The 57,671-nt window shown below is 62.2% G+C and carries 47 protein-coding genes (2 of these 47 running past the window's edge); 30 read left to right on the forward strand and 17 right to left on the reverse strand.

All coding sequences use genetic code 11. The features are described from left to right. The 3 genes from FH061_RS00295 to FH061_RS00305 form a co-directional block, all read left to right on the forward strand. Window positions 1–567, forward strand: partial view of a LysR family transcriptional regulator gene (locus FH061_RS00295; RefSeq protein ID WP_151631833.1) — the 3' portion only. 336 nt of this gene lie to the left of the window's left edge; 567 of the gene's 903 nt are visible here — the last part of the coding sequence; the start codon falls outside the window, past its left edge; it ends in the stop codon at window positions 565–567. 11 nt (window positions 568–578) lie between these two features. Continuing rightward, window positions 579–1,256: a tRNA (guanine(46)-N(7))-methyltransferase TrmB gene (gene trmB, locus FH061_RS00300; RefSeq protein WP_151631835.1), complete on the forward strand. Its 678-nt coding sequence runs from the start codon at window positions 579–581 to the stop codon at window positions 1,254–1,256. A gap of 290 nt (window positions 1,257–1,546) precedes the next feature. Further along, window positions 1,547–2,992 carry a sigma-54 dependent transcriptional regulator gene (locus FH061_RS00305; protein WP_151631837.1) on the forward strand — a complete coding sequence of 482 codons (1,446 nt, stop codon included), beginning with the start codon at window positions 1,547–1,549 and terminating at the stop codon, window positions 2,990–2,992. Window positions 2,993–3,505: 513 nt separating this feature from the next. Here the strand turns inward: FH061_RS00305 and FH061_RS00310 are convergent. Next, window positions 3,506–4,525, reverse strand: coding sequence for a LysR family transcriptional regulator (locus FH061_RS00310; RefSeq protein WP_151631839.1), 1,020 nt, complete (start codon window positions 4,523–4,525; stop codon window positions 3,506–3,508). Between the two features lie 1,016 nt (window positions 4,526–5,541). On the opposite strand from FH061_RS00310, the gene FH061_RS00315 reads away from it, so the two are divergent. The 3 genes from FH061_RS00315 to FH061_RS00325 all read left to right on the forward strand — a co-directional run bounded on the left by FH061_RS00315 (window position 5,542) and on the right by FH061_RS00325 (window position 8,933). Beyond that, complete coding sequence (locus FH061_RS00315) at window positions 5,542–6,492, forward strand: LysR family transcriptional regulator (protein ID WP_151631841.1); 951 nt, start codon at window positions 5,542–5,544, stop codon at window positions 6,490–6,492. Between the two features lie 104 nt (window positions 6,493–6,596). Beyond that, window positions 6,597–7,367: a class II glutamine amidotransferase gene (locus tag FH061_RS00320; protein WP_151631844.1), complete on the forward strand. Its 771-nt coding sequence runs from the start codon at window positions 6,597–6,599 to the stop codon at window positions 7,365–7,367. A 282-nt stretch (window positions 7,368–7,649) separates the two neighbouring features. Next, window positions 7,650–8,933, forward strand: coding sequence for an EAL and HDOD domain-containing protein (locus tag FH061_RS00325; RefSeq protein WP_151631846.1), 1,284 nt, complete (start codon window positions 7,650–7,652; stop codon window positions 8,931–8,933). Window positions 8,934–8,999: 66 nt separating this feature from the next. Here FH061_RS00325 and metH read toward each other — a convergent pair whose 3' ends face one another. Continuing rightward, the gene (gene metH, locus FH061_RS00330) at window positions 9,000–12,746 is read right to left on the reverse strand and encodes a methionine synthase (RefSeq protein WP_151631848.1); all 3,747 of its coding nucleotides are present in this window, start codon (window positions 12,744–12,746) and stop codon (window positions 9,000–9,002) included. Between the two features lie 313 nt (window positions 12,747–13,059). Here metH and FH061_RS00335 point away from each other — a divergent pair, with 313 nt between their 5' ends. Next, on the forward strand, window positions 13,060–13,698 hold the full coding sequence (locus tag FH061_RS00335) for a cysteine hydrolase family protein (protein ID WP_151631850.1): 639 nt from the start codon (window positions 13,060–13,062) through the stop codon (window positions 13,696–13,698). A 43-nt stretch (window positions 13,699–13,741) separates the two neighbouring features. Here FH061_RS00335 and fmt read toward each other — a convergent pair whose 3' ends face one another. Both fmt and def read right to left on the reverse strand, forming a co-directional pair. After that, complete coding sequence (gene fmt / locus FH061_RS00340; protein ID WP_151631852.1) at window positions 13,742–14,701, reverse strand: methionyl-tRNA formyltransferase; 960 nt, start codon at window positions 14,699–14,701, stop codon at window positions 13,742–13,744. Window positions 14,702–14,875: 174 nt separating this feature from the next. After that, a complete protein-coding gene (def, locus tag FH061_RS00345) occupies window positions 14,876–15,409 on the reverse strand; it encodes a peptide deformylase (RefSeq protein WP_151631854.1) in 534 nt (177 codons plus the stop codon). Window positions 15,410–15,591: 182 nt separating this feature from the next. Here def and FH061_RS00350 point away from each other — a divergent pair, with 182 nt between their 5' ends. The 4 genes from FH061_RS00350 (at window position 15,592) to FH061_RS00365 (ending at window position 21,423) form a co-directional block, all read left to right on the forward strand. Beyond that, window positions 15,592–16,701 (forward strand): LysM peptidoglycan-binding domain-containing protein, encoded by a 1,110-nt coding sequence (locus FH061_RS00350; protein WP_151631856.1) that lies wholly within the window; start codon window positions 15,592–15,594, stop codon window positions 16,699–16,701. A gap of 13 nt (window positions 16,702–16,714) precedes the next feature. Further along, window positions 16,715–17,848, forward strand: coding sequence for a DNA-processing protein DprA (dprA, locus tag FH061_RS00355; RefSeq protein ID WP_192804829.1), 1,134 nt, complete (start codon window positions 16,715–16,717; stop codon window positions 17,846–17,848). 211 nt (window positions 17,849–18,059) lie between these two features. After that, window positions 18,060–18,536 carry a DUF494 family protein gene (locus FH061_RS00360; RefSeq protein ID WP_151631861.1) on the forward strand — a complete coding sequence of 159 codons (477 nt, stop codon included), beginning with the start codon at window positions 18,060–18,062 and terminating at the stop codon, window positions 18,534–18,536. Between the two features lie 232 nt (window positions 18,537–18,768). Then, the gene (locus tag FH061_RS00365; RefSeq protein ID WP_151631863.1) at window positions 18,769–21,423 is read left to right on the forward strand and encodes a DNA topoisomerase III; all 2,655 of its coding nucleotides are present in this window, start codon (window positions 18,769–18,771) and stop codon (window positions 21,421–21,423) included. A 99-nt stretch (window positions 21,424–21,522) separates the two neighbouring features. On the opposite strand, the gene FH061_RS00370 is transcribed toward FH061_RS00365, so the two are convergent. Continuing rightward, window positions 21,523–21,966, reverse strand: coding sequence for a GFA family protein (locus FH061_RS00370; protein WP_225984421.1), 444 nt, complete (start codon window positions 21,964–21,966; stop codon window positions 21,523–21,525). A gap of 181 nt (window positions 21,967–22,147) precedes the next feature. On the opposite strand from FH061_RS00370, the gene FH061_RS00375 reads away from it, so the two are divergent. Together FH061_RS00375 and FH061_RS00380 are read left to right on the forward strand one after the other, a co-directional pair. Further along, on the forward strand, window positions 22,148–22,360 hold the full coding sequence (locus tag FH061_RS00375; RefSeq protein WP_151631865.1) for a glycine zipper 2TM domain-containing protein: 213 nt from the start codon (window positions 22,148–22,150) through the stop codon (window positions 22,358–22,360). Window positions 22,361–22,719: 359 nt separating this feature from the next. Next, entirely contained in the window at window positions 22,720–23,055 is a 336-nt protein-coding gene (locus FH061_RS00380; protein WP_151631868.1) for a hypothetical protein, read from the forward strand. A gap of 192 nt (window positions 23,056–23,247) precedes the next feature. Here FH061_RS00380 and FH061_RS00385 read toward each other — a convergent pair whose 3' ends face one another. Then, a complete protein-coding gene (locus FH061_RS00385) occupies window positions 23,248–23,733 on the reverse strand; it encodes a methylated-DNA--[protein]-cysteine S-methyltransferase (RefSeq protein ID WP_151631870.1) in 486 nt (161 codons plus the stop codon). Window positions 23,734–23,736: 3 nt separating this feature from the next. Then, window positions 23,737–25,227 carry a DNA-3-methyladenine glycosylase 2 gene (locus FH061_RS00390; RefSeq protein WP_151631873.1) on the reverse strand — a complete coding sequence of 497 codons (1,491 nt, stop codon included), beginning with the start codon at window positions 25,225–25,227 and terminating at the stop codon, window positions 23,737–23,739. Between the two features lie 209 nt (window positions 25,228–25,436). Here FH061_RS00390 and FH061_RS00395 point away from each other — a divergent pair, with 209 nt between their 5' ends. The 6 genes from FH061_RS00395 (at window position 25,437) to FH061_RS00420 (ending at window position 31,295) form a co-directional block, all read left to right on the forward strand. Continuing rightward, on the forward strand, window positions 25,437–26,609 hold the full coding sequence (locus tag FH061_RS00395) for a substrate-binding domain-containing protein (protein ID WP_151631875.1): 1,173 nt from the start codon (window positions 25,437–25,439) through the stop codon (window positions 26,607–26,609). A 165-nt stretch (window positions 26,610–26,774) separates the two neighbouring features. Beyond that, a complete protein-coding gene (locus tag FH061_RS00400; RefSeq protein ID WP_151631877.1) occupies window positions 26,775–27,554 on the forward strand; it encodes an ABC transporter ATP-binding protein in 780 nt (259 codons plus the stop codon). Further along, window positions 27,551–28,297 carry an ABC transporter ATP-binding protein gene (locus FH061_RS00405; RefSeq protein ID WP_151631879.1) on the forward strand — a complete coding sequence of 249 codons (747 nt, stop codon included), beginning with the start codon at window positions 27,551–27,553 and terminating at the stop codon, window positions 28,295–28,297. Before FH061_RS00400 ends, FH061_RS00405 begins: the two co-directional genes overlap by 4 nt. A 90-nt stretch (window positions 28,298–28,387) precedes the next feature. After that, window positions 28,388–29,389, forward strand: coding sequence for a branched-chain amino acid ABC transporter permease (locus FH061_RS00410; RefSeq protein ID WP_151632906.1), 1,002 nt, complete (start codon window positions 28,388–28,390; stop codon window positions 29,387–29,389). After that, window positions 29,386–30,450 carry a branched-chain amino acid ABC transporter permease gene (locus tag FH061_RS00415; protein ID WP_151631881.1) on the forward strand — a complete coding sequence of 355 codons (1,065 nt, stop codon included), beginning with the start codon at window positions 29,386–29,388 and terminating at the stop codon, window positions 30,448–30,450. Before FH061_RS00410 ends, FH061_RS00415 begins: the two co-directional genes overlap by 4 nt. Beyond that, the gene (locus tag FH061_RS00420) at window positions 30,447–31,295 is read left to right on the forward strand and encodes an alpha/beta fold hydrolase (protein ID WP_151631883.1); all 849 of its coding nucleotides are present in this window, start codon (window positions 30,447–30,449) and stop codon (window positions 31,293–31,295) included. Before FH061_RS00415 ends, FH061_RS00420 begins: the two co-directional genes overlap by 4 nt. A 35-nt stretch (window positions 31,296–31,330) precedes the next feature. Here FH061_RS00420 and FH061_RS00425 read toward each other — a convergent pair whose 3' ends face one another. After that, on the reverse strand, window positions 31,331–31,690 hold the full coding sequence (locus FH061_RS00425) for a DUF1304 domain-containing protein (protein WP_192804830.1): 360 nt from the start codon (window positions 31,688–31,690) through the stop codon (window positions 31,331–31,333). Window positions 31,691–31,987: 297 nt separating this feature from the next. Here FH061_RS00425 and FH061_RS00430 point away from each other — a divergent pair, with 297 nt between their 5' ends. After that, window positions 31,988–34,915 carry a GGDEF and EAL domain-containing protein gene (locus tag FH061_RS00430; protein WP_151631885.1) on the forward strand — a complete coding sequence of 976 codons (2,928 nt, stop codon included), beginning with the start codon at window positions 31,988–31,990 and terminating at the stop codon, window positions 34,913–34,915. 29 nt (window positions 34,916–34,944) lie between these two features. On the opposite strand, the gene FH061_RS00435 is transcribed toward FH061_RS00430, so the two are convergent. Next, entirely contained in the window at window positions 34,945–36,078 is a 1,134-nt protein-coding gene (locus FH061_RS00435) for a GNAT family N-acetyltransferase (protein ID WP_192804831.1), read from the reverse strand. A 442-nt stretch (window positions 36,079–36,520) separates the two neighbouring features. Between FH061_RS00435 and FH061_RS30215 the strand changes: the two genes are divergently transcribed. The 5 genes from FH061_RS30215 (at window position 36,521) to FH061_RS00450 (ending at window position 41,484) form a co-directional block, all read left to right on the forward strand. Next, entirely contained in the window at window positions 36,521–38,146 is a 1,626-nt protein-coding gene (locus FH061_RS30215) for a HupA family protein (protein WP_192804832.1), read from the forward strand. A 221-nt stretch (window positions 38,147–38,367) separates the two neighbouring features. Further along, window positions 38,368–38,799, forward strand: coding sequence for an Hpt domain-containing protein (locus FH061_RS30220; RefSeq protein WP_192804833.1), 432 nt, complete (start codon window positions 38,368–38,370; stop codon window positions 38,797–38,799). A 109-nt stretch (window positions 38,800–38,908) separates the two neighbouring features. Next, entirely contained in the window at window positions 38,909–40,126 is a 1,218-nt protein-coding gene (locus FH061_RS00445) for an MFS transporter (RefSeq protein ID WP_151631889.1), read from the forward strand. Between the two features lie 15 nt (window positions 40,127–40,141). Then, entirely contained in the window at window positions 40,142–40,285 is a 144-nt protein-coding gene (locus FH061_RS30225) for a hypothetical protein (RefSeq protein WP_192804834.1), read from the forward strand. Then, on the forward strand, window positions 40,276–41,484 hold the full coding sequence (locus FH061_RS00450) for a pyridoxal phosphate-dependent aminotransferase (protein WP_151631891.1): 1,209 nt from the start codon (window positions 40,276–40,278) through the stop codon (window positions 41,482–41,484). Before FH061_RS30225 ends, FH061_RS00450 begins: the two co-directional genes overlap by 10 nt. A 15-nt stretch (window positions 41,485–41,499) precedes the next feature. Here the strand turns inward: FH061_RS00450 and FH061_RS00455 are convergent, their stop codons facing one another. Further along, window positions 41,500–42,249, reverse strand: a complete 750-nt coding sequence (locus FH061_RS00455; protein WP_151631893.1) for a phosphatase PAP2 family protein — start codon at window positions 42,247–42,249, stop codon at window positions 41,500–41,502. 406 nt (window positions 42,250–42,655) lie between these two features. Here FH061_RS00455 and FH061_RS00460 point away from each other — a divergent pair, with 406 nt between their 5' ends. Further along, window positions 42,656–44,596: a serpin family protein gene (locus FH061_RS00460; protein ID WP_151631895.1), complete on the forward strand. Its 1,941-nt coding sequence runs from the start codon at window positions 42,656–42,658 to the stop codon at window positions 44,594–44,596. 67 nt (window positions 44,597–44,663) lie between these two features. On the opposite strand, the gene FH061_RS00465 is transcribed toward FH061_RS00460, so the two are convergent. The 3 genes from FH061_RS00465 to FH061_RS00475 are packed head-to-tail and all read right to left on the reverse strand — an operon-like array spanning window position 44,664 to window position 47,362. After that, the gene (locus FH061_RS00465) at window positions 44,664–45,947 is read right to left on the reverse strand and encodes a sensor histidine kinase (RefSeq protein WP_151631897.1); all 1,284 of its coding nucleotides are present in this window, start codon (window positions 45,945–45,947) and stop codon (window positions 44,664–44,666) included. Further along, a complete protein-coding gene (locus tag FH061_RS00470; RefSeq protein WP_151631899.1) occupies window positions 45,937–46,620 on the reverse strand; it encodes a response regulator transcription factor in 684 nt (227 codons plus the stop codon). Before FH061_RS00470 ends, FH061_RS00465 begins: the two co-directional genes overlap by 11 nt. A gap of 40 nt (window positions 46,621–46,660) precedes the next feature. Beyond that, complete coding sequence (locus tag FH061_RS00475) at window positions 46,661–47,362, reverse strand: SDR family oxidoreductase (protein WP_404822413.1); 702 nt, start codon at window positions 47,360–47,362, stop codon at window positions 46,661–46,663. 94 nt (window positions 47,363–47,456) lie between these two features. Between FH061_RS00475 and FH061_RS00480 the strand changes: the two genes are divergently transcribed. Beyond that, the gene (locus tag FH061_RS00480; RefSeq protein ID WP_151631903.1) at window positions 47,457–47,678 is read left to right on the forward strand and encodes a DUF3717 domain-containing protein; all 222 of its coding nucleotides are present in this window, start codon (window positions 47,457–47,459) and stop codon (window positions 47,676–47,678) included. Between the two features lie 43 nt (window positions 47,679–47,721). Here the strand turns inward: FH061_RS00480 and FH061_RS00485 are convergent, their stop codons facing one another. Together FH061_RS00485 and FH061_RS00490 are read right to left on the reverse strand one after the other, a co-directional pair. Beyond that, on the reverse strand, window positions 47,722–49,236 hold the full coding sequence (locus FH061_RS00485; RefSeq protein ID WP_151631905.1) for a B12-binding domain-containing radical SAM protein: 1,515 nt from the start codon (window positions 49,234–49,236) through the stop codon (window positions 47,722–47,724). 199 nt (window positions 49,237–49,435) lie between these two features. Continuing rightward, window positions 49,436–51,112 carry a long-chain fatty acid--CoA ligase gene (locus FH061_RS00490; protein ID WP_151631907.1) on the reverse strand — a complete coding sequence of 559 codons (1,677 nt, stop codon included), beginning with the start codon at window positions 51,110–51,112 and terminating at the stop codon, window positions 49,436–49,438. Window positions 51,113–51,281: 169 nt separating this feature from the next. On the opposite strand from FH061_RS00490, the gene gstA reads away from it, so the two are divergent. Together gstA and FH061_RS00500 are read left to right on the forward strand one after the other, a co-directional pair. Then, window positions 51,282–51,896 carry a glutathione transferase GstA gene (gstA, locus tag FH061_RS00495; protein WP_151631909.1) on the forward strand — a complete coding sequence of 205 codons (615 nt, stop codon included), beginning with the start codon at window positions 51,282–51,284 and terminating at the stop codon, window positions 51,894–51,896. Window positions 51,897–52,173: 277 nt separating this feature from the next. Next, window positions 52,174–54,450: a two-component system response regulator gene (locus FH061_RS00500; RefSeq protein ID WP_151631911.1), complete on the forward strand. Its 2,277-nt coding sequence runs from the start codon at window positions 52,174–52,176 to the stop codon at window positions 54,448–54,450. A 484-nt stretch (window positions 54,451–54,934) separates the two neighbouring features. Here FH061_RS00500 and cysE read toward each other — a convergent pair whose 3' ends face one another. After that, entirely contained in the window at window positions 54,935–55,801 is an 867-nt protein-coding gene (cysE, locus tag FH061_RS00505; protein WP_225984422.1) for a serine O-acetyltransferase, read from the reverse strand. A gap of 315 nt (window positions 55,802–56,116) precedes the next feature. On the opposite strand from cysE, the gene FH061_RS00510 reads away from it, so the two are divergent. After that, complete coding sequence (locus FH061_RS00510; protein WP_151631913.1) at window positions 56,117–56,587, forward strand: metallophosphoesterase family protein; 471 nt, start codon at window positions 56,117–56,119, stop codon at window positions 56,585–56,587. 465 nt (window positions 56,588–57,052) lie between these two features. On the opposite strand, the gene FH061_RS00515 is transcribed toward FH061_RS00510, so the two are convergent. Beyond that, a protein-coding gene (locus tag FH061_RS00515) for an NAD(P)/FAD-dependent oxidoreductase (protein ID WP_151631915.1) crosses the window boundary here: on the reverse strand, window positions 57,053–57,671 show its end. Its footprint extends 1,040 nt past the window's final position; 619 of the gene's 1,659 nt are visible here — the last part of the coding sequence; its start codon lies off the right edge, out of view; the stop codon is at window positions 57,053–57,055.

Below are 57,671 nucleotides of genomic sequence, written 5' to 3' on the forward strand. Positions count from 1 at the left end.
CGCTTCCTGGATCGCTATCCCGAGCTTCAGGTTGAACTTGTCTGCAACGACCGCCATGTCGATCTCATTGAAGACGGCTTCGATGTAGGCCTTCGGCTGGCCCGCGACATGCCTGATTCCACGCTGGTTGCCAGAAAGCTGGCGACCATGACGACCCTGCTGGTCGCGTCGCCCTCGTACCTGCAGCGGCACGGGACGCCTGTGGTTCCCGCCGATCTCGCACGGCATAACTGCCTGACCTACACTATCGTACCGCGGCCCCAGGAATGGACATTCGTCATGCCCGATGGCGACCTGCACAGCGTCACCGTGCGTGGCAGCCTGCAGGCAAACACCGGCGTGGCGCTGCGGCAGGCGGCTCTGGGCGGCATAGGGATTGCGACCACCGCTTCTTTCATTGTGCAGAACGATCTTGCGCAGGAAAGCCTGATACCGGTGCTGCCCGGCTATCCGATGCGATCGCGCAGCCTTTATGCGGTCTACCCGCAAAGCCATCATCTGCCTGCCAAGGTACGGGCATTCGTCGAATTTGCTGCCGATATCTATCGCCAGCCCGCCTGGAGTTAACTCGTCTACACATGTTCGCCAATTCCAGCCCCATCAGCAGTGCGCAAACCGCCATACACGAGCAACTGCTTGGGCTCGTCGACAGGCATGCGCGAACACAGTTTCTCAAGCCCATCCTCAACTACAATCGTGAGGCCTTCGAGCTTAGTCTTTCAGCCTGGAAGGAGGCCGGCGAAGCACCGCTCATACTTGATGCTGGATGCGGAGTCGGCCTTTCGACGCTGCACCTGGCGGCTCGCTATCCTGACCATTTCGTGATCGGCGTCGATCAATCGGCCGACCGGCTTGCGCGCATGACCGCATGGCAGGGCGACATGCCCTCCAACCAAATCCGGGTGCGCGCCGATCTCATCGACTACTGGCGCCTGATGGTCATGTCAGGCGTACGACCTGCTCGGCACTATATTCTCTACCCCAATCCCTGGCCGAAGATCGGGCATATTGCCCGGCGCTGGCATGGCCACGCGGTGTTTCCCGCAGTGGCGGCGCTCGGCGGCGAGCTGGAATGCCGAAGCAACTGGCGAATCTATATCGAGGAATTCGCCGCCGCACTCAATCGACTGACAGGGTATTCGATTGCCTGCGAAGCTTTCGAACCACAGCATCCGATTACACCATTCGAGCAAAAATACCTGATGTCCGGACACCGCTTATGGCGTTGCCGCGCATCGATTCCTTCGACGACGTGATGTCGTCGACTACGCACCGAAAGGGAGGATCAAGCTCTTTTAACATTGCTTTGACAGAAAGCAAACGGGTATCCGGTTCTGTGGAAATCCCCTATTTATGGCATTGTTCGGCCTGGTAAAAGGCGCTAAGCTCGACCGATAAAAGCTTTATAGACTCTTTGCCAACGACAATCGTCGAGGCCTTCCCTGAAATTGTTTGCTGCGCGGCTGCACGCGAGCGTGCATGACGTGTAAAACGTTTCTGCGCTGGTCAGACGCCTCGACAAGCATCGACAAGAAGGTATTGTGAAATGCTTTATGCGTCCACTTCTGCACCCACGGCCCAACCTGTGCTCGTACTGCGACTGACCGGCCGCAATGGACAGCCATGCTATTACACTGAAACCCTTCGAAAGCAAGGGCTCAACCTGGTTGAGTGCTTCGACTTCGATGCGGCACAGGATGCCATGACAGCCGGATGCCGTGTCGGCCTCCTCATCCTTAATCAGGAAAGCGACCTGCACTATCTCGACAAGTGCGAACCCTTCGTCAGCAACAACCGCATCACCTGGGTGGCACTGGTTGCCCAGGGCCTGATTTCGCAGCCGCGCATGCGCAGTTTCATTGGTGAGCATCTGTTCAATTTCATCACGCTGCCGGCCCAGCTCGATCATATCGTGCTGACGCTGCGCCACGCCTGGGGCATGGCTTACCTGCGCGATGTCAGCCAGGAAGCGCTCTCTCCGCCGCAGCTCGTCGCCGACGGCGAGTTTGCGATGGTAGGAAAGACACCGCAGATGCTGCAACTGTTCAGCCAGTTGCAGAAGGTTGCCCGTACTGATGCTTCCGTCCTGATCACCGGCCCGTCCGGCACCGGCAAGGAACTGGCGGCCTTATCGATACATCGCCAGTCGGCACGCAAGAATGCGCCCTTCGTCGCAGTCAATTGCGGCGCCATCGCACCGCAGTTATTCCAGTCCGAACTGTTCGGATATGAGAAAGGCGCCTTCACCGGCGCCGGCCAGCGCAAGATCGGGCGTATCGAAGCGGCTCAGGGCGGCACCCTCTTCCTCGATGAGATTGGCGATATGCCGTTCGACATGCAGGTCAACCTGCTGCGCTTCCTGCAGGAAAAGACGATAGAACGCGTCGGCGGCACCGAGAGCCTGGAGATCGATGTGCGCGTCATTGCGGCAACCCATGTCGATTTGAGCGAAGCCGTACGGCAGGGACGTTTCCGCGAAGACCTTTACTACCGCATCAATGTGGTCTGCATCTCGATGCCGCAATTGGCGGATCGCGGCCAGGACATTGAAGACATCGCGAAATACTATTTCAAGAAGTTCGCCGTCATGCACAACCGCAGCCTGCGCGGATTTTCCAAAGCGGCCATGAACTCCATGCTCAGCCATAGCTGGCCAGGCAACGTGCGAGAACTGGTCAACCGGGTCCAGCGCGCCACCGTCATGGCTGAAGGCCGCTTCATACAGCCTGAAGACCTCGGTTTCGAACGCGGCACGGAACAAACGCCGCTCATGTCGCTGGAAGATGCACGGGCCGCAGCGGAACGCACAATGATACGGCGCGCACTCTCGCAGTCGCGCAACCAGATATCGCGCGCCGCGACACTGCTTGGTGTTTCGCGAGTGACGCTTTACCGGCTGATTGAGAAATACAATATTCGTCCGGAAGTCATGTCGACGGCCAGGCCGCCCTATGCTGGCGGACCAAAACACGACATCGAACTTCACAAATAAAAACATTGGGGGTGCTGCAAGCCTTGTTCGGCTCGCAGCATGCGTATCTGCAAAGTGAATTGCAAGTGGATAACCGCCAATGCGCGATGAGGTTTCCGTCTCACGGGAGCGAACACCCGCAACTCCCTTCCAACATGCATGGTGCGCCGGCGACGAAGTATCTCCACATCGGCTCAGAAGCACATAGACACGGCCTCGTAACAAACTGATACCAATCCCAAGTCAAACCATGCCATGAAATCGATGGATTTTTTTGACCGGCAAGGCATGACGGCGAAGACTGTGCAGACGTATGGCAAGGAGGTACAACGCGCCAAGCGGCATGTTGATAGACGCTCCTATGCAGATCATCGCGCTGCGATGCGGAGCTTGCAAGATGCTATTTTCGACCGGACAGCTTGCCACTGAACGAGCGGTGCCAGCCTGAATGAGGTCGCTCCGTGACGGAAGTGTCTCAGTCACGAAGCGTGGAGCTTCACGCCGTCAACTTGACGCGTGAGGCAGGACAATAAACTACATGGTGGTACTTCCTGGCGGGGCATGAGTACCGCCGCTGGCCTGACCTTCGGCTGCCAGCCCGCGCAGTACTTCGGCCAATCTTCCTGCCGCCGCCGTAGAAGCCCATGGTCGCCCATGGATCAGATACAGCATGGTTTTGTAGGTGCGCTTGTCACCGAGCGGCAATCGTACAAGCGTGCCTTCATCCAGCCACCTGCGAATGCGATGCTCGGGAAGCCATGCGTATCCCAGCTTTTCCGTTACCGCCTGGACGACGGTGTCCAGACTGCTCATGGCCCATCTCCGCGTCGGCTTGGATGCGCCCGCTCCTCGGTCGCGTTCGAACGCATGGCCGATACCGACATGCACGTGGTGGGCGAGATCGGCGGCGGTGACATCACGGCCGAGGCGAAGAAGGGGATGATCCGGATGGGCGACTGGCAGATGCTCGACCTCAACCAGCGGTTCGCCCAAAAATCCCAGCGGGACGCGTTCGCTGATGGCGAGATCGACGTTCAGATCGCGCAGTACATCTTCCGCCTGCAGCGTATCGACCTCGCTGAGCTTGACATGGCTGGCGGCACGCCCGATTTTGGAAAAGTCGCTGAGGGCGCGCATCAGGAGATGCGGCGGAAAATTATGATCCACTACCAGCCGCACTTCACCGCCATAACCCTGCCCGAGATTTTTGGCGAAGTTCTCCAGTTCGATAGCCTCCTTCAGCACATGGCGGGAACGATCCAGCAGCGCCCGCCCCTCCGGCGTCAGGTTTGCCTTACGGCCTTCAATGCGCAATAACGAGGTACCCAGCTGCTCCTGCAGCTTGGACACGGTATAGCTGATGGTGGACTGACTCAGATGCAGGGACTTGGCAGCCTCGGCGAAACCTCCGCAATCAATTACTGCGTGAAAGATGCGCCACTGCTTCAAGCTGACGTAGATGTTATGAATATCATGTGGCCGTGAACGGAAGGTTGCCCGCGGTGCTTCCAGCCGCGCCGGCTGACTTAAGGGCTGAGTTCTCAATTGCGTCATCTATTTCATCCTTTATCTTTCGACGAATCGTGAGTAGTGCTGGCCTATGCAAAGCTATCCGGGTCTACCAATACCTCACTCAGGCAGGCCCCTTGGCTTGCCGTGATGTAGCAATTCCCAAGCCTGCATGGCAACCCATTGATTTATCAGAGTTAATTTGAGCCGGCACAGAAAGCTTGTCCAGATGTGTAACACTTCGACTTATCGAAAGTAGTTGAAGCTGAATGCCGCTTCATGAAATGAATCCTTGCAGCGATAAGTCCATCCTTCATGTTGCGGCGTGGAAGCAAATGGCATGTATGTCGGGAAATGTTTACCCGGATCACATGGAAAATACCGGCCAACCTGCACCACAAACAAAAAATATGTCAGCGTAATCAAACTACATCTGAGCGGCTTTTCTTGCTTCGTTCTCAACGTACATTCTTATGCGCGTTAGGGTGCCCGTCCGAATGTGTAAAGACAGTTTGATGACTTGCAGGCTACCGCGTGCCAGCAGCTGGTTGACTCATCGTGAAGAATATAAACGCCCCTCATGGGACAAAGCCGATTGAAGCCGGGAAACGCATGACTGGCTGGGTGGGGATAAAAAGCCCGCCACTACGACTTGCAGCATGTAGTGACGGGAACCGGAGAGTGAAAGCGGCGCGGGTACGGCAAGAGTAAGGGAGACCGACTTGCAATGGCACTGTCGAAGATGAACGCGTTGCAGTGGCCCGCCTGCCTGAAGCTTGCGCACACTTTTGCAAGACCTATGCCGGATCACACAAGGCCTTGATTTCCTTGGTCTATTTCTTGGAATCGGAAAAAACGGCGGCGGATCCGGTCCATTGATGTATAGCCGCGAAACAGACGACAGCAATCATGGGAGGACGCATGGCAACCACATTTTCCTTAGCATGCGCTTCCTTCATGAAGTACAACTAAAGCGAGTCCCGTCTTTCATTTGCGCCTTGCGCAAAAAAACCTAATAATTTCCTTCTACTGTTTAATGATGAGAAATAATAGGAGCCGGGATGGATCGCTTGCAGTCAATGCGCGTATTCGCAAAAGTCGTGGAACAAGGTGGCTTTGCGCGCGCCGCGCAAGCACTGGATTTATCCAATGCGGTCGTGACGAGGCATGTGGCCGATCTTGAAGAGCATCTTGGCACAAGGCTGCTGAATCGCACGACACGCAAACTTTCGCTAACGGAAACCGGGCATGCCTACCTCGAACGCGTGCTCCAGATCCTCCAGGAAATTGAAGATGCGGAAGCCATCGCATCCGCACAGTCTAAGAAGCCGAGTGGCGTTTTGCGCATTTATTCCCATCTGGGATTCGGGCAACAACAACTTGCGCATCTGCTACCGGCGTTTGCTAGCCAGTTTCCCGACGTGACGCTTGATGTAACACTTTCGGACAAGACGGTCGACTTGGTGGAAGACCGCTTCGATGTCGGCATCTTCATTGATTTCCAGAAATTCGACTCCAGCATGATCGCGCGGCAATTGGCGGTGTCCGAAGCCTTGCTCTGTGCTTCACCCGATTACGTGAGACGCCATGGCGCGCCTGAGGAGCTCGACGACATCTCGCGTCATTCCTGCCTGAATTTTTCCTATGAACAATTGCGCCACCATTGGCCGGTGAAGGGCGCGGACGGCAGCACCATCAATATTCCTGTCACCGGCAAGGTGGTATCCAACAACGGCGACCTGCTGCGGCAGTGCGCACTTGCAGGAATGGGCATTACGATCCGGCCCTCGTTCGCCCTCGGTGACGATCTTGCCGCAGGACGTCTGGTGAGATTGCTGCCCGATCATCACCTTGGCCAGTTGCCGGTCATGCTGGTCTATCCGAGCAGGCGGCTGCTGTCGGCAAAAGTGCGCAGCTTCGTCGATTTCATGGCGCGCCAGTTTCCCCGTCCGGAGGACGATCCGTGGCAGTCGCGCGCGATGCAGGGGGACACGCGGACAGCGGCAGGTTGACATCCGCTTTCCGGAATCTCCACCCGCCTGCCGTTGTCATGAACATGGTATGTTGTTACGACCCTGATTGACCGATCAACCATTCCATTCATCTCGTTTATTTCATGTGCCAGCTTCTTGGAATGAACTGCAATGTGCCGACCGACATTGTGTTCAGCTTTACCGGTTTTGCAACGCGGGGCGGCCGCACCGATGTCCATCACGACGGTTGGGGTATTGCTTTCTTTGAAGGCGCCGGGGTCCGCCATTTCGTTGACCATGAGGCGGCAATCGCTTCCCCGGTCGCAGACCTGATCAAGCGCTGGCCGATCAAGTCTAAGAACGTGATCGCGCACATACGCAAGGCAACACAAGGCAGGATCGCCCTGGAAAATTGCCATCCTTTCGTGCGGGAATTATGGGGACGCTATTGGGTTTTTGCCCATAACGGTGATCTCAAAAACTTTGCGCCGGAGCTCAACGGCGCCTTCCGGCCGGTGGGTAATACCGATAGCGAGATGGCGTTTTGCTATCTGCTGCAGGAAATGCGGCGGCGTTTCGGCGGGACACCTCCTGCGCTTCCCGAACTGGCTGCCGCCCTGCGCGAACTGACCGGCGAAATCGCTTCGCATGGCGCTTTCAACATGATGCTGTCCGACGGTTCGGCCCTGTTCGCGCATTGCTCGACCAATCTGCATTACATCGTACGCAAGTATCCGTTCGCCACCGCCAAGCTGTCCGACGAGGACATGAGCGTCGATTTTTCGCAAGTCACCACACCCAGCGACCGTGTCGCCGTCATCGTGACGGCGCCCCTCACCGACAATGAGACGTGGACGCAATTCCAGCAAGGGGAGATGATCGTCTTTATCGAGGGTGAACCTGTTGCACTGTAAGTAGTCCTGATTCGCCAGTGCTGACATGAAACGTGCGGTGCACAATCGAAAGTTGCACCTTGGCAATTAAAAATAGGCTAAAGTGTCAACAAAGAATCGAAGGCTACCCAGCGACGGCTTTCCCAAGCGAAGTGCGAAGAGGCCGTATGCGTTGGCGCTTGACGTCCGTGACTGAAGTTCGTATCCGGATCACGGCGCTGACCCATACGACCTGTGCGCACTTCCCCGGCAGCAGGCTGGCCCAAAGCGCAATACGACTCCAGGAAGGCGAGACAACACGCGATGATTGCCACCCTCATGCCGAATGAAAATCCAGCGATTCCCTTGCGCGTCCGTGAATTTTTCCTCGCCCGCCAACCGATCCTCGACCGCAACCAATCCCTGGTAGCGTATGAACTCCTGTTCCGGAACGCCGCCAGCGGCCCGGCACGGGTAACCAGCGACCTTTCCGCGACCGCGTCGGTCATTGCCCACACGTCCCAGCTGGGAATGGAAAAAGTCGTCGGCGAGTCGCTCGGCTATATCAATGTCGATGCCGCAGTGCTGATGAGCGATATCTTCCAGTTCCTGCCGCGCGAAAAGGTGGTGCTGGAAATCGTGGAGACCCTGAAGGTCACGCCGGAAATCCTCGACCGCGTCGGACAGCTGGTCAAGGCCGGCTTCCGGTTTGCGCTGGACGATGTCATCACCGACGGCGACGATGTGCGCCAGCTGCTGCCGCTGGTCGAGATCGTCAAGTTCGATCTGCGCGACATGCCCTTGTCCGCCCTGCTCAAGCTGACTGCGCAATTCAAGGCCGCCGGCAAGAAGCTGCTTGCCGAGAAAGTCGAAACGCCCGAACAGTTCAAGACCTGCCTCGATCTCGGCTTTGATTATTTCCAGGGCTACTATTTCGCCAAGCCGGTGATCCTGAGCGGCAAGAAACTGTCGCCGTCGCAGCTTGCGATCATGCACCTGATGAACCAGATCCGTTCAGACGCCGACACTGCCGACATCGAAAGCAGCGTCAAGAAGGATGTCACCCTCTGCTTCAACCTGCTGAGGCTGGTGAATTCGCCAGCGATCGGGGCGGGGCGCCGCATCGACTCCGTCAGCCAGGCGCTCATGCTGCTGGGCCGCAATCAGCTGCAGCGGTGGCTGCAAATCATGCTGTATGCCGAACCATGCAAGAAGGGCCACAACATGACGCCCCTGCTGACGCTGGCGGCCACCCGCGGCAAGCTGCTCGAGCTGATTGCCCAGCAGGTCGATCCGCGCAACCGCGCGCTGGCGGATACGGCCTTCACCGTCGGCATCATGTCGCTGATGGATAGCCTGTTCAGCATACCGATGGCCCAGATCCTGGAACAGATATCTGTCGTCGACGAAGTCAGCAATGCCCTGCTGTACCGCACCGGCCCTTACGGGGAAATGCTGCGCCTGGCCGAACACATGGAGCGCGTGGAAGAAGCAGGTTCCATGCTGGATGACCTGATCCTTCGCTTCCAGCTGTCGGACCACGACCTCTACCATCTGCAGCTGTCCGCCTTCGAATGGGGCGACAACGTGGCCCGCAGCACCTGCTGAACCGATAGCTTGCTTTTGCGGAACCCGGGCATCCTGTTACGGACGCCCGGGTCTTTTCCGCCGACCTCAGGAAAGATTCGGCGCGAGCCAGCGTTCCAGGTCGTCCCTGCCAACGCCGCGCCGCTGCGCCATGTCTTCCACCTGGTCCTGGCCGATCTTGCCGACCACGAAGTATTTCGACTCCGGGTGGGCGAAGTAGAAGCCGGACACGGAAGCCCCGGGGAACATCGCGAACGACTCGGTGACCCGCATGCCGACCTCTTCCGCCTGCAGCACTTCGAACATGTCGGCCTTGACCGTGTGTTCCGGGCAGGCGGGATAGCCGGGCGCCGGGCGGATGCCGCGATACGCCTCCTTGATCAGTTCTTCATTGCTCAGCTTTTCCCCGGCCGCATAGCCCCACAGGTCCTTGCGCACCCGTTCATGCAGATGCTCGGCGAAGGCTTCGGCCAGGCGGTCGGCCAGCGACTTCAGCATGATGCTGCTGTAGTCGTCGTGCGCATCCTCGAAACGCTTTTCATGCTTCTCGATGCCGATGCCGGCGGTCACCGCGAACAGGCCGATGTAATCGGCAATGCCGGATGACTTGGGGGCGATGAAGTCGGCCAGGCACTGGTTCGGACGGGCGACGCCGTCGATCACCGGCTTGGCCGTCTGCTGGCGCAGGCCGTAGTAGGTGAAGGCGACCTTGGTGCGCGTCTCGTCGGTATAGACCTCGATGTCGTCGTCATTGACGGTGTTGGCCGGCAGCAGCGCGATCACGCCGTTGGCGGTCAGCCAGCGGCCCTCGATCAGCTTCTTCAGCATCGCCTGGCCTTCTTCATACACCTTGCTGGCCTGCTCGCCGACCACTTCATCCTTGAGGATGGCGGGGAACGGTCCGGCCAGGTCCCAGGTCTGGAAGAACGGGCCCCAGTCGATGTATTGCGCCAGCACCCCGAGGTCGACATTCTTGAACACCCGGCGGCCGATGAACTTCGGCTTGACCGGGGCGAATTCGAGCTTGGTCTTGTTCGCGCGCGCCTCGGCCAGCGTCACCATCGGCACCGCCTTCTTGTTGGCGTGCTGTTCGCGGATGCGCTCGTAATCGTTCTTGATGTCCTCGATATAGCGGTCGCGCTGCTCCTGCGTCAGCAGCGACTGCGCCACCGACACCGAGCGCGAGGCATCCGGCACATACACCACCGGGCCTTCATAGTTGGGTGCGATCTTGACCGCGGTATGCGCGCGGCTGGTGGTGGCGCCGCCGATCAGCAGCGGAATCTTCAGCATGCGGAAATGCTCGTCGCGCTGCATTTCCTTGGCGACGTAGGCCATTTCTTCCAGCGAGGGCGTGATCAGACCGGACAAGCCGATGATGTCGGCATTCTCGGCCTTGGCCTTGGCCAGGATTTCCGAGCACGGCACCATCACGCCCATGTTGACCACTTCGAAGTTGTTGCACTGCAGGACCACAGAGACGATGTTCTTGCCAATGTCGTGCACGTCGCCCTTGACGGTGGCGATGACGATCTTGCCCTTGGGCTTGGCGGCGATGCCGGTTTTCTCTTCTTCCAGCCGCTTTTCTTCCTCGATGAAGGGGATCAGGTGGGCGACCGCCTGCTTCATCACCCGCGCCGACTTGACCACCTGCGGCAGGAACATCTTGCCCTGCCCGAACAGGTCGCCGACGATGTTCATGCCATCCATCAGCGGGCCTTCGATCACATTGATCGGGCGGCCGCCGTTGGCCGCGACCTTGGCGCGCGCTTCCTCGGTGTCCTCGACGATCCATTGGGTGATGCCATGCACCAGCGCATGGGCCAGACGCCTCTCCACCGGCTCATTGCGCCATTCGAGGTTCTGCTCTTCCTTCTTGCCGCCGGCCTTGAGCGTGGCGGCGAATTCGATCATGCGTTCGGTGGCATCGTCGCGCCGGTTCAGCACCACGTCCTCGACCCGCTCGCGCAGCTCGGGAGCGAGTTCATCGTACACGCCGACCATGCCCGCATTGACGATGCCCATGGTGAGGCCTGCCTTGATGGCATGGTAGAGGAACACCGTATGGATCGCTTCGCGCGCCGGATCGTTGCCGCGGAAGCTGAAGCTCACGTTGGAGACGCCGCCGCTGATCTTCGCATGCGGCAGGTTCTCGCGGATCCAGCGCGTCGCATTGATGAAATCGACCGCATAGTTGTTGTGTTCCTCGATGCCGGTGGCGATAGCGAAGATGTTCGGATCGAAGATGATGTCTTCCGGCGGAAAGCCGACTTTTTCGGTCAGCAGCTTGTAGGCGCGGCTGCAGATTTCGATCTTGCGCTCGAAGGTATCGGCCTGCCCGGTTTCGTCAAAGGCCATGACGATGACGGCGGCGCCGTAGCGGCGGCACAGCTTGGCCTGGCGCAGGAATTCCTCCTCGCCTTCCTTCATCGAGATCGAGTTGACCACCGACTTGCCCTGCACGCATTTGAGTCCCGCTTCGATGACCGACCATTTCGACGAATCGATCATGATCGGCACGCGGGCGATGTCCGGCTCGGAAGCGATCAGGTTGAGGAAGCGGGTCATCGCGGCGACCGAATCGAGCATCGCCTCGTCCATGTTGATGTCGATGATCTGGGCGCCGTTTTCCACCTGCTGGCGGGCGACCGACAGGGCATCGTCATACTGCTCGTTGAGAATCATGCGAGCAAATGCCTTGGAGCCGGTGACATTGGTGCGCTCGCCGACGTTGACGAACAGGGAGCTTTCATCGATGACGAAGGGCTCGAGTCCCGACAGCTTCATCGTCGCATTCGATTCGGGCAGCTTGCGCGGCGCCAGCTTGCCGACCGCATCGGCGATGGCCTTGATGTGGGCCGGCGTGGTGCCGCAGCAGCCGCCAGCGATGTTGACGAAGCCGCTCTGGGCAAAGTCCTTGAGCAGCGACGAGGTGATGTCCGGCGTTTCATCGAAGCCGGTATCGGCCATCGGATTGGGCAGGCCGGCATTCGGATAGACGGAAACGAAGGCGTCGGCGATCTTGGACAGTTCCTCCGCGTAGGGCCGCATCAGCGCCGCGCCGAGCGCGCAGTTGAGTCCGACCGACAGCGGCCTGGCATGGCGCACCGAATGCCAGAACGCGGCGACCGTCTGCCCGGACAGGATGCGGCCGGACGCATCGGTGACGGTGCCGGAAATCATGATCGGCAGGCGCTTGCCGGTCTCTTCGAAGTAGGTGTCGATGGCGAACAGCGCCGCCTTGCAGTTGAGCGTATCGAAGATGGTTTCTACCAGCAGCACGTCGGCGCCGCCGTCAACCAGTCCGCGCGTCTGCTCGTGATAGGCCGCGACCAGCTGGTCGAAAGTGATGTTGCGGGCGGCCGGATCGTTGACGTCGGGCGAGATGGATGCGGTCTTGGGAGTCGGGCCGAGCGCGCCGGCGACGAAGCGCGGCTTGTCGGCGGTCGAATACTTGTCGCAGGCCGCGCGTGCCAGTTTGGCGGCGGCCACGTTCATTTCATAGGCGAGGTGACCGAGATGGTAGTCGTCCTGCGCGACGCTGGTCGCGCCGAAGGTGTTGGTTTCGATCAGGTCGGCGCCGGCGGCGAGATATTGCTCATGGATTTCGCTGATGATCTGCGGCTGGGTCAGCACCAGCAGGTCGTTGTTGCCCTTGATGAACAGTTCCTTGCCGGGCACCGAAAAGTCGGCGAAGCGCGTGCCGCGATAGTCTTCCTCGCTCAGCTTGTATTGCTGGATCATGGTGCCCATCGCGCCGTCGAGAATCAGGATGCGCTGGGACAGCAGATCGCGCAATAGCGCTTCGGTGGAGGAGATGGCGTCGCGTTTCATGGTTTCCCTTCAAAGCAAAAAACCCGGCCTGCAAAGCGGGACCGGGTTTGAAGTCCGCTTTAGCTGCATTTGTAACGGGACTGGACCCTGGCGCCCGCAAGCTGGGTTTTGACTTTTTCCAATCAAATCGGCGCCAAAAAATTATACGTGAAATCAATATCTTGAGTAAGCTGGAATCGCCGCCCGCCGGTCTGGCCGCGATGCGTTTCCCCGCAATTGTGCACGGATGGAACAAATCCTGTGCTTCGCCGCGGATATTTCCCGGCTTGGATATGGCATACGATGAGCTTCTGTTCAACCAGGAAAGCGTGCAATGTCCCATCCCACCATGCGCAGTATCGTTGGCGCACCCGCTGCCGGCCGGCTCGATGCCGCATCGACTGCGCTGCTCGTCATCGACTTCCAGCAGGAATACTTTGAAGGCGGCCGATTGCCGATCCCGCAGGGCCGCGCTGCGCTCGATCAGGCGAAGCAGCTGGTTTCCTTTGCCGACCGGCATGGAATCCGGGTGTTCCACATTCAGCATGCCGGCGCCAATGGCGGGGCGCTGTTCGCCGCCGATGGCGCGACGGTTGCCTTTCATCCGGATATCCTGCCGCAAGCGCGGCATGAACAGGTGCGAAAGACCACCGCGAGCAGCTTTGCCAGCACCGATCTGCATGCCCGGCTCCAGGCCGGCGGCATCAAGACGCTCATCCTGTGCGGGCTGATGACCCACATGTGCGTTTCCACGACGGCGCGCGACGCCAGGCCGCTCGGATATCAGGTCATCGTCGCTGGCGATGCCTGCGCCACGCGCGACATCGAAGCCTGGGACGGCGGCATCATCACCCACGCGGAACTGCACCGCGCGGCGTTGACGGAAATCAGTGACAGTTTTGGCGAGATCCTGCGCACCGCGGATATCCTTGCGCTACCCGTTGCTCCGGCGCAAGGTTCCAGGGCAGCCTGATTCTGGCTGAATCCGGCTGATCGGCCCGGCGGGTTCACCAGGCTCAGCGGAAGCGCCCTCCCTCCAGCGGAAAGCCTTTCAGGAATTCGGCGGCGGGCAGGCGCTTGCTGCCCGGCTTCTGAAGCTCCCGGATACGCAATGCTCCGCTGCCGCAGGCAACGATCACGCCATCCTGCGGGCTTGCCGCGAGCACCTTGCCGGGCTCTGCATCGGGAGCGGATTCCAGCAGATCGGCGCGCCAGAACTTGACCGGGATGTCATTGAAATGCGCGACAGCGCCGGGAAAGGGATTGAAGGCGCGTATTTTCCGATGCAGCACCGCGGCCGCCTGGCTCAGATCCAGCGCTCCTTCTTCCTTCGCGATCTTGGCGGCATAAGTCACGCCGGCATCCGGCTGCGGCGTTGCCGGCGGCAGACTGCCCTGCTGCTTCAGCCGAGTCATGATGTCGACGATCATCCTGCCTCCCATCTCGGCCAGCCGGTCATGCAAGTCGCCGGTGGTCATGTCGCCATCGATCGGCATGCGCTCCATGGCCAGCATCGGCCCGGTATCGAGCCCCTCTTCCATCTGCATGATGGTGATGCCCGTCTCCGCATCACCGGATTCGACAGCCCGGTGGATCGGCGCCGCGCCGCGCCAGCGCGGCAGCAGCGACGCATGGATGTTGATGCAGCCATGGCGGGGAATATCCAGCACGCTGCGCGGCAGGATCAGGCCATAGGCCGCGACCACCATCACGTCGTGCGGCGTGGAATGCAGCAGGGAATGCGCGTCTTTGGCAACATCGGGATACTTGCCATCCAGACGCAGGGAGACAGGCTGCGCCACCGGAATGCCGTGCGCCGCTGCGAACTGCTTGACGGGCGACGCCTGCATCTGCATGCCACGTCCGGCCGGCCGGTCGGGCTGGGTCAGGACGAGCGGAATGTCGAAGCCTGCGGCATGCAGGGTCTGCAGCGCGGTGGCTGCGAATTCGGGCGTGCCGGCGTATATGATTTTCATGGGCGGAAGGAAGGACAATTACGGGGCCGTCACTGCCGCAGCCGGTCCGGCGGCGACAGGCGTCGAATTCCATCGAGGAAGACCGGCAGGCTGAACATCAGAGCATGCCTCCACTCCTGCGGTCATGAGACAGCAAGGTGCCGCTCTACGCGGCGCCGATTGGCACCGGGAGAATCAGCGCGCGGCGACTTTTTTCTTGTCGCGACTGAGCTCTCGCTCTTCTTTCAGAAGCTTGGTCTTGATGCGGTTGCGCTTGAGCGGAGACAGGTACTCGACGAATACCTTTCCCTTGAGATGATCCATCTCATGCTGGATGCAAACCGCAAGCAGGCCGTCCGCCTCGACTTCAAAGGACTTGCCTTCCAGATCGAGGGCGCGCACCTTCACGCGCGAAGGCCGTTCCACGCCGTCGTAGATGCCAGGCACCGACAGGCAGCCCTCGTCATAGACCTGCCGGTCTTCGCTCGCCCAGACGATCTCGGGGTTGATGAACACCCGCAGTTCATTATGGGTGTCGGAAGTATCGATGACGATCACCTGCTCATGGACGTCGACCTGCGTCGCCGCCAGACCGACGCCCGGCGCGTCGTACATCGTCTCGGCCATGTCGGCCGCAAGCTTTTTCAGGCGTTCGTCGAATACCGTCACGGGCTTGGCGACCTTGTGAAGGCGTGGATCGGGGTAACGCAAAATATTCAGTAGGGACATACGGCTTTTGTGCAACAGCTCCCGTTGCCGGAAGTGTCGATTCTCTTGCTAGTTCAAGGATTTATGTGCAGAATTTGATTCAATTTGGCAAGTTATGGCCAAGAAACCGTTTCCAGCTTGGCAACATGCCGTGGCAAATACAGAACAAGAAGAAACCACGCCACATTTCATTGGATCGATCTATGAAAAAGTTTAGCACAGCAGCTCTTCTCCTAGCGTTCGCATCGGCCTCGGCCGCGAACGCGGCCGAGGAAACAACGACTTCCCCGCGCTGTGCTTTCCTGCAGAATGCGCCGGACCAGCACACCGTCGTGCGCGGCGATACCCTCTGGGACATTTCCGGCAAGTTCCTTCAGCATCCCTGGTGCTGGCCGCAGGTCTGGGGCATGAATCGTGACCAGATCCGCAATCCCCACTGGATTTACCCCGGCCAGATCGTCTATTTCGATCGTGCCTCGGGCAAGCTGCGCCTCGGCAGCCCGGTCGGCCAGGACAATGCCGGCGGCGTACCGACGGTGCGCCTGTCGCCGCAGCTTCGCACCGAAGGTATTGGCCAGGATGCCGTTCCCGCCATCCCCTCCGGCGTCATCGAACCCTTCCTTTCGCAGCCGCTGGTGGTGGCGGAGGATGAACTGAAAGATGCGCCGCGCATCATGGCAACCGAAGAGAGCCGCGTGATCCTTGGCAAAAATGACAAGGCCTTCGTTCGCGGCGACCTCAAATCCGGCACGTCCTTCCAGGTATTCCGCCCCGGCACGCCTCTCAGGGATCCGGTCAGCCGCCAGGTCATCGGCTACGAAGCAGCCTATCTCGGTACCGTCAAGCTGGAACGACCGGCACAGGCGCCCAATGAAGCGCATGTCTTCCGCGTCGTCACCGTGAAGGAAGAAATGGGCGTCGGCGACCGGCTGATGCCGATGCCTCCCGTCCCTATCCTGAACTACGTACCGCATCCGCCGGAAAAGACTGTCGATGCCCGCATCGTTTCCGTATATGGGGGCGTTTCGCAGGCTGGCCAGAACCAGATCGTGACGGTCAACCGCGGCAGCAAGGACGGCATTGACCTCGGCACGGTGCTTGAGCTTTACCGCTTTGGCCAGATCGTGCCGGACCGCACCGAGAAGGGCTCCTTCTTCTCGGTCGGTTCATGGGGAAAACCCAAGGTGAAACTGCCGGACAACCAGTACGGCAACCTGTTCATCTTCAGAGTATTCGACAACATTTCCTATGGCCTGGTCATGCAGGTGACCGATACGGTCCAGATCGGCGATGTGGCCAAGTCGCCGGAATGATTCCCTGCCCGCCATGCTGTCATCTTTACAGGCACAGGAACTGGCGCACTGGATCAGGCTGGTAGAGACGCCTGGCGTCGGCAATCAGACCGGCCGCAAGCTGCTCGCGGCATTCGGCTTGCCGCAACATGTCTTCGAAGCGGATTTCGATGCGTTGGCGCAATGTGCGACGCCCCGTGTCGCCGATGCGCTGCTGACTCCGGTGACGGTCAGCCTGCAAACGCAGATCGACAAGACACTGGACTGGGCAGGCAAGCCGGACAATCATGTCCTGACCCTGGCGGATCCCTGCTATCCCCAGGCGCTCCTGGACATTACGGATCCTCCGCTGCTGCTGTACGCAAAAGGCCGTACCGCACTGTTGAATGCGCCGTCCATTGCGGTTGTCGGCAGCAGGAATGCCACGACTCAAGGCATTATCAATGCCGAAAAATTTTCCGAAACACTCAGCCAGTCCGGACTGACCATCATTTCGGGGCTGGCGTTGGGCATCGATACGGCGGCCCATCAAGGCGGTTTGCGCGGCAAGGGATCGACCGTGGCCGTCATTGGAACGGGTGCCGACATCGTGTATCCGGCACGCAATCGCGAACTCGCCCATCGCATTGCCGACACGGGCTGCATCCTTAGCGAGTACATGCTGGGCACTGCGGCGGTCGCGGCCAATTTTCCGCGCCGCAATAGAATTATTTCGGGGCTTGCGCAAGGCGTGCTTGTGGTCGAAGCCGCCGCACGATCAGGCTCATTGATTACCGCGCGCATGGCAGGCGACCAGGGCCGGGAAGTTTTCGCGATTCCGGGATCAATCCACTCGCCCCTGTCCAAGGGATGCCATCTTCTGATCCGGCAAGGTGCAAAGCTGGTCGAATCCGCGCAGGACATTGTCGAGGAACTGGCGCATTTCCAGTCGCCCGCCCCGCAGGCAAGCAGGCCCATGGCCGCGGTCCCGGCACATTCCGAGCCTGTCGTGGCGGAGACATGCTCGGTGCTTACGGCTCTGGGCTTTGATCCTGTGCATATAGACATGCTCGCGGAACGTTGCTCCCTGGACATTGCAGAGCTGCAATCAATCTTGTTGAAACATGAATTGGATGGCATGATCGAGATGCTTCCTGGAAGCATCGTCCGGCGGGTCGCAACATCCTGAAACCAAAAACCCGCTGTCGGCATTTCCGGATTTCGGATATGCTTGGAACGCAAGACTGCAATATTTATTTGTACTGTCACTGGCATGGCACCTCTTTTCCTTGCTTTTTCGGTGTCGATTTGCAAGAAAAGATGATCACGAGAGTGTCATTTATTCGCAACCAGGTCCTGGCGCGCAGCAGGCGCCGCGGCCTTAACGGTACAGTGAAATCATGTTCGACGTTCTCGTTTATCTCTACGAAACCTATTACCGTCCGGAGGCGTGCCCCGACTCGGAGGCACTCGTCAAGAAACTCTCGGCTGTCGGTTTCGACGAAGAAGAAATTTCCAAGGCACTGGGCTGGCTGACAGACCTTGCCGAAACCACCCACGACTTTTCCGACCGCTATCCGCAGCAGACCGCCTTTTCCTTCGGCATGCGCATCTATGCCCCCCAGGAACTGGATATTCTGGGAACGGAAACGGTGGGCTTCCTGCAATTTCTCGAATCGGCCAAGGTGATCGATTCCATCCAGCGCGAAATCATTATCGAGCGCGCGCTTGCGGCAAGCGATTCTCAGGTGTCGCTCGACAAGATCAAGGTGATCGTCCTGATGGTGTTGTGGAGCCAGGGCAAGGAGCCGGACGGCCTGATCTTCGACGAACTGTTTTCCGACGACGAAGACTCCGAACCGCGCCTGTTGCACTAAGATTCGTTACCTTCCTGTCAGCAGCGGCCCGCAGTTATCGAAGTGTCAAGCTTTCGAGCGGCGGGTTCCGCTTTTCTCCTCGCTTGCGGATTCTCCCGCAACGCGCTTATCATTGGCCGCTAAATCACCGGATAAGTTGTTATATTAGTAGGGATTGCTTTTGCGCAATTCCGTTCCGGCTGCCATTCATGCATGACTGCGCGCCTGTCCGCGCCACTTTCGAGACGACTTTATGACCAAGACCCTCATCATCGCAGAGAAGCCCTCTGTCGCGAACGATATCGCGAAGGCGCTCGGCGGCTTCACAAAGCACGATGAGTACTTCGAATCCAACGAGTATGTGCTTTCGTCGGCTGTCGGCCACCTGGTCGAGATCGGCGTGCCTGAGGAATACGACGTCAAGCGCGGCAAATGGACATTCACCCATCTGCCGATGATTCCGCCGCATTTCGCGCTCAATCCCATCGCCAAGACGGAATCGCGCCTGAAGGTACTGACCCGGCTCATCAAGCGCAAGGATGTCAGCGGCCTGATCAACGCATGCGACGCGGGCCGTGAGGGCGAACTGATCTTCCGGCTGATCGCCCAGTATGCAAAGGCCAAGCAGCCGATCAGGCGGCTCTGGCTGCAATCGATGACGCCCGGCGCCATCCGCGACGGTTTTTCCCGGCTGCGCGAAGACCAGGAAATGCTGCCGCTGGCGGATGCGGCCCGCTGCCGCAGCGAAGCCGACTGGCTGATCGGCATCAACGGCACGCGCGCGATGACCGCCTTCAATTCGAAGGAGGGCGGCTTCTACCTGACCACCGTCGGCCGGGTGCAGACGCCGACGCTGTCGATCGTGGTCGAGCGCGAAGAGAAGATCAAGAGTTTCGTGCCGCGCGACTATTGGGAAGTGCGCGCCGAATTCATCTGCGCGGCCGGCATTTATGAAGGCCGCTGGCTCGACACCAAATTCAAGAAGGACGAAACCGATCCGGAAAAGAAGGCGGAACGCCTGTGGAGCAAGGCGGCGGCGGAATCCATCGTTGCCGCCTGCCGCGGCAAGCAGGGCACGGTCACCGAAGAATCGAAGCCGGCGACGCAGATCGCTCCGGCGCTGTTCGACCTGACCAGCCTGCAGCGCGAAGCGAATGCCCGTTTCGGCTTTTCGGCCAAGAACACGCTCGGACTGGCCCAGGCGCTGTACGAAAAGCACAAGGTGCTGACCTATCCGCGTACCGACTCTCGTCACCTGCCGGAAGACTATATCAATACGGTACGGCAGACGCTGGAAGTGGTTGCCGAAAACCATAACTACCAGCAGTTCGCATCGCAGATCCTGAACAAGAACTGGGTCAAGCCGAACAAGCGCATCTTCGACAACAGCAAGATCAGCGACCACTTCGCGATCATCCCGACGACGCAGGCGCCGAAGAATCTCTCCGAACCGGAACAGAAGCTGTACGACCTGGTGACCCGCCGTTTCATGGCGGTGTTCTTCCCGGCGGCGGAATTCCTCGTCACCACCCGCTATACGGAAGTCTCGGGCCATCAGTTCAAGACCGAAGGCAAGGTGATGACCAATCCCGGCTGGCTGGCGATCTACGGCCGGGAAGCGGCCAATGAGGACGACAAGGAAAATGCGGGCACCCTGGTGCCGGTGGCCAAGGGCGAGAAGGTGCAGACGGAGAAGGTGACCGCCAATGGCCTGGTCACGAAACCGCCCGCACGCTATTCGGAAGCCACGCTGCTGTCGGCCATGGAAGGCGCCGGCAAGCTGGTCGACGATGAGGAGCTGCGCGAAGCGATGGCCGGCAAGGGGCTGGGTACGCCGGCGACGCGGGCGGCCATCATCGAAGGCCTGCTGAATGAAAAATACCTGCTGCGCGAAGGCCGCGAAATCATTCCTACCGCCAAGGCATTCCAGCTGATGACTCTGCTGCGCGGCCTCGGCGTCAATGAACTGACGGCCCCGGAGCTGACCGGCGAATGGGAATACAAGCTGTCGCAGATGGAGCGCGGCCGGATCAGCCGCGAGGAATTCATGCGCGAAATCGCGCAGATGACGCAGATCATCGTCAAGCGCGCGAAGGAATACAACAACGACACCATTCCGGGCGACTATGCGACGCTGAACACGCCCTGCCCCAACTGCGGCGGCGTGGTGAAGGAAAACTATCGCCGCTTCGCCTGCACCAAGTGCGAATTCTCGATGAGCAAGATTCCCGGCAGCCGCCAGTTCGAAATCGCGGAAGTGGAGGAATTGCTGCAGAAGCGCGAGATCGGTCCGCTGCAGGGATTCCGTTCGAAGATGGGCCGTCCCTTCGCCGCCATTCTGAAGATCGTGCGCGACGAAGACATCAACAACTTCAAGCTGGAATTCGACTTCGGCCAGAACCAGGATGAAGGCGAGGATGGCGAAGGCGTCGACTTCTCGGAACAGACGCCGCTCGGCGCCTGCCCGAAGTGCAACAGCGGCGTCTACGAGATGGGACTGGCCTATGTCTGCGAAAAGACGGTTGCCAAGCCCAAGGCATGCGACTTCCGCAGCGGACGCATCATCCTGCAGCAGGAAATCCTGCCCGAGCAGATGGCCAAGCTGCTCAATGACGGCAAGACCGATCTGCTGCCCGGCTTCATCTCGCAGCGCACGCGTCGTCCCTTCAAGGCTTACCTGGTGAAGGACAAGAACGGCAAGGTGAGCTTTGAATTCGAGGAACGCAAGGGCAAGGCGCCTGCCAAGGGCAAGGCCGAAGACAAGGACGATGCGGTAGCGGAGGCGCCGAAGAAGGCGGCCTCGGCGAAAACGGTGGCAGCCAAGTCCGCAGCGACAAAGACTGCTGCGGCCAAGCCTGCCGTCAAGAAAACCGTCGCCCGGAAAGCCACGGCCAAGAAAGCGGCCTGATCACATCAGCCTTTTCTGCTGCGCACCCGAACGGCCTCTGTCACACGGAGGCCGTTTTTCATTGGAAGCGAATGAAGCGGCGATGTGTGTGCCCGTCATTCATTCGGATGCGCTGGCGCGCCCGGGTTCATGCGTATCGTAATGCGGCAGGTTGTCGCTGATTGTCGCCCATGCCGGCAGATCGAGGGTGAAGATGTGGGCTGCGGGTGTGGCCTCCACTTCGGAGTCCAGGCTGCCCATGCGCAGCCTGAGCGTCGCCGGCTCCGCATCGCGGCGCGAGTAGAGCGGCGTGCCGCAGGTGCGGCAGAAGGCCCGTTTCTTCCCGGGCGACGATTCATATTCCTGAATCAGCTCCTCGCCCTGCGTCCATTGGAATTTTTCCTTCTCCACCGGCGCGGCGATCACGCCGGAGCCGCCTTGCGCCTTGCGGCAGTCACTGCAGTGACAGATGGTGATGGTGCCGAATGCGCCGGCGTACTCGTAACGTACTCCGCCGCACATGCAGCTTCCCTGCATCATGGTGTTCTCCTCTTGGTCAGTCATTCGGGAATCCGAACTGCCCTGTTCCAACCGTGCCGCACGCATTCTTCACGGAAACCGTGCTGGAACTCCTGTCAAGCCATGGCAGTCGAACAATTGCAATTTCACTATCGTTGCATTCATCAAGCAACTCCATTGGAAGTTGTCGAGATACGCAACCTAACCCAATTCACCGGAGGATATTATGAAACAACGTCTATTGATTTCGATGATCAGTGCCGTCGCGCTTGCTTCGACATTGACCGCATGCGGCACTCCTTCACGTACCACGGTCGGCACAGGCGCGGGCGCAGTCCTGGGCGGTGCGGCCGGCCATGCCGTCAGCGGAGGCAGCACGCTAGGCACGATCGGCGGCGCTGCGGTGGGCGGCGTCGTTGGCAACCAGATCAGCAAGTAAGCATCGCAGCTTATCGAAGGCTATATCATCCGCTTGCATGAATGCGGTCAGGAAATCGGCATTGTCCGCATTCATGCATGTCTCGCCCTGTCGTCTGCCCAACCCTTCAAACGCCCCCCCTGCCGCACCTCATTCCGTGTCCTGCTCCTGAGAACATTGATCTATCTCTTATCCGGTACGCCAGGAAGACCAATCTCACGATCATGCAAAGCAATGCGGCTTGACACTACGGTGTAACCAAATGCATCGGTCGGAACTTTCGCTTATTGAAAGATTCTCACACTCGCAGCATGCAATTTTGGCATGACAATATCTGCCACATGTTTCCGACTATCGACGATTCCTTAAGGAGAACTCTCATGATGAAGTGGACAATTCCTCTCGTATGCGCAATGGTACTGAGCGCATGCGGCACCTCCGGCATGAATTCCAGCACCCGATCCACTAGCAGCTCTCCAAGCGCCACCAGCGGCTCAGGCAGCTATGGCACAAGCGGCACCTCCGGCTCTTCCAGCACCACTGGTGCTACAGGCGCAAGCAGCTCGATGGGTAATGCTGCAGGTGGCAGCGCAATGGGCTCCGGCTCGACACGCGACCCCGGCACGGGCGCAGGCGCCACAGGCAGCTCCGGCACCGGCATGGGTACCGGCACCGGCTCGACAGGCGGCGCAGGCTCCGGCTCCAGCGGCAAGTAAGCACGAGGTCGGCACGACTCTCATTCAAGGCGGGATGCGTGCATCCCGCCTTGTCCCCTTCTGAACTTCTGAAGACCACCCGCACTTCTTCCCCTATCTTCCCGCGTCTTCGTGTCTTCCATCCCTACGTTTTCACGCCTCGCCGGCTACGCCTGCAAGGCGTGATACCGCGCCACACCTTCGCCGTGGCGGTCATTCCCGCATGAGGCGGCTCTCGAGATCAAGCAGATAACGCTTGCGCGGCAAGCCGCCTGCAAATCCCGACAGTCCTCCGGAAGCTCCCAGCACCCGATGGCAGGGAACGATGATGGAAATCGGATTCCTGCCGATTGCGGTACCGGTGGCGCGTATCGCATTCGGCCTGGCGATACGTTCGGCAATGGCCGCATACGTGGTGGTCGTGCCGAAGCGCAGCGAACGCAAGGCATCCCACACCGCCTGCTGGAAAGGCGTGCCCGACGCATCAAGCGGCAGATTAAAGGAAAGGCGCTCGCCGCGGAAGTACTCTTCCAGCTGCCGCACCGCCTCCGCAAGATGCGGATGCGCGCCGTCGCGCCGCCAGTCTCCCGGACCCGAAAAATACTTGTGCTCTTCAAAGTAGAGGCCGGAGATGCCGCGTGCGCTGGCAGCCAGCAGAAGCCTGCCGAGCGGGCTGTCGTATTCGGTATAGCTGATCATCGTTTATCCCATCCATAGTGCAAGTGCCGCATAACCGCGCCACGGCGACCAGTCGGCGGCGCGGGCGTCCAGCTGTTTTTCGGTCAGGCGCCCGCCATCGCCGGCAGCCGCTTTCTGCAGGCCGAGATCGCCGGCGGGAAAGGCGTCCGGAAAGCGAAGCGCTCGCAGTGCGATGTAGTGCGCCGTCCAGTCGCCGATGCCGCGCACGCTCCTGAGTCGCGTGACGCTTTCGGCCAGCGTCAGGCCGGGGCGCATCTGCATTCCTCCCTCGGCGGCAAAGCGCGCCAGATTGAGAATGGTCTGCGCTCTGGCCTGCGGCAAGCCGATGGCGGCAATGTCGGCCACGTTTGCCTCGGCCAATACGGCCGGCAGCGGGAAATGATGCGTGATCCGGCCGAAGGGCGTGGCAGTGGCGACACCGAAACGCTGGACCAGGCGGCCCGACAAGGTAGTGGCGCCGGCCACGCTGACCTGCTGGCCGAGTACGGCGCGTATGCCAAGTTCGAAGGCATCGAAGGCGCCCGGCACGCGCAGTCCCGGCATTCTTTCCAACCTTTCGCTCAGCAGCGCATCGCGGCCGAGATGGCCGACGATCACGGCGGGATTCGCATCAAGGTCGAACAGCGCGCGCACCCTTGCCACCAGCGGCATCAGCACACCCGCCAGCGACGGCGCCACTTCCAGTTCCAGCTGCGACCGCTCGGGCCGGTGCGATATGCTCAGCCAGCCATGGCATCCATCGAGGCGGACGCTGCGCGCATAGCAGCCGCCATTGCCTTCCCCGGTCTGCACCTGCTCCACGCCGGCAATGGCGCGATGCGACAGATAGGACAGCATGCGCGTCCAGTCGAGCGGCGGCCGGTAGGCAAGGCGCAAGGTCAGCGCACCGGGCGCGGCCGATGCCTTTCCTTCGCCGGCGCGCCGGATATCGCCGGGCGCAATGCCGTAGCGCTGCGCGAACAGGGCATTGAAACGGCGCACGCTGCCGAAGCCGGCGGCAAAGGCGACATCGGCCATCGGCAGCCGGGTTTCCTGCAGCAGCTTCTTGGCGAACAGCAGGCGCTGCGTCTGCGCCAGCTCGACCGGAGTCACGCCGAAATGCTGCATCAGCACGCGCCGCAACTGGCGCGACGACAAGCCGACCTCGTCCGCCAGCCGCTCGACGTTGCCGTCATTGAGCGCGCCTCCCGCGATGCGCTGCCAGACCGCATGCGCCAGGTTTTCCTGCAAGGCATACGGCGCCAGTTCGGGACGGCAGCGCAGGCAGGGACGGAAGCCGGCCGCCTCGGCCGCGGCGGCGCTGCTGAAGAAGCGGCAGGACGACAGGCGCGGCGTCTTCACGGTGCAGACCGGCCGGCAGTAAATACCGGTGGTGGTGACGCCGGTAAAGAACACGCCGTCGAAGCGCGTGTCCTTGGCGCTCAGCGCCCGATAGCAGCTGTCGCTGTCGAGGCCGCGCAGGCTGTCATGAAGGGGAATGTCCAGGGTGTCCATAGCGACGTTATACGCGCGGGCAGGTAGAGCGTCTAGCCGTTTTCGGACACCATCCGGGATGCCCGAATGTGGCATCCCGGGTAGCATCCGGGCCGATCGTATTTCTACTACTTTCCCTTGCACACCGGTTTGGAGTAATCTGGGCGCAACCGGACTTGCGCCCGTACGGATGCCAGCTTCCGGGCATAGAAAACTACAAAGGACGAGACATGAGACTTCACCTGATCGCAGCGGCCGCTGCGCTCTGCTGCACCACAGCAATCCACGCCAAAGACATCAAGATCGCCCACGTCTACGACAAGACCGGCCCGCTGGAAGCCTATGCGAAACAGACGCAGATCGGCCTGATGATGGGCCTCGACTACGCCACCGGCGGCACCATGACCGTCAACGGCAACAAGCTGGTGGTGATCGAAAAGGATACCCAGGGCAAGCCCGACGTCGCCAAGTCGCAGCTGTCGGCCGCCTATGCCGACGACAAGGCCGATATCGCGGTCGGTCCCACCGGCTCCGGCGTGGCGCTGGCAATGCTGCCGATTGCCGAGGAATACAAGAAGATCCTGCTGGTCGAGCCGGCGGTCGCCGATGCCATCACCGGCGACAAGTGGAACCGCTACATCTTCCGCACCGGCCGCAATTCCTCGCAGGATGCGATCTCCAACGCGGTGGCGCTGGACAAGGAAGGCACCACCGTCGCCACCCTGGCGCAGGACTATGCCTTCGGCCGCGACGGCGTGAAGGCCTTCAAGGAAGCGCTGAAGAAAGCCAAGGTGGTGCATGAGGAATATCTGCCCACCAACACCACCGACTTCACCGCCGGCGCCCAGCGCCTGTTCGATTCGCTCAAGGACAAGCCGGGCCGCAAGGTGATCTTCATCATCTGGGCCGGCGCCGGCAATCCGTTCAAGATCGCCAACCTCGATCCGAAACGCTACGGCATCGAGATCGCCACCGGCGGCAACATCCTGCCGGCGATGGCCTCCTACAAGAACTTCCCCGGCATGGAAGGCGCGACCTACTACTACTTCGGCATTCCGAAGAATCCGGTCAACAACTGGCTGGTGTCCGAGCATTACAAGCGCTACAAGAACCCGCCCGACTTCTTTACCGCCGGCGGCATGTCGGCAGGCATCGCGCTGGTGGAAGCGCTGAAGAAAACCGGCGGCGACACCAATACCGAAAAGCTGATCACCGCGATGGAAGGCATGAGCTTCGAATCGCCGAAGGGCAAGATGACCTTCCGCAAGGAAGACCACCAGGCGCTGCAGTCGATGTATCACTTCAAGATCAAGGTCGATCCCGCATTCCCGTGGGGCGTGCCCGACCTGGTGCGCGAGATCAAGATCGAGGACATGGATATTCCGGTCAGGAACAAGCGCTGATTCCAGCGCACGGAAGCTGCCTGAAGACTTGAGGGGTGCAGGAAAAAGCAGGATGCCGCCCGCCCTGCTTTTTCTCCGCGCCCTCATGCCGTCCGCCTCCATGCCGCCCGCCTTCATGCTGTCTGCCGGCGGCGGATGCCTTGTTTCGACTTTGCGGAGAACTGCATGCCCGCGCATCAAGCCTCATCCCTGGAAACCCGCGATCTCACGATACGCTTCGGCGGCCATGTCGCCGTCAACGCGGTGTCGTGCGCTTTCGCCCCCGGCACGCTGACCGCCATCGTCGGTCCCAACGGCGCCGGCAAGACCACTTACTTCAACCTGATCTCCGGCCAGCTCAAGGCCAGCGCGGGACAGGTGCTGCTCAATGGCCGCGACATTACCGCCCACTCCGTATCGGCCCGCACCCATGCCGGACTGGGACGCGCATTCCAGCTCACCAGCCTGTTTCCCAACCTGAGCGTGATGGAAAACGTGCGGCTGGCGCTGCAGTCGCGGCGCCAGGTCGGTCTCGACATGTGGAACGTATGGAGCCATCACCGCGCGCTGATCGAACGCGCTGAACAGCTTCTGGAAAGCGTGGCGCTGTCGGCCAAGCGCGACGTGCAGGCGGCGGCGCTGCCGCACGGCGACCAGCGCAAGCTGGAAGTCGCCCTGCTGATGGCGCTCGATCCGGAGGTCTACATGTTCGACGAGCCGACCGCCGGCATGAGCGTCGATGAAGTGCCGGTCATTCTCGACCTGATCCGCGCTCTCAAGGCGCGCGGCGACAAGACCATTTTGCTGGTCGAACACAAGATGGATGTGGTGCGCGAACTCGCCGACCGCATCATCGTGCTGCACAACGGCACCCTGATGGCCGACGGCGATCCGGACACCGTGATCGCCTCGCCGGTGGTGCAGCAAGCCTATCTCGGCCTGGCGCCGGTGGAGGAAGCCGCATGACTGCGCAATCGCAAGCGTTACTGACACTCGAAGGCGTGCACACCCACATCGGCGCCTATCACATCCTGCACGGCGTCGACCTGGAAGTGCCGCGCGGGCAGCTGACGATGCTGCTCGGCCGCAACGGCGCCGGCAAGACCACCACGCTGCGCACCATCATGGGCCTGTGGCAGGCGTCGCAGGGCCGCATCGGCTTCGACGGCCGCGACATCACCGCCAAAAGCACGCCCGACATCTCGCAGTCCGGCATCGCCTACGTGCCGGAAAACATGGGCATCTTCGCCGACCTGTCGGTGAAGGAGAACATGCTGCTCGCCGCGCGTTCGGCGCGCAGCGTCGATGACATCGACAGCAGGCGCCTCGACTGGATCTTCACGCTGTTCCCGGCGATGAAGACATTCTGGCTGCATCCTGCCGGCAAGCTGTCCGGAGGACAGAAGCAGATGCTGGCGGTGTCGCGCGCCATCGTCGAGCCGCGCAAGCTGCTGCTGATCGACGAGCCGAGCAAGGGACTTGCGCCGGCCATCATCGCCAACATGATCGCCGCCCTCCGCGAACTCAAGCAGACCGACACCACCATCCTGCTGGTCGAGCAGAACTTCAACTTCGCCAGGCAGCTCGGCGATACCGTCGCGGTGATGGATGACGGCAGGATCGTGCACACCGGCCTGATGGCGGAACTGGCCGAGGATGAAGCGCTGCAGACGCGCCTGCTCGGCCTGTCGCTGGCGGCGCACCATTAAGGATTTTCCATGGAACAGACTCCGACTCTCAACACCACCGCCCCGGACGGATCATCCGGCCAGACCGGGGCGGATGCGGCACAGTCGGCAATGCAGCCGACTGCATTGCCGGTGACGCGCCAGATCGACTGGGCGCCGCTGGCGCTGGTCCCTGCCCTGGCGCTGGCTGCGTTGCCGTTCATCGGCTCCATGCCGACCTGGGTGACGCTCACGGCGGCCGGCCTGGCGATGGGCATGATCATCTTCATCATCGCTTCCGGCCTGACGCTGATCTTCGGCCTGATGGACGTGCTCAACTTCGGCCATGGCGTCTTCATCGCGCTCGGCGCCTTCGTCGCGGTGTCGGTGATGGGGGCGCTGCCCGACTGGACCGGTGCCGACAGCCTGCTGCTAAATCTCGGCGCGCTGGCGGCGGCGATGCTGGCGGCCATGGTCGTGGCCGGCGTGCTCGGCGCGGTGTTCGAACGGGTGCTGGTGCGGGTCGTCTATGGCCAGCACCTGAAGCAGATCCTGATCACCATGGGCGGCATGGTGGTCGGCGAGGAACTGATCAAGGTGATCTGGGGCCCGGCGCAGATTCCGCTGCCGCTGCCGGCCGCGCTGCGCGGTTCGGTGCTGATCGGCGATGCGGCGATCGAGAAGTACCGGCTGATCGCCGTCGTCGTCGGCCTTGCGGTCTTCGCGGCGCTGGTGCTGGTCCTGAACCGCACCAAGCTCGGCCTGCTGATCCGCGCCGGCGTGCAGGACCGCGAGATGGTGGAAAGCCTCGGCTACCGCATCCGCCGCCTGTTCGTCGGCGTCTTCATCGCCGGTTCCGCTTTGGCCGGCCTGGGCGGCGTGATGTGGGGCCTGTACCAGCAGAACGTGATTCCGCAGATGGGCGCGCAGGTCAACGTGCTGATCTTCATCGTCATCATCATCGGCGGCCTCGGCTCCACCGGCGGCTGCTTCCTCGGCGCGCTGCTGGTGGGCCTGCTGGCCAACTACACCGGCTTCCTCGCGCCCAAGGTGGCGCTCTTTTCCAACATCCTCCTGATGGTCGCCATCCTGTTGTGGCGTCCGCAGGGCGTTTATCCGGTGACCAGCAGATGATCGGCCGACTCCTCTCCCATGACCTGCCGCGCAGCCGCGTGCTGGCGGTAATCCTCACCCTGATCGTGCTCGGCCTGGCATTCGCGCCCTTCCTGTTCCCGGGCGCGAAGTCGCTCAACGTCGCGGCCAAGATCCTGATCTTCATCGTGCTCGTCGCCAGCTACGACCTGCTGCTCGGCTATACCGGCATCGTCTCGTTCGCGCATACGATGTTCTTCGGCATCGGCGCCTACGGCATTGCCATCGCCAGCACGCGGCTCGGCGCCGGCTGGACCAGCCTGGCCATCGGCGCATTCGCCGCGGTGGCGCTGTCGCTGCTGCTGTCGCTGGTGATCGGGCTGTTCTCGCTGCGGGTGCGGGCGATCTTCTACGCGATGATCACGCTGGCGGTGGCCTCGGCCTTCCAGACGCTCGCCTCGCAGCTGTCGGAAATCACCGGCGGCGAGGACGGCCTGAACTTCCGCCTGCCGGAAGTGCTCGCGCCTTCGTTCCAGCTCAGCGAGAATCCGTTTCTCGGCGTCTCGCTCGACGGCCGGCTGATCACCTACTACCTGGTGTTCCTGGTCGCCGCGCTGCTGTTCCTGGCCATGCTGCGCATCGTCAACTCGCCTTTCGGCCGGGTGCTGCAGGCGATCCGCGAGAACGATTTCCGCGCCGAAGCGATCGGCTACCGCACCGTGGTGTTCCGCACCTGGTCGAACGTGCTGGCGGCGGTGTTCGCCACGCTGGCCGGCTGCCTGCTTGCCATCTGGCTGCGCTACAACGGACCGGATACTTCGCTGTCGTTCGAGATCATGATCGACATCCTGCTGATCGTGGTGATCGGCGGCATGGGCACGATGTACGGCGCGATCTTCGGCGCCACCGTGTTCGTGCTGGCGCAAAGCTATCTGCAGGATCTGATGGGGCTGGCTTCCGGCGCGGCGCAATCGGTGCCGCTGCTGTCGGCGCTGCTGTCGCCCGACCGCTGGCTGTTGTGGCTGGGCATCCTGTTCATCCTGTCGGTCTATTTCTTTCCGACAGGGCTGGTCGGCAAGCTGCGCAGCAGGAGCGGCGCATGATGGCCCAGCCTGCGCCGTCATCCCATTACCTGCGCTGCTGCGACCGGGAAATCCACTATGCCGAATGGGGCAGCCGGGGCCGGCCGCCGGTCATCATGTGGCATGGCCTGGCGCGTACCGGGCGCGATTTCGATGACCTCGCCGAAGCGCTGGCCGACCGCTACCACATCATCTGTCCCGATACCCTCGGGCGCGGCTTTTCGCAATGGAGCCCGGACCCGGACAACGAGTACTGCCTCGCCTTCTATGCGCGCATCGCGCGCGAACTGGTCGATCTGCTCGGCTTCGATAGCGTGCGCTGGGTCGGCACCTCGATGGGCGGCGCCACCGGCACCGTCGCCGCCGCCACCACGCTGCAGGGCCGCATCAGTCATCTGGTGCTCAATGACAACGGCCCGGCCCTGGCCGATGCGGCCATAGAAAGAATCAAGGCGTATGCCGGCAATCCGCCGCAGTTCGCGACGATGCGGGAATTCGAACAATTCCTGCGCACCGTCTACAAGCCCTACGGCTGGCAGAGCGATGCGCAGTGGCGCCGCATGGCCGAGACATCCGCGCGGCGCATGCCCAACGGGAAAATCACGCCGCACTACGACCCGGCGATGGTGCGCCAGTTCTTCGTGCATCCGGACGACTATGCGCTCTGGGATTTCTACGACATGCTGACCATGCCGACGCTGGTGATGCGCGGCATCGATTCCGACCTGCTGCTGCAGGAGACCGCGGAGGAAATGACACGGCGAGGCCCCTGCGCCGAACTCGCGGTGATTCCGGGCTGCGGCCATGCGCCGGCGCTCAACGTGCCGGAACAGATCGATCTGATCCGCGACTTCCTGCAGCGCTGAAAAGGTCTCGGCCGGGGTGCGGCCGCGGGTAGAAATCAGATGCCGGCGAACAGCGCGATCAGCGCCAGCACCGCCGGCACGGTCTGCACATACAGGATGCTTTTCTGCACCGTCGCCGCTCCCCAGATGCCGGCGACCGCCACGCACAGCAGGCCGAACACGGCGAAAGCATGGGCCACGGCCGGCTCGCCATGGAGCAGCGCAACCGCAAGCGCGGCGGCGAGAAAGCCGTTGTAGCAGCCCTGGTTCGACATCGCCGGCGCCATCGCATCGACCTGGGCATCACTGAGCCGGAACACCTTGCGTCCGCGGCTGCGGAACAGCACGGTTTCCAGAAGGAAGATGTAGACGTGAATAAGCAGTACAGCGCCAATGAGTATTCGTGCAAGCAGCATGCTGGTCTCCCGATATTGTTGTTTCCGCGCGTGCGCTGAAATACTAACAGCATTGCATGTCCGCTCCCTTCCGGCCGGGCAGCTGAACTTTTGCAGTGCATTCGGCTCTTCCTACCATGACTGCGCAATCCGCCTGCGCCGCATGATGCGCGAGGGCGGGCAATCAAACCAAGACAGCGCAGACCAACGAAGCGATGCGAACCGGAGCGCATCAGGCCGCTGCGGCTCCCGAGCCGCAGCGATTGGGGATAGCTTGCCGCACAGCACGCAGCGTGCACGGTGCCGGAGCAGGAGGACATGAGCAAGACCGACAATCCGGAATGGCCGGCTGGTACCGGAGAAATGCCAACATTGATCCGAGGTCATGACTGGGCCGCCACCACACTGGGCCATCTTTCGCAGTGGCCGCACTGCTTGCGCATCGCGGTCGACATCCTGCTGGCGCTGCCGATGCCGGCCATCCTGCTGTGGAGCGAAGAAGGCGTGATGCTCTACAACGATGCCTACGCAGAACTGGCCGGCGACCATCATCCATGGCTGCTCGGACGCAAGGTGGAAGAAGGCTCGACCGTCCATACCGATTTCCACACTACTGTGCTCAAGACGGTATTGAGCGGCCGTTCGCCGGTGTACCACGATCAGGAATTCCTGGTCAGGCGCAATGGCAGGGCGCAGCCGGCATGGCTCAATCTTGAATTCTCGCCTGTGCCGGGCCAGAACGACGAGCCGGGGGGCGCGCTTGCCATCGTCACCGACACCACCCCGCGCGTCATGATGGAACAAGCCTTGCGCAGCAGCGAGGCCAAGCTGTCGGCGATCTTCGCGCGCGCCAAGGTCGGCCTGTCGGAGCTGTCGCTGGAAGGCAGCTTCCTGCGGGTCAATGACGAACTGTGCCACATGCTCGGCTATTCCCGCGATGAACTATTGTCGAGGGGCGTGCCCGACGTTACCCATCCGGAAGACATTGCGAAAAGCATCCTTGCCCTGACATCGCTGCTTGAAACCGGAGAGGCCGCATCGCTGGACAAGCGTTACGTGCGCAGCGACGGCGACCTGGTGTTTGCCCGCAGCAGCATTTCACGCCTTGATGACGAAGCCGGGAGGCCCAGTTCGCTGCTGGCTGTCACTGTCGATCTCACCGCCCGCAAGCTGGCCGAGCAGGCGCTGGCCGACAGCGAGGCGCGTTTCCGTGCGCTGGCGGAAACATCGCCCGCCCTGATCTGGCACCTCGATCCCGAAGGCCACGTGCGCTATGCGAACTCGCGCACCAGCGAGCTGACCGGCGTGCCGATGGAACACCTGCTGGGGATTGGCTGGCAAAGCTTCCTGCACCCCGAGGACGGCCCGGGCTACGTTGCGGCGCTGGCGCAGGCACAGCGGGAACGCAGATCGCTGCAGTACCGTTTCCGCGCGCTCGGCAGGGAGGAGCAGTGGCATTGGCTGGCCACCCATGCCTCACCCTGGTTCCAGGAGAACGGCGACTATGCGGGACACGTCGGCATCTCGCTCGACATCACCGAAACCGTGCTGGCGGAAGAGGAACTGAGCATCAGCAACGAGCGCCTGAAGCTGGCCATCGAAGGTTCGGGAGACGGTATCTGGGATTGGGACATCCCCAGCGGCAAGATGCTGTATTCCCCCCGGTTCAAGGAAATCCTGGGACTGTGCGGGGACGATGCGCTGGACGAGTACGGCGACTGGAAACAGCGGGTGCATCCCGAGGACCTGGGCTCCACCCTGGCCGCGCTCAGGTCCTGCCTTGCCGGCCGCTCGACCTCTTTCCAGAGCGAATACAGGATGCGCTGCAGGAATGGCGACTGGAAATGGGTCATGAAGCGCGCCGTGGTGGTGGCTCGCGATGCCCATGGTCAACCGCTGCGCATGACCGGCACCGTCTCCGACATCTCCGAAAAGCGGCGCTCCGAGGAAATCATCTGGCGCCATGCCAATTTCGACACGCTCACCACCCTGCCCAACCGCCGCCTGTTCCGCGACCGCCTCGACCATGCCGTGAAGAAGTCGCGCCGCAGCGGCGAGCCGCTGGCATTGCTGTTCATCGACCTTGACCGTTTCAAGGAAGCCAACGATCTGCTCGGCCATGACGTCGGCGACCAGTTGCTGACCGAAGCGGCCAAGCGCATCAGTGCCTGCGTGCGCGCCTCCGATACCGTGGCCAGGCTGGGCGGCGACGAGTTCACCGCCATCCTTACCGAACTCGACGATCTGATGCATGTGGAATGGATCGCGCAGAAAATGATCGATGCCCTGGCCTCGCCGTTCCGCCTTGCCAACGAAGTGGTCTACCTGTCCGCCAGCATCGGCATCACCCTGTTTCCCACCGATGCCGACACGCCGGAAAACCTGATCCGCAATGCCGACCAGGCGATGTATGCGGCAAAAAGCAACGGCCGCAACCAGTTCAGCTACTTCACGCGTTCCATGCAGCAGGAAGCGCATACCCGCCTGCGGCTGATAGGCGACCTGCGCAATGCGCTGTCGGGCAACCAGCTGCGCGTCTTCTATCAGCCGGTGATCGATCTGCGCACCGGCGCCATCACCAAGGCCGAAGCGCTGCTGCGCTGGCAGCATCCCAAGCTCGGCATGATCGATCCGCCGCGCTTCATTCCCTTCGCCGAGGAGTCCGGTCTCATCAACGAGATCGGCGAGTGGGTGTTCCAGGAAGCGGCGCGCTGCTCGAGCCGTTTCGGCAGCCGCCTCGGCAAGCCCTTCCAGATCAGCGTCAACAAGTCGCCGGTGCAGTTCATGTCGCGCTCGGAGCGGGTGGACTGGCCGAATTACCTGAAGAGCCTGGGACTTCCCGGCAGCAGCATTTCGGTGGAAATCACCGAAGGCCTGCTACTCAATGCGTCCGCGCGCGTGGCCGAGCGGCTGCTGCAATACCGCGACGCCGGAATCCAGGTGGCGATCGACGATTTCGGCACCGGCTATTCATCGATGGCTTACCTGCGCAGGTTCGACATCGATTACCTGAAGATCGATCAATCCTTCGTGCGCGACATGGCCAGCGATCCGGGCGACCGCGCGATCGTGCGCTCCATCATCGCGATGGCGCATGAGCTCGGCCTGCAGGTGATCGCCGAAGGCATCGAGACGCCAGAACAGAAGACTTCCCTGATCGAGGCCGGCTGCGACTACGGCCAGGGCTTCCTGTTTTCCCGCGCGGTGCCGCCGGATGAACTGGAGCGCGCCCTGGTAGGCGCATAGACAGCATGGACAGCATAGGCAGCGGTGATTCACCCGGCTTTCTGATGCGATCCCGCCCCATGTTCGCCCGCGCGGGAAAATTGCAGCATGCCGCGCACGGCCCGGGCGCCCTGCGCGGCGGCGCGCAGGCTTGCTCCCAGCAGATCGGGCTGGTGCAGGTGATCCAGCAGCCAGTCGTGATTGCGGAACCGTAACGCGCGCCAGGCGTTGGCCGCCGCCAGCCGGCCGTGAAGCGCGAAACGGGTACGGTCGCGATACAGGGCGATATGCTGCAGCTTGCGCTGCCTGCCGAGAAGACGGACCTTGTACGGATAGCGGCCCCAGAGGAAATGATATTCCTCGCCGCCGCGGGCAATGCATTCGCAGATGGCAAGGTAGCAGCAGAGCGTGCCGAGGCCATAGTCGTTGAAGGCGCAGTCGTGGGCAATGACCTGCAGGAAGTAATGGTCGCCGATCTGCAGTTGAATGGCGCCGGCGCAGACCCGCCCGTCGATGCGCACCTGGGTGAGCAGGCCGTAGCGCCTTGTCATGTCGAGCATGCGCGTAACCTCGGCATCGTCGATGTAGGAAGCGCGGTGCCGTCCTTGCATCCTCGCATGATTGAGCGCGACGATCCTGCGCACCTGGTCTTCACTGATGTTCTCTCTCTCGATCACTTCATGCCGCATGTCGGGATAGTCGCGGCGCAGCTTGTTCATATAGCGGCAGAGATAGCTGCGGGTCGACTTGCCCAGGCTGGCGCGATAAGCCTCGACCGATTCCGGCAGCGGCAGCACGATATCTTCGGCGCAGTCGAAATGCTGAGCGGGAAAAGGCAGCCGCGGCCTTTCCGCGTGCACCGCGTGCAACTCGATCACGTCAATATCCTCCTGCGTGGAGAAGACATGCTGCGCGAAGCGGCCCACTTCCTGCGCGGCCAGGCCGATCTGCTCGTTGAGCACGCGCGCGACATGCCCCTCCCGCCGCCACAGCAGCGCGGCGAGCATGTCGCCCTTCGCGCTGCGCGCGACATAGGCATGAACGCCGCGCCGCAGATCGCAATAATGCCGATGATGCGCCAGCGTTGCGAACGGATTGTGATACAGGTTCTCGAGTTCGCGTTCCAGTTCATCGGGGAAGTTGTTCTCGAAGTCGGAAATGGTGATGAGGCTGCCAGAATTCATATGCGCAAGACGTGACAAAACCCGGTGCAAACCGTAAGGACCGCGGTCGAAGACATGCGATAGCATGCTTCATCATGCTGCGCGTGCGCCGGCTTTTCCAGTGCCAGAGATGGCGGGCTTGTGAGGCCTCAAATGGCAGCGCTAAGTCCCGGTTTTCACTGGCGAAAGTGTGGTACAGCCCTTCATCTTCCCGCGTCGTGTTTCAATCTTGTCGCATCTTCCGACACCAGCCCGCGGCCTTTGCGCATTGTGTCTTGCTCGCAAAGCGATCTTGCACGGCAATGCTTAACGCTGATCAAGGCTGCGGTACTTAAAGCACGGCAAGATGGCACGATGCATGAAGCCATCATTTCCGCACTGCATGTGGAAGCGACGCATGCAAGACATGGCAGCCAGGCCAGTTCCAGGGCATCAGCCTTGCCGGTGGCAGCCTGAGCCAATAATGATTTTCAATGAACAAGCCATCATCACCGGCGCCGTCACGGCACCGCCATACTGGGAGAAAATGATGAAAACATTCCGCCTTAACTTGAAACCCCTCTGCGTGGCGCTGCTTGCCGCCGGCTTCCTGTCCGCCTGCGGCGGCGGTGGAGGCGGCGACGGCACCGCACCATCCTCCGGCACGACCACACCGGGCGGTACGACTCCCGGCGGCACGACACCCGGCGGTACGACGCCCGGCGGCACCACGCCCGGCGGTACGACGCCCGGCACGACACCAGACACCACCACACCAGGAGGCACCACTCCGGGCACGACCACCCCATCCGGCACACCGGCCCCGGTTCCTGCGACCGCCTCCATGGTCATGTCCTGCCCGGGCGGCGCGAGCGTGCAGTGCAGCGGCGATACCATCATCCGCACCGAAAACGGCGTTGCGCTGACCAGCTCCGGCGTACAGGCTTACGGCCGCTCCACCAGCGACCTGGCCAATCCGATCGTCGTCAGGACCGGAGCATCCGGCTTTGAACCGGCGTCCGGCGGCGTCGCCGAAATCCGCATCACCAAGGATGCCGACGCGCGGCCGTCCGCACCGATCGTCATCCTGCGCAACCTCGGCCTGACCTGGGACAACAAGGTCGACCGTCCGCCCATCGTCGAGACCTTCAATACCACCCAGGGACGCACCATCCTGGCGGCGGACGGCACGGTCTCCTCCGCGGCGCTGCCGGGCCCGACCGACCTCGGCTATTACAACTTCGCAACGCTCGGCCCGGCCGCCACCCAGCTCAACTATGCGAACAACCGGTACTTCCCGCGCGCCGATCCTTCCCGCTGCGCGGCTGACGTCGTTCCCTGCCCGACCGCGGAAACGGCAGGCACGCGCCTGTCGCCGGGCGAGTGGAGAACAGGCAATGCCGCCTGGCCGGACAACCTCTATGCGAGCCGCCTGCATGAAGACGGCGACATCCACGCCGGCAACGCCACTCCCGGTTCGACGCCGGCATGGCTGGAAGGCGGAAACGGCATCGGCATCCCCTTCCCGGGCTCCAAGGGTTATCGCGGCTTCGACAACTGGAACCTGCGCTACACCAATCTCGGCGCATGGGTGACCCAGGACACCGTGGTGATCGAGGAATGGGCGCGGGCCGGCGACGAGCACAACAAGAACCGCCGCGGCGTCGTCACTTACGGCGCGGTCACCGATCCGGCCACCGTACCGGCCACCGGCACGGCCACGTATACCGGCTTCTCCTACGGCTGGTATTCGCCCAACCGCGCTGCGGACCCCTCGGTGTTCCGTGGCACGGCAACAATCACCGTCAACTTCGCCACGCGCCAGGTCACGGTCGCGGTGCAGAACACCAACACCAACGAAGAACCCAGCGCGGTGGTGCCGGTTGCCTTCAGCACGACAGCCAGCATGGGCGCGGCCAATACCAATGTCGCCAATTACCTGACCGGCGCCGTCACCGCCGGCAACCTCAGCGGCGGCCTCGGCGGCCGTTACTTCGGGCCGGTCACCGGCGGCGCGCCGGCGGAAATGGGCGGCACCTTCCAGATGAACAATGCCGCGACCGGCCAGATGGTGGTGGGCGGATTCATGGCGGTGCGCCGGGTGCAATAAGGCAAGTCAACAAGTTAATAATAACGAGCCGACCATGCTGCGCGCCGCAAGGCGCTGCAGCGGCATGCGGCAACTCGACCGCGGCAGCGCAAGCTGTCGCGGTTTTTTTTGCTCCGCCGCGCGCAGCCGCGCATGCCGAATCCCGCAATCGATCCCCGGCTGACGTGTATGATTGGACGGTCCCGTTCGCCCTCCCCGTCATCGTGTCCGCTTCGCCAACAATGCCGTCGACCATCCCGTCCCCGCCCGCCTTCGACCCGACCCAGCTGCTGCTGCTGATGCAAGACGGCCAGCAGCAGAAGGCCCTCGTCTTCGACTTGCTCGACACCGTGCTGAAGAACGGCAGCGCGCCGCTCGATGCCGCGCTGCAGTCATGGCGTCAAGGCAATGCCGACCATGCGGCGCGGCAACTGCACACGGTGCGCGGCACGCTCGGCACTTTCGGCCTGCGGCGTTTCGCGGCGGCTTCGCTGGCGGCCGAACAGGCATTGCGTGCTCGGCAAGCCGGACAGCCCGAACCCGGGAACACGACGGACGCCGACCCTTCCGGGGACGGCATCGACAGCCTGTTCGATGCCGCCGCGCAGGCATTGCGGGACGGCCTCGCCGACATGCGGACATGGCTGGCCGCGCAGCGTTTTTCCCTTTCTTGAGCCCGTTTCCCTGCTGACGGCGGGGTCAACAGGCCCGGTCAAACCGGCAGGCCACATGCTTTTCGGCTTTGCGCTACACTCGATTTCCCCCTTGTGCCGAGATTCCGCCATGCTGACTGCCACCCGCCCTCCGCAACTGAAAACCGTCCTGATCGCCAGCGGACTTGTCCTTACGCTCGCCATGGGCGTGCGGCACGGCTACGGTTTCTGGCTGCAGCCGATCTCCCAGGCCTATGGCTGGACACGCGAAACCTTCTCGCTGGCGCTGGCCTTGCAGAACCTGATGTGGGGCGTGTTCGCTCCCTTCGCCGGCATGGCGGCCGACCGCATCGGCACCGCCCGGGTGGTGCTGGCGGGCGCCGCCTTCTACGTGGGCGGCCTGCTGTGGATGGCCCTGGTCTCGCAGCCGGCCGCCTTCGTCATCGGCTCCGGCGTGCTGGGCGGCGCGGCGCTGGCCTGTACCGCATTCGGCGCGGTCAGCGGCATCATCGGCCGCACCGCTCCGGAAGCGCGGCGCTCCTGGGCCTTCGGCATTTCCTCCGCGGCCAGCTCCTTCGGCCAGTTCGTGATGATGCCGGTCGAGCAGCAGCTGATCGCCCAGGCCGGCTGGCAGAACGCCTTCTACATCCTTGCCGCGATGGTGGCGCTGGTGATGGTGCCGATGGCCTTCTTCCTGCGTGAAGTGCCGGCGGAAAAATCGGCCGGCAGCGAGCAGAGCATCATGGAAGCCACCCGCGAAGCCTTCGCCTACCGGCCCTTCCTGCTGCTGGTGGCGGGTTACTTCGTCTGCGGCTTCCAGGTGGTGTTCATCGGCGTGCACATGCCCTCCTACCTGAAGGACAAGGGCATCATGGACCCGAACGTCGCCGTGATGGCGCTGGCGCTGATCGGCCTGTTCAACATCTTCGGTTCCTACTATGCCGGCAAGCTCGGCGGCAAGCTGCCCAAGCGCTACCTGCTGTCCTCCATCTACTTCACCCGCGCGATCGTGATTTCGCTGTTCCTGCTGGCGCCGCTGACGCCGCTCTCGGTGTATGTGTTCGCCTGCGCGATGGGCCTGCTGTGGCTGTCCACCGTGCCGCTGACCAACGGCGTGATCGCCGGCATCTTCGGCGTCAAGTACCTGTCGATGCTGTCGGGTTTCGTCTTCCTGTCGCACCAGGTCGGCAGCTTCCTCGGCGTCTGGCTCGGCGGCTACCTGTTCACGCTCGAAGGCAACTACAACACCGTATGGGGCATCACCATCGCGCTCGGCGTGTTCGCCGCGCTGGTGAACCTGCCGATCAATGAAAAAGCCATCGTGCGGCAGCAGCCGGCACTGGCCTGACCTCCGGAGCCTGTCATGAACACCAGTGCCTTGCGTTCCCGCCTGCTCCGCCTGCTGTTCGGCGTGGTGCTGGCGGCGGTGCTGGCGCTGGCCTTCATCGGTTACCTGCGCCCCTCCTTCGTCTTCGATCTCGCCAACCGCATCATCCTATGCTTCTGAATTCGCCTGCATCACCTTCCGCACGCGACGTCGTGCAAAGCCTGGGCGCGTCGCGCATCCGTGAAGTCGCCAATGCCGGCATCGGCATGGAAGGCGTGCTGCCGTTCTGGTTCGGCGAGCCCGACCAGGAAACGCCGGCCTTCATCCGCGACGCCGCCAAGCAGGCGCTCGATGCGGGCGACACTTTCTATACCCACAACTTCGGCATTGCGCCGCTGCGCGAAGCGATTGCGAACTATGTCTCCGCGCTGCACGGTCAGCTCGACGTGAACCGCGTGGCGGTCACCTCTTCCGGCGTATCCGCGCTGATGCTGCTGTCGCAGCTGATCATCAATCCCGGCGACCGCGTCGTCGCCGTCACGCCGCTGTGGCCCAACCTGGTTGAAATCCCGAAGATCCTTGGCGCCGACGTGGTCAAGGTGCCGCTGCGCTTCGGCCAGACCTGGGAGCTGGATGTGCAGCAGCTGCTCGACGCGCTCACGCCCGGCACCCGCGCCGTGCTGCTGAACTCGCCCAACAATCCCACCGGCTGGGTGATCGCGAAAGAGCAGCAGGAAACCATCCTCGCCCATTGCCGGCGGCACGGCATCTGGATTCTTGCCGACGACGTCTATGAGCGGCTGGTGTACGACGATCCTTCCGGCATTCCCGGAACAGCCGGCAAGCCGGCCTGCGCGCCGTCCTTCCTCGACCTCGCCCATCCGGAAGACCGCATCGTCTCGGCCAACAGCTTTTCCAAGTCATGGCTGATGACCGGCTGGCGCCTCGGCTGGGTGGTCGCGCCGGAACCGATGATGGCCGACCTCGGCAAGCTGATTGAATACAACACCTCGTGCGCACCGGGCTTCGCGCAGCGCGCCGGCATCGTCGCCGTCGAACGCGGCGACGAGATCATTGCGCACACCGTCGAGCGCTACCGCGCGGCGCGCGACTTCCTGCATGCGCGGCTCAATGCCATGCCCGGCATCACCGCGCCGAAATCCAAGGGTGCGATGTACCTGTTCTTCCGCGTCGACGGCGCCGGCGCCGCCGACACCCTGGCGCTGTGCAAGCGGCTGGTTGTCGAGGCTCGGCTCGGCCTTGCGCCCGGCAGCGCCTTCGGTCCCGAAGGCGAAGGCTATATCCGCTGGTGCTTCGCCAGTTCGCTCGAACGCCTGGAAGACGGCGCGCAGCGCCTCGAACGGTTCCTGACGCGCTGAGACGCGTCGGCCTCTTCACGCCGCTGCCGCATCCCGGCTGCCCGGCAACGGCGGCTGCATCACCGCCGCAAGCGATACCGGCGGGAAGAAATGATACTGCAGCGCCATCGCCGTCCACACCAGCCAGGCTGACCAGATGTTGTGCGACATGAAATGCGCGCCGCGCATCATCTGCGACCATCCCATCAGCATTCCCATTGCCCATCCGGCGGCCAGCGCCATGCGCGCCCGGCCCGTATGCCTGTCGCGCCATGCGAAGTAAAACGCCATCAGGCTGAAGCCGCCCGAGGCATGTCCGCCCGGGAAGCAGTGTCCCGGCGCGATGCCGGCGGGCGGCCGTTCAAACAAGTGATGGAAAGGCGCATAGCCTCCGTACTCCGCGACATCCCAGGGACAATGCATGGCGCTGCCCGTCTTGAGCATCGACACCAGCGTCGTGCTCAGGGCCATCGCGGCGAGTATCCACAGCAGGCGCCGCCGTTCACGCCCCCACTGCGGCAGTATGAAACCGAGCAGCACCGCGCCGCCCACACCGGCTGCCACCATGACCACCGCCAGCTTGAGGCCGAAATGCATCAGGTTCTGCAGCAGCGCGCTGTCGCGCAAAGGAAAGCCATGCGCGTGCGCGTCGTAGAACGGCGCGATCAGCGCCTGGTCGAGCGTGGTGAATTCAAACAGTGCCGCAATGAACGGCGCAAGCAGCAGCGGCAGCAGGATGCGCCAGTACCGGTGCCAGGCGGCGGTCGCGAAGGGAGGAGGAAGCATCCGCGGATCCCGGAAGTGAAGACATGCGCAGTATAAGCAGGCGCTGTGATGCCGGACTGGGCTTTGTGTGATGGATTTGTGAATCGGGGCGCTTGCTCGCGGTTCAGCCGGCTGCAGGTGCTTCTTGATCTCGCCCGGATCTGCATGTCTTTCCCGGACGGATCGCAGCCGTACATGGAACCGCGCGCCCCGGCTTGACACTCATGCTTGCATTGCTTGATTGAAACGCTGTCGCCGGCGGCGACGCTTCGAACAAGCCGGCGGGCCCATACCGGCGTACATGGGCAAAGCATCGCTGAGATGAGCTCAGCGTAACCAATCCAGACCCTTTCGGGCCTGGAAATGCGCCACCTTCACGATAGAACGCGAGCCACAACCTTATCGATCATCTTTCAGGAGAACACCAATGACTGCCATTTCCAGCCGGCCTGTATCGCCTTCGCCCATCATGCCGGCAGCAACGACATCTACGCATGCCGGTGCTGCCGACACGGTCATGGACCAGGCCATCAAAATTTTCAAAGAAGTTTATCTGCAAGAGGGCGGGTCAAAACATGTCGCCAAAGAGAAAGAGAAAGCGGAAGCGTTTTTATGCACACAGGGCATTTCCCGGTCCTCCTCGGAATTTCAAACATTCTCGAAGAGCGTTCAGGACATAACGCACAACCATGTCCTTGAGTTGGCAAAGAAAATGATTGACGACCCTGTTCCACCCGGAACCACGGCCGAACAACGCGTGCACAAAGCAACGTGCCTGTTATTACAACATTCCATAAGCAAGGGACATCCGATTGCTGTGGCGTTTTATGATTATGCTGACAGTCAGGGAAAGACAACTCCTTATCTCAATGAGGCGCTCAAGCCCGATCGAAGCCCCGAGCCGGGGCGAAACGCCATAATGGCGCATATTGGCCGCAATCCAACAGTCAATTCCTCCAAAACGGAGCGGCGCAGCACAGAAGCACCTCATGTGCCGTCGCTTCCGCCGCCGACGATGAAATTCGGAAATCAATGGTCTGCCAACATAACAGTCAATTCCTCCAAAACGGAGCGGCCCAGCACAGAAGCACCTCATGTGCCGTCGCTTCCGCCGCCGAAGATGAAATTCGGAAGCAAATGGTCTGCCAACATGCCTGATCCAGCCAGGACGCTGTCGCCGGAAATTCCCGCCGCATGGAACCTGACGCTGGCAATGATGGGCAAAGTCGATTTGCCGAGAGGCAGTAATCACGCCTTCATGCCCGGCAGCATCCTGCAGCAAGCGGTTTATCTCGCCATGCTTTCCGCTGGTGAAGGCAGAGCGGAGCTGTTTCGCCTGCTCGGTTTGAAAAACGGCGACATCAATGCGCAGCTGGATCTGATTGCAAGGAATACGGCCTTGAGCGTTGATGACTTGAGCCATATTTTCGGCACCGGCAGTTCATTATGGATTCACGACACGGATGCCGGGAATGCAAAGTCGACGCTTCCGCTATTCAAGTGCCAGGACCAGATGCGTGAACTCGGCCTGCACATGGATGTGGCGGACCTTCGGAAGAGTCCCGAGGTCGTCAACCAATGGGCGAACGAAAAAACGGGCGGAAAAATTTCCACCCTGCTCGATGCAAGCGAACTGAGTAACGCAGATTTTGCCCTGACTTCCTTCAATCAATTCAAGGCCAAATGGAAAACGGCTTTCGAGCCCGCTACCGAGCCGTTGATGTTCACGAACTCCCTCGGCAAAGTGAAAGCAGTCGATGGAATGCAGCATCAACGCATCAGTATCCCGGCGTTCGAAGGACCGAATTTTCAATGTTTTGCCCTGCCCTATGACGCCGGCGGCCTTGATGTCAGGGCGGCTGTTTTTCTTCCGCATAAAGGCACGCCGGTTGATGAACTCTATCGGCAGCTGTCATCGGGAACGGATGGAGGCGCATCGAATTCATTGCCTGCCCACCTGGCACAGCTGGGGCGTATCCAGGAAACGTCCTGCCGGGTTACGATGCCGGCATTCCTGTCGGAGTCGCAGACCGACGTCCGGAATACTTTGTGCAACTTGGAAGCCGATGCCCTGTTCAATCCCAGGAAAACGAACTTCAGCCCCATTTTCGGCGAAGGGAACAGACCCCATGTGGAACTGGCGGTCATGAAGGACAAGACCGCCATCAAATTCGACCGGGAAGGCACCGAGGCCGTCAGTGCGGCAGCGAGCGTAGGCAGCGCGCGCAGTTCAATACCCGTGCTTAAGGTTGACCGACCCTTCATGGTGGTGATCTATACCGCCTTTGGCGCTGACGACATTAAGGACAAACTCTTCCCATGGCCGCTCGCAGTCACCATGGTGAACGATCCCGGCTCATCGAAGTAAGCGCCTGGAAAACGACAGTCCTGGACGGTTCCGGCCAGCTGCCTTCGGCAAGGTTTCGGCACATCCCTCAGGCATGACTTGCCGCGGCGTGCGCGACGCTTCGAGCATCGAAGCGCACCGCGACGCAGGTGCCTTGACGGGCACCGGGTTCGATCCGGCATTCCCACCCATGCGCATCGCACACGCGCCTGACGATGGACAGGCCGATGCCCATCCCGCCCGGCACGTCGCTGGCGCGGTAGTGGCGCTCGAATACCTGCGTGGCATGTTCGGCCGGTATGCCGACGCCGGTATCGGCAATCGTCAGTGCGCAGTCGCGATAGCCGATACGGATGTGGCCAGCGGGCGTGTAACGGACGGCGTTGCCGATCAGGTTGTCGAGCAGCAGCTGCAGCAGGGCGCTGTCGGCGGCGACCGTCACGGTATCCGGAATATCGATCTCCAGACCCACGCCGGCGCTGTCGCAGGCTGAACGGAAATGGGCCGCGCTGGTTTCCACCTGGCGCTTGAGCTCCAGCGGGCGCCGCTCGTCCAGCGCGAGCTCGCGCCCGAGGAACAGCAGGCCGCGCAGCCGGGCTTCCATCGCATCGACGGCGGCAACGATGCGCTCGGCGCGCTCGCGGCTTCGTCCAGACAGGCTGGCATCCTCGCCCAGCAGTTCGGCGCTGGTACGGATGCGGGTGAGCGGCGTGCGCAATTCATGGCTGACATTGGCGGTGAATTCCCGCTCCCGCAGCAGCAGTTCGCGGTTGCGGCTGCGATAGGCATCCAGGGCGCCGGCCAGCAGTCCCACCTCCCGGTCCAGTTCCGGATCGCTGAACGGCGCGGCATCATCGCGCTGCACGGCCAGTGTGATACGGTCGAGCTGGCTCAGCAGCCGGCCCGACAGCCAGTAGCCGAGCCAGAGCGAAATGGCGCTCAGCGCCAGCAGGCCGATGGCAAGATTCCACTGCAAGGCTTCCAGCCGCGCCTCATGCTCGCTGACGTCGTACATCAGGTAGACGCGTTCGGCGCCGAGGTCGCGGATGCCGACGTGGTATTCGATGTCGCGGTCGAACCATTCATGATTGCCGGCCGGACGCTGCGCATAGTCCGCCGGCAGCGGCGCCGGGGCCTTGCCGGCCGGGGTGCGGAACAGGCGCATGCGCATCGACGACAGGCCCACTTCCGGCTCGCCCTTGCCGGTCGAGTCGCGCAGGTAATTGTCGAGCGCGGCGTTGACCACTTCGTCGATCATGTCTTCTTCCTGCTCGTCGGCGCCGACGAACAGCGCGATCGCCTGGATCGTCACGGCGAAGCTGCACAGCAGCGCGAAACTCCAGGCAAGCCGCCAGCGCAGGCTACGCTTCATCGGGGTTCACCATCCGGTAGCCGCGGCCATGCACGGTTTCGATCATGTTTCTTCCTTCCGGCAGCGCCAGTTCGCGCCGCAGCTGCGACAGATGGCTGCGCAGCGTGTCGCTGCTGGCCTGTGCCTGCCCCCATACCGCCTGTTCGAGTTCCTCGCGCGAATACAGGCGCCCGGGCTGCTGCATCAGCGTCACCATCAGCTTCATGATCTTCGGCGGCAGCTTCATCGGCCGGCCCTGCCAGGTAGCGGTGCCGCTGAAGGGGTCGTAGCACAGCTCGCCGACGCGCAGGGCATTCTCGACCACCCGGCCCTGGTTGCGCTTGACCAGGGCCAGGACGCGCGCCTCGACTTCCTTGAGCGCAAAAGGCTTGACCAGGTAATCGTCGGCCCCGGCGGAAAAGCCGGCCAGCTTGTCGTCGAGCGTATCGCGCGCCGTCAGCATCAGGATCGGCACCGCCGAGCGCGCATCGCGGCGCAGGCGCTGCGCCAGCGTCAGGCCGTCGATGCCCGGCAGGCCGATATCGAGGATCACCACGTCGAACTGCTGCGTGGCCAGCAGATGCAGCGCGGTCAGGCCATTGGGCGCGGCATCGACCTCATGGCTGCGGGCGGACAGGAAGTCGTACAGGTTGCCGGCAATGTCGGCATCGTCTTCGACGATCAGGATACGCATGGAAGGCTGTTCCGTTCTCTGCTGTCGCGGCCAGGGGAATTCACACCGAGCGCGTGATGCCGCCGTCGACGCGCAGGTTCTGGCCGGTGATATAGCCGGCGTCGGACGACAGCAGGAAGGCCACCGTCTTGGCGATCTCTTGCTTCGTCGCCTGGCGGCCCATCGGTATCTGCGCGATCGTGGCTTCGTTCTGCGCGATCGAATCGACGTAGCCGGGCAGCACATTGTTGATGCGGATGTTCGACTTCGCCACGTCGTCGGCGTAGATCTTGGTGAAGCTGGCCAAGGCGGCACGCAGCGTGGCCGAGATGGGAAAGCGCGCCGACGGCTCGAAGGCGGCGAAGGTGGAAATGTTGACGATGGCGCCGCCGCCCTGGGCCTGCATGACCGGCGTCACCAGGCGCGCCATGCGCACCACGTTGAGCAGCAGCAGGTCGAGCCCGGCATGCCAGTCGTCGTCGCCGAGTTCCAGCAGCGGACCCTTCTTCGGATGGCCGGTGTTGTTGACCACCATGTCGATGCGGCCATGCCTTTCCATTGCCAGCGCCACCAGCTTCTGCAGGTCTTGCGCATTGTCGCTGGAACCCTGCAGCGCGATGCCGTTCAACTGCGCGGCCAGCGCATGGATGTCTTCCGAGCGCGACATCAGCACCAGGCGGCAGCCCCGTGCCGCCAGCTCGTGCGCGCAGGCCGCGCCCATGCCGCGCGATGCCGCCGTCACGACGGCTACCTTGTCCTTCATGTCACTCATCTGTCTTTCCTTTCGCAATGGTTCGCAGCGACCGGAGCGCTTTCGGCCCCGCCAGCCGCGCTGTTCTATGTTCTACAATACGCGCATGGACATCACACTTCCCGAACTGGAACAGGCGATCAATTACTGGCGCGCATTGCGTCCTTCGACCGGCGAGGAACGCGCGCTGTCGCCGGAGGTCGACCTGCTTGCCACCGTCTACGCACTCATGATCTTCCACCGCTCGCGTTCCCTTCCGCTCGACAATCTCGATGCGCCGACGCGCCAGCTCGTGGAAAACTGGCGCGCGCAGCAGCAGCAAGGCTGATCCCGGCGCTGCCGCACTATTACGTCATCACGTCATCGCGGCGTCACGCCGCGAGATGCCGCGCCTGCCGCTGCGGCGCCGCATCCGCCTTCCCCGTCTTCTCCGCCTTATCGGATTTATCGGCCTTGGGCCTGGCCTTGTGCGCCTGCCCGGCATAGTCGCTGTCGACCAGCGCGTCGGCCGCGTTGCCATCCATGCCGCGGCTGCGCAGCCATTGCGCCACCAGCGAGGCCAGCTTGTCGAGCGCGATGCGGTGCGTCGCATCGGTATGCGCATACAGCCAGTCGGACAGCGCCATGAAGCTGGCGAACGGCGCATCGCCCAGGATCGCCGGCAGCGTATTGGCGAAGCGTCCCGAATTCGCCACCAGGTCCCAGTAGCGGGCGAAGCGCACCAGCCGCTGCATGGTGGCGAAGTCGATGCGGTCGGTGGCGAGGATGGTGTACGGCGGATAGGGATCGAACACCAGACCGAAGGCTTCCGTATGCCGGATGATGGGCGTGCCGCGCAGCCGCTTGAGGATGCCGAACTGGATCTCGTGCGGCGCCAGCGCCACCAGCCGGTCGAAGCCTTCGGCGAAGCTGTCGATGTCTTCGCCCGGCAGGCCGGCGATCAGGTCCACGTGAAGATGCGCATGGGAATGCTCGCGCAGCCAGCGGATGTTCTCGGCCGACTTGTCGTTGTTCTGCTTGCGGCTGATGGTGGCCTGCACTTCCGGATTGAAACTCTGGATGCCGATCTCGAACTGCAGCGTCCCCGGCGGGAATTGCTGGATTGCCTCCTTCAATGCATCCGGCAGGTGGTCGGGCACCACTTCGAAATGGGCGAACACCGGATCATCGGGATGGGCCGCCAGCTTGTCGAGGAAGAACCGCATGATCCGCAGGCTGGACTTGATGTTGAGGTTGAAAGTGCGGTCGACGAACTTGAACAGCCGCGAGCCGCGCGCATGCAGGCTTTCCAGCTCGGCAAGAAACTTGTCGAGATCGAAGGGCCAGGCGGTCTTGTCGAGCGAGGACAGGCAGAATTCGCACTTGAACGGGCAGCCGCGCGAGGCCTCGACATACAGCGTGCGGTGGGCCACATCCTGGTCGGTGTAATGGCCGTAGGGCAAGGCGATGTCGTCGAGCGGCGGCTGCACGCCGGCATGGATCTTCATCAGCGGCTTGGGGCCGTTGAGAATCTGCCGGCACAATTGCGGGAAGCTGACGTCGCCCCAGCCGGTGATCAGGTAATCGGCCAGCTGCACGATGCGCTGTTCCTGCGGCTCGTACGACACTTCCGGGCCGCCGAGCACGATGACGACTTCCGGCGCGACGCGCTTGAGCAGCGCCACCACCCGGGTGGTTTCCTCGACATTCCAGATATAGACGCCGAAGCCGATGATGCGCGGCCCGTGCGCCAGCAGGCGCTCGACCACGTCGGTGGTCTTGGCGCCGATCACGAATTCCTGCAGCCGGGTGATGTCCCGCAGCTCGCCCATGTTGGCAAGCAGGTAACGCAGTCCCAGCGAGGCATGGGTGTAGCGGGCGTTGAGGGTGGACAGCAGGATGGTCATTTGGGAAACAGCGGGATGGGGAGCCGCTATTTTACGCCTGACGGGACGGGAGAGAGGGCCAGCGGGGGGCGGGCAAACGTGCAAGACCCCTGTGGCTCCCTCCCCGTGGAAGGGAGGCAACTACCGGGGTCTTGCCGAATTGCGATGAAGATCAGCTTCGAGGGATAGTGCGGATCAACACCGACACCGACACCGACACTTATACCTTCGCCGCTTCCTGCGCCGCCATCTCCTTCTCCTGCAGGCTGCGCCACATCACCTTGCCGGTCGCCGACTTCGGCAGCGCATCGACGAACTCCACGATCTTCGGCACCTTGTAGGCGGCCATCTTTTCCTGCGCCCACTGGATGATGTCTTCCGCAGCCGCGTCGGCGCCGGGCCGCCTGACGATCACCGCCTTGACGGTTTCGCCGCGGTAGGGATCGCGCGCGGCGATGATGCAGCATTCCTGCACCGCCGGGTGCTGGTACATCATCGACTCCACTTCCGCCGGCCACACCTTGAAGCCGCTGGCATTGATCATGCGCTTGAGGCGGTCGGTGAAGAAGTAGAAGCCCTCCTCGTCCATGTAGCCGAGATCGCCGGAACGGAAGAAGCGCTTGCCGTCGAGTTCGGCGAAGGCTTCCGCGGTCTTTTTCGGATCATTCCAGTAGCCCTGGAACACCTGCGGGCCATGGATCCAGATCTCGCCGTTCTCGCCCTGCGGCACTTCCTTGAGCGTGACCGGATCGACGATGCGCGCATCGACGTTCAGGTAGGGCACGCCGAGGCATTGCTGCTTCATCCGGTTGGGCGGATTGACATGCGAGGCGGCCATGGTCTCGGACAGGCCGTAGCCTTCCATGTAGGTCTGGCCGGTCAGCTGCAGCAGCTTCTGCGCGATCGCCGCCGGCATCGCCGCGCCGCCGCCGGAGACGCGCTGCAGCTTGGAGATGTCGTATTCGCCCAGGCGCGGATTGGACAGGAAGTCGATCATCATGGTCGGTATCAGCGTCCAGGTCGTCACCTTGTAGCGGGTGATCAGCTGGCCGGCCGCATCGCGGTCCCAGCGCGGCAGCACCACGATGGTGCCGCCGGTGTAGATCATCGCATTCATCACCGACTGCATGCCGGTGACATGGAAGAAGGGCAGCACCGCCAGCGTCACATGGTCGGGCGCCATCGGGCCGGACCAGGTCGGGCTGGCGACGGCGTTGAACATCACCGAGCGATGGGTGTGCACGCAGCCCTTGGGCTTGCCGGTGGTGCCGGAGGTATAGGGCATGCAGGCGCGGTCGTCGGGACCGGCCTGGTGCGGGCCGGGTGCATGGCCGGCGGCCAGCGCTTCCTTCCACGGCGTCACGCCCGGCATGGCCGGCACCGCATAGGGCGCGCGGACGAAATCGGGCACGTTGAGTTCCGTCGGCGCGATCAGGTAATCGGAATAGGCTGCGGCAACCACCTGCGTCAGGCAGGTCTTGCCGATCAGCGGCGCGATGCGCGAAAAGATTTCCTGCGAGACCAGCGCCACCTTGGCGCCGCTGTCCTCGACATAATGTTCGAGCTCGTCGGTCATGAGCATCGGATTGACCGGCACCACCATCGCATCGGCGCGCATGACCGCGTAATAGGCAATGATGAACTGCGGGCTGTTCTGCATGTCCAGCAATACGCGGTCGCCGCGCTGCACGCCGCAGGCCTGCTGCAGGTAGCCGGCCAGCGCCAGCACCTGTTCATGGACCTGCGCGTAGGTCAGCACGGTGTCGTAGAAGATGATGGCCGGCTTGTTCGGATAGCGCAGGGCCGATACCTGCAGGTTGGCATAGACGCTGGTGTCGGGCGTGGTGATGGCGCGCGGCATGCCTGCCGGCCAGTGGGCGTAGTGAAGCGTGTTCATTGTCTCCGTCCGTTTTTTTAATGTGACGACTGATTATAAGGGGATGTCGATTGCGGCGCGCAACAGCAGGATTCTGCACTCTCAACTACCATTGGGAATGTCAACCGCTTCACAATTTGATGCCGGTTAAGCCGGTGATTCCATCAGGCGCAATACCAAGGAGGATTCCATGAAACTGTATTTTTCGCCGGGCGCATGCTCGCTGTCGCCGCATATCGTGCTGCATGAACTCGGGTTGGAGTTCGAGCGGGAAAAGGTCAATCTTGCAGAGAAGAAAACCGCGAGCGGCAATGATTATCGCGCGGTCAATCCCAAGGGCTATGTGCCCGCGTTGCAGCTCGACAATGGCGATGTGCTGACCGAAGGCCCCGCCATCGTGCAATACCTTGCCGATCAGCACCCCGGCAAGCAACTGGTCCCGCCCGCTGGAACGATCGAGCGCTACCACCTGATCGAATGGCTCAATTTCATTTCGACCGAAGTGCACAAGTCCTTCTCGCCGCTGTTCAAGCCGGGCACGCCCGACGAAACCAAAAAGACAGCGCTGGACACGCTGGCGACGCGGCTGGAATTCGTCAACCAGAAACTGCAGGGCAAGGATTACCTGAACGGCAGCCAGTTCAGCGTGGCCGACGCCTATCTTTTCACGGTGCTGCGCTGGGCGGAACCGATGAAGATCGACCTTGGCCGCTGGCCGGCGGTGCAAGCGTATTTCGAACGGGTCGGCGCGCGGCCGGCGGTTCATGCGGCGCTGCTGGCTGAAGGATTGATGAAGCAGGCTTGACGAGGCGGCCCTGACGAGCGCGCCGCAGGCAAGAGCCTGTTGCAGTTGCGCCGGGGCCTGAACTCGGGAAGCAGTGCCGCGTCTAATTTTGCATCGATTGCAACACCGACGGGCTTGCCGCCCGCCGGATGCGGTCTGCGCCGGCCCGCTCGATGCGCGCCGGCATTGACCTTGCCCACCGACTCTCTGACATGCCGCCCATGAACCCGCACCGCACAAACGCATCTTGCCTTCGCTTTGGTTGCATGCCGGCGGGACCGGCTGCGAGGATCCGCGCATGACCGGCCCGACCGGCTCATCGGACTCAAGACACATCATCCTGATGGCCGGCGCCGACCGGTCCGATATGGCAGCGCTCAGGCAGGCGCTTGAAGGCCGGGGGCATCAGGTGCTTCTTGCGCCGGATGGCGAACAGACCCTGCGGCAGGCGCGGTTCGCCCGCCCCGATCTGGTGCTGCTCGATGCCTCGCTTGCGGGGCCAGGCGGAGCGGCGGTCTGCCGCCTGTTGCGGCAGGACCAGGAATTGCGCGATATTCCCGTGCTGCTGATCATCGATCCGGCCGGCATGGATGGCTTGGACGCCTTCGAAGCCGGCGCCGCCGATCAACTGCCCAGGCCGCTGGTGCTCGGCGAGGCGCTGGCCCGCATCGACACCCATCTGTCCCTGCGCGCCGCGCGCCGCCGGCTCGCCGAACTGGAAGCCTCGCTGCAGCATGAGAGCGCATTGCGCCGGCAGATCGAATCCTATCTGCAGCATGCCTATGAGATGCTGGAGGAACGGGTCACTCAGCGCACCGAGCAGCTTGCGCATGCGAATGCCTTGCTGACGGCGGAAATCGGCGAACGCACCCGCGCGGAGGAAAGCCTGAGGCGCAGCGAGGTGCGCATGCGCCGCCTGGTGGAAGCCAACATCATCGGCATCTATTTCTGGGCCGCCGATGGCCGGGTGGTCGAAGCCAACGATGCCTTCCTGCGGCTGCTGGGCTATACCCAGGAAGACGTGAAGCAGCGCCGCGTGCGATGGGACACGCTGACGCCGCCGGAGTACAGGGATATCAGCGAGCGCGCATGGGAGGAGTTGCGCACCAGCGGCAGCTTCGCCCCGTACGAGAAGGAATATCTGCGCAAGGACGGCAGCCGCGTGCCCATCCTGGTCGGCGGCACGGTCATCAGCAAGCGCCAGCAGAGCGGGGTCGCCTTCGTGCTCGACCTCACCGAGCGCAAGCTGGCCGAGGAACGCATCCGCTACATGGCCGACCACGATGCCCTGACCGGCCTGCCCAACCGGGTGCTGCTGCAGGACCGGCTGCAGCAGGCGGTAGCCCATGCGGCGCGCACGCACACGCTGGTCGCATTGATGTTCATCGACCTCGACTATTTCAAGCACATCAACGATTCGCTCGGCCACCAGGTAGGCGACTGCCTGCTGCAGGATGTCGCCAGGCGCCTGCTGCACTGCGTGCGCGAAGGCGACAGCGTGGCGCGGCTGGGTGGCGACGAGTTCGTGCTGGCGCTGCCGCTGGTGGGCGGCGGCCATGACGTGGCCATCGTCGCGCAGAAGGTGCTGGATGCGCTCGATGCGCCGTTCCACTGCGGCGATCATGAGCTGCATGTGTCAGGCAGCATCGGCATCAGCATGTACCCCGATGACGGCAAGGATGTCGAAACCCTGATGCGCACCGCCGACACCGCGATGTATTACGCGAAGGAGAAGGGGCGCGGCAATTTCCAGTTCTTCACCCAGAGCCTGAACCGCGCCGCGCAACGGCGGCATCAGCTGACGATCGCGCTGCGCCATGCGCTCAACCGCAATGAATTCGTGCTCTATTACCAACCGCAGGTCGATCTCGACAGCGGCGCCATCTTTGCCGCCGAGGCGCTGCTGCGCTGGAAGCGCGAAGGCGAAGCGCCGGTGGGCTGCAACGAGTTCATCGCGATTGCCGAGGAGACCGGCCTCATCCTGCCGATCGGCGAATGGGTATTGCGCGAAGCCTGCAAGCAGTTGCGGCGGTGGCATGAACACGGCTTCGGCGGCTTGTACATGGCGGTCAACCTGTCGCCGCGCCAGTTCTTCCAGCCAAATTTCGAACAGATGGTGCGCGAGGCGCTGGAAGACGCGGATGTGCCGCCCAACCGGCTCGACCTGGAGATTACCGAAGGCATCCTGATGCAGCGTACCGAAGACAATGTGGCCACGTTGAAGGTCCTGTCCGACATGGGCATCAAGCTCTCCATCGACGACTTCGGCACCGGTTATTCCAGCCTTGCCTATCTTCAGCGCTTTCCGGTCGATGCGCTGAAGATCGACCGTTCCTTCGTCAGCGGCATCGGGCAGGATTCGAATGATACGGCGCTGGTGGCGGCGATCATTTCGATGGCCAACAGCCTGCGGCTGAAGGTGCTGGCCGAGGGCGTCGAGACGAATGAGCAGCGCTGCTTCCTGCAGAGTCACGGATGCCCTGCGGGGCAGGGGTTTTACTATAGCGGGCCGGTGTCGGCGGAGGAGTTTACGGAGATGCTGCTGCGGCAGAGCCGGCGGATGATTGATGCTTGAGTGTGATGGGGTGGTAGTGCAGGCCTCCGTGCCTGCACAAAGACCGTGTGTCCCAAGATATCCTGGGTGTTGCGCTCTCCGTGGAGACCTGCTTTGCCGGGTCTGGCCCCGGCGGGCCACCTACTTTTTTGCATCGCCAAAAAAGTAGGCAAAAAAGGCGACACCCCTATCGCCGCCCCTGCGGGGTTCCCAAAAGAGCGCAGCGCCAAGCGGGAAGCGCGGAAACTCGCCTGCGGCTCAGACATCCGCGCTTCTTTATCCGCTTGGCGCTGCGCTCTTTTGGCGTCGGCGGAGGGGAAAATTCAACAGCCTCTATGCATTGACTGGGCCGGTCTCAAACATGCACCCCTCTCCCGCGGGCGGGAGAGGGGTCGGGGATGAGGGGGCTCGCCAATACCTGATGCGTCACCAGCATCCAGAAAACCACGAATTTCCAATTCAACCAGCACCGGCTCCTTGCTTGCACCACCATTGGCCCCGCCTCTCAGATCCTCTGGTCCATCTCCACCGACGGACAGCTGTCATCGTTATGCTGGCGCACCACCCTTGCCGGCACGCCGGCCACGGTCGTATGCGGCGGCACCGGCTGCAGCACCACGCTGCCGGCGGCGACCTTGCTCATCGTGCCGATGTCGATGTTGCCGAGGATTTTCGCGCCGGCGCCGATCATCACGCCGCTGCGGATCTTGGGATGGCGGTCGCCGTGTTCCTTGCCGGTGCCGCCGAGCGTTACGTTCTGCAGCAGCGAGACATTGTCTTCGATCAGCGTGGTTTCGCCGATCACGATGCCGGTGCCGTGGTCGAACATGACGCCGGTGCCGATGCGCGCCGCCGGATGGATGTCGACCGCGAAGACGAGCGATGCCTGGTTCGACAGCGCATGCGCCAGTTCCGTGCGGCCGTCGAGCCACAAGGCATGGGCGATGCGGTAGGTCTGCAAGGCCTGGAAGCCCTTGAAGTTGAGCAGCACATGCAGTTCGTCGCCGCCGGCAGGATCGCGTTCCCGCACGGCGCGCAGGTCGGCCGCGACTTTTTCGGCGAAGGCATCATCGGCCACGCTGGTGAACAGTTCCCGCAAGGCGTGTTCATCCAGATCCTCGCTGGCCAGCCTGCGCGCCAGCACCGCCGAGATGCCGGCGCCGAGATTGTCGTTGGCGAGCACCAGCGAACGCAGACGGGCGCCGAGCAGGGGTTCGCGCTGCGCCAGCGATTCGGCGGCGCTGCGGATGTCCGCCCAGACCGGGGTGCGCCTGTCGGGCGCGAGTGGAATGCCGGCGCCGATCCGTATCGGACGTCCGGCAAGTCGCAGTCCTGACGACCTCTGCATTGGCTGGCTTGGCGGCTTGTTCATGACGAATATCCTTTTGGAGCGTTTTCGCGGCAACTGCCGTAAAAACAACATGGCCGCAGCTTGTGCAACACTGCGGCCATGGGAAACTGGAAAAACAGGGTAGTCCGACGCACCCGTTAGCTGACATCCCGAAGCCGCGAGCGGCGACAACAGGAAAGAACCGGACACAGCAGGGAAACGAGTTGGAGGTTCATGCGTCAAAAACAGAAAAGACATATCGATATGCGATAGTGACGCGTTCATTAGAGCACAATTTTATTTCCCGCGTGCGGGCCGCGACGGCCTGCTCCGCCTACTTTCCTGGTGATCATTCATATGGAGAAATACCGCATCGGACTGATTTCCGATACCCATGGCCTGCTGCGTCCGGAAGCCCGCTTTGCCCTTTCCGGCGTCAGCAGCATCATTCATGCCGGCGACATCTGCAACGCCGCCGTGCTGGAACAGCTGGAAGAAATCGCCCCGGTCGTCGCCGTGCGCGGCAACAACGACCGCGGCGAATGGGCGCAGCGGCTGCCGGAAAAGGAAGTGCTGGATGTCGGCGGCGTGAAGGTATGCGTGGTGCACGACCTGCAGGATCTCGATGTCGATCCCGCCAGCGAAGGCATCAAGGTCGTCATTTCCGGGCACTCGCACCGCCCTGTCGTGAAGAAGGAACGCGGCGTGCTTTTCATCAACCCCGGCAGCGCCGGCCCGCGCCGCTTCCGCCTGCCGATCTCGGTGGCATTCCTGGAGATCAGGGATGGCGTGCCGAAGGCGGAACTGGAAATGCTGGAGGTGGATTAGGTACGTGGCTTGGTGCGGGGAAGTGCGAGGGACTACATTACCTGAATCGACAAATCTACCGTTCTTGGATGGTGAAAGCTTCGGTAAGCATGCCGGCGCAGGGGAGCAAGCCTGAGACCGACCCAGTTGATGCATAGAGGCTGTTGAATTTCCCCTCTACCGACGCCAAAAGAGCGGGCGGCAAAGCGGATAAGGAAGCGCGGATGTCTGAGCCGCAGGCGAGTTTCCGCGCTTCCCGCTTTGCCGCCCGCTCTTTTGGGAACCCCGCAGGGGCGGCGATAGGGGTGTCGCCTTTTTTGCCTACTTTTTTGGCGAAGCAAAAAAGTAGGTGGCCCGCCGGGGCCAGACCCGGCAAAGCAGCCCCTCACGGAGAGCGCAACACCCAAGATATCTTCGGACATACGTCCTTTGTGCAGGCACGGAGGCCTGCACTACCCACAATCAGAACCGCTCCGGCCGACCGGGTCAGTACAGCATATCCCCCGCCATCCCCCCGCCCCGCACATCCGTCTCCCCCACCATGCTGAGCGCCACCGCCTCCGCCACCTTGATCCCATCCACCGCCGCGGACAGAATCCCGCCGGCGTAACCGGCCCCCTCCCCCGCCGGAAACAGCCCCTCGGTATTGAGGCTCTGGAAATTATCCTTGCGCTTGATGCGCACCGGCGACGAGGTGCGCGTCTCGACCCCGGTCAGTACGGCGTCACGCATCGCATATCCCTTGATCTGACGGTCGAATGCGGGCAGCGCCTCGCGGATGGCTTCGATCGCATAGTCGGGCAGCGAGGGACCGAGGTCGGTCAGGTGCACGCCCGGCTTGTAGGAGGGAATGACCGAGCCGAGTTCGGTCGACGGCCGGCCGGCGATGAAGTCGCCCACCAGCTGGCCCGGCGCGTCATAGTTGCGCCCGCCCAGCACATAGGCGCGCGACTCCAGCTCGCGCTGCAGGTCGATGCCGGCCAGCGGATGGCCGGCGCCGCGGTCGGTGGGGTAATCCTCGGGCGTGATGCCGACCACGATGCCGCTGTTGGCATTGCGCTCGTTGCGCGAATACTGGCTCATGCCATTGGTCACCACCCGTTCC

This window comes from Noviherbaspirillum aerium, assembly GCF_008929045.1.
Taxonomy (GTDB): Bacteria; Pseudomonadota; Gammaproteobacteria; order Burkholderiales; family Burkholderiaceae_D; genus Noviherbaspirillum; species Noviherbaspirillum aerium.

What these genes read in the sequence shown, in the direction of transcription:
- FH061_RS00315 (WP_151631841.1), top strand. Translation starts at nt 5,542, where the DNA reads ATGGATCGCTTGCAGTCAATGCGCGTATTCGCAAAAGTCGTGGAACAA.
- dprA (WP_192804829.1), top strand. Translation starts at nt 16,715, where the DNA reads ATGCTGTCATCTTTACAGGCACAGGAACTGGCGCACTGGATCAGGCTG.
- fmt (WP_151631852.1), bottom strand. Translation starts at nt 14,701, where the DNA reads ATGAAAATCATATACGCCGGCACGCCCGAATTCGCAGCCACCGCGCTG.
- FH061_RS00455 (WP_151631893.1), bottom strand. Translation starts at nt 42,249, where the DNA reads ATGCTTCCTCCTCCCTTCGCGACCGCCGCCTGGCACCGGTACTGGCGC.
- FH061_RS00510 (WP_151631913.1), top strand. Translation starts at nt 56,117, where the DNA reads ATGGAGAAATACCGCATCGGACTGATTTCCGATACCCATGGCCTGCTG.
- FH061_RS00470 (WP_151631899.1), bottom strand. Translation starts at nt 46,620, where the DNA reads ATGCGTATCCTGATCGTCGAAGACGATGCCGACATTGCCGGCAACCTG.
- FH061_RS00310 (WP_151631839.1), bottom strand. Translation starts at nt 4,525, where the DNA reads ATGACGCAATTGAGAACTCAGCCCTTAAGTCAGCCGGCGCGGCTGGAA.
- FH061_RS00430 (WP_151631885.1), top strand. Translation starts at nt 31,988, where the DNA reads ATGAGCAAGACCGACAATCCGGAATGGCCGGCTGGTACCGGAGAAATG.
- metH (WP_151631848.1), bottom strand. Translation starts at nt 12,746, where the DNA reads ATGAAACGCGACGCCATCTCCTCCACCGAAGCGCTATTGCGCGATCTG.
- FH061_RS30225 (WP_192804834.1), top strand. Translation starts at nt 40,142, where the DNA reads ATGAACACCAGTGCCTTGCGTTCCCGCCTGCTCCGCCTGCTGTTCGGC.
- FH061_RS00370 (WP_225984421.1), bottom strand. Translation starts at nt 21,966, where the DNA reads ATGACTGACCAAGAGGAGAACACCATGATGCAGGGAAGCTGCATGTGC.
- FH061_RS00425 (WP_192804830.1), bottom strand. Translation starts at nt 31,690, where the DNA reads ATGCTGCTTGCACGAATACTCATTGGCGCTGTACTGCTTATTCACGTC.
- FH061_RS00445 (WP_151631889.1), top strand. Translation starts at nt 38,909, where the DNA reads ATGCTGACTGCCACCCGCCCTCCGCAACTGAAAACCGTCCTGATCGCC.
- FH061_RS30220 (WP_192804833.1), top strand. Translation starts at nt 38,368, where the DNA reads ATGCCGTCGACCATCCCGTCCCCGCCCGCCTTCGACCCGACCCAGCTG.
- FH061_RS00380 (WP_151631868.1), top strand. Translation starts at nt 22,720, where the DNA reads ATGATGAAGTGGACAATTCCTCTCGTATGCGCAATGGTACTGAGCGCA.
- FH061_RS00450 (WP_151631891.1), top strand. Translation starts at nt 40,276, where the DNA reads ATGCTTCTGAATTCGCCTGCATCACCTTCCGCACGCGACGTCGTGCAA.
- FH061_RS00400 (WP_151631877.1), top strand. Translation starts at nt 26,775, where the DNA reads ATGCCCGCGCATCAAGCCTCATCCCTGGAAACCCGCGATCTCACGATA.
- FH061_RS00390 (WP_151631873.1), bottom strand. Translation starts at nt 25,227, where the DNA reads ATGGACACCCTGGACATTCCCCTTCATGACAGCCTGCGCGGCCTCGAC.
- FH061_RS00500 (WP_151631911.1), top strand. Translation starts at nt 52,174, where the DNA reads ATGACCGGCCCGACCGGCTCATCGGACTCAAGACACATCATCCTGATG.
- FH061_RS00395 (WP_151631875.1), top strand. Translation starts at nt 25,437, where the DNA reads ATGAGACTTCACCTGATCGCAGCGGCCGCTGCGCTCTGCTGCACCACA.
- FH061_RS00480 (WP_151631903.1), top strand. Translation starts at nt 47,457, where the DNA reads ATGGACATCACACTTCCCGAACTGGAACAGGCGATCAATTACTGGCGC.
- FH061_RS00325 (WP_151631846.1), top strand. Translation starts at nt 7,650, where the DNA reads ATGATTGCCACCCTCATGCCGAATGAAAATCCAGCGATTCCCTTGCGC.
- FH061_RS00385 (WP_151631870.1), bottom strand. Translation starts at nt 23,733, where the DNA reads ATGATCAGCTATACCGAATACGACAGCCCGCTCGGCAGGCTTCTGCTG.
- FH061_RS00350 (WP_151631856.1), top strand. Translation starts at nt 15,592, where the DNA reads ATGAAAAAGTTTAGCACAGCAGCTCTTCTCCTAGCGTTCGCATCGGCC.
- FH061_RS00460 (WP_151631895.1), top strand. Translation starts at nt 42,656, where the DNA reads ATGACTGCCATTTCCAGCCGGCCTGTATCGCCTTCGCCCATCATGCCG.
- FH061_RS00485 (WP_151631905.1), bottom strand. Translation starts at nt 49,236, where the DNA reads ATGACCATCCTGCTGTCCACCCTCAACGCCCGCTACACCCATGCCTCG.
- FH061_RS00410 (WP_151632906.1), top strand. Translation starts at nt 28,388, where the DNA reads ATGCAGCCGACTGCATTGCCGGTGACGCGCCAGATCGACTGGGCGCCG.
- FH061_RS00375 (WP_151631865.1), top strand. Translation starts at nt 22,148, where the DNA reads ATGAAACAACGTCTATTGATTTCGATGATCAGTGCCGTCGCGCTTGCT.
- FH061_RS00420 (WP_151631883.1), top strand. Translation starts at nt 30,447, where the DNA reads ATGATGGCCCAGCCTGCGCCGTCATCCCATTACCTGCGCTGCTGCGAC.
- FH061_RS00465 (WP_151631897.1), bottom strand. Translation starts at nt 45,947, where the DNA reads ATGAAGCGTAGCCTGCGCTGGCGGCTTGCCTGGAGTTTCGCGCTGCTG.
- FH061_RS00490 (WP_151631907.1), bottom strand. Translation starts at nt 51,112, where the DNA reads ATGAACACGCTTCACTACGCCCACTGGCCGGCAGGCATGCCGCGCGCC.
- FH061_RS00305 (WP_151631837.1), top strand. Translation starts at nt 1,547, where the DNA reads ATGCTTTATGCGTCCACTTCTGCACCCACGGCCCAACCTGTGCTCGTA.
- FH061_RS00475 (WP_404822413.1), bottom strand. Translation starts at nt 47,362, where the DNA reads ATGAAGGACAAGGTAGCCGTCGTGACGGCGGCATCGCGCGGCATGGGC.
- FH061_RS00360 (WP_151631861.1), top strand. Translation starts at nt 18,060, where the DNA reads ATGTTCGACGTTCTCGTTTATCTCTACGAAACCTATTACCGTCCGGAG.
- trmB (WP_151631835.1), top strand. Translation starts at nt 579, where the DNA reads ATGTTCGCCAATTCCAGCCCCATCAGCAGTGCGCAAACCGCCATACAC.
- FH061_RS00415 (WP_151631881.1), top strand. Translation starts at nt 29,386, where the DNA reads ATGATCGGCCGACTCCTCTCCCATGACCTGCCGCGCAGCCGCGTGCTG.
- FH061_RS00335 (WP_151631850.1), top strand. Translation starts at nt 13,060, where the DNA reads ATGTCCCATCCCACCATGCGCAGTATCGTTGGCGCACCCGCTGCCGGC.
- FH061_RS00365 (WP_151631863.1), top strand. Translation starts at nt 18,769, where the DNA reads ATGACCAAGACCCTCATCATCGCAGAGAAGCCCTCTGTCGCGAACGAT.
- FH061_RS30215 (WP_192804832.1), top strand. Translation starts at nt 36,521, where the DNA reads ATGATTTTCAATGAACAAGCCATCATCACCGGCGCCGTCACGGCACCG.
- FH061_RS00435 (WP_192804831.1), bottom strand. Translation starts at nt 36,078, where the DNA reads ATGAATTCTGGCAGCCTCATCACCATTTCCGACTTCGAGAACAACTTC.
- FH061_RS00320 (WP_151631844.1), top strand. Translation starts at nt 6,597, where the DNA reads ATGTGCCAGCTTCTTGGAATGAACTGCAATGTGCCGACCGACATTGTG.
- def (WP_151631854.1), bottom strand. Translation starts at nt 15,409, where the DNA reads ATGTCCCTACTGAATATTTTGCGTTACCCCGATCCACGCCTTCACAAG.
- gstA (WP_151631909.1), top strand. Translation starts at nt 51,282, where the DNA reads ATGAAACTGTATTTTTCGCCGGGCGCATGCTCGCTGTCGCCGCATATC.
- cysE (WP_225984422.1), bottom strand. Translation starts at nt 55,801, where the DNA reads ATGAACAAGCCGCCAAGCCAGCCAATGCAGAGGTCGTCAGGACTGCGA.
- FH061_RS00405 (WP_151631879.1), top strand. Translation starts at nt 27,551, where the DNA reads ATGACTGCGCAATCGCAAGCGTTACTGACACTCGAAGGCGTGCACACC.